The 40,436-nt window shown below is 59.2% G+C and carries 38 protein-coding genes and 1 pseudogene; 22 read left to right on the forward strand and 17 right to left on the reverse strand.

Annotation, left to right across the window (positions count from 1 at the left end; translation table 11 throughout):
* Nucleotides 1–59: 59 nt before the first annotated feature.
* The gene (locus AA309_RS18340) at nucleotides 60–761 is read right to left on the reverse strand and encodes an IS6 family transposase (RefSeq protein ID WP_047190470.1); all 702 of its coding nucleotides are present in this window, start codon (nucleotides 759–761) and stop codon (nucleotides 60–62) included.
* 329 nt (nucleotides 762–1,090) lie between these two features.
* Here AA309_RS18340 and AA309_RS18345 point away from each other — a divergent pair, with 329 nt between their 5' ends.
* The 11 genes from AA309_RS18345 to AA309_RS35280 all read left to right on the forward strand — a co-directional run bounded on the left by AA309_RS18345 (nucleotide 1,091) and on the right by AA309_RS35280 (nucleotide 15,319).
* On the forward strand, nucleotides 1,091–1,996 hold the full coding sequence (locus AA309_RS18345; RefSeq protein ID WP_052954818.1) for a LysR substrate-binding domain-containing protein: 906 nt from the start codon (nucleotides 1,091–1,093) through the stop codon (nucleotides 1,994–1,996).
* A 271-nt stretch (nucleotides 1,997–2,267) separates the two neighbouring features.
* Nucleotides 2,268–3,236, forward strand: coding sequence for an ABC transporter permease (locus AA309_RS18350; RefSeq protein ID WP_047190471.1), 969 nt, complete (start codon nucleotides 2,268–2,270; stop codon nucleotides 3,234–3,236).
* A 4-nt stretch (nucleotides 3,237–3,240) separates the two neighbouring features.
* Nucleotides 3,241–4,197, forward strand: a complete 957-nt coding sequence (locus AA309_RS18355; RefSeq protein ID WP_160310491.1) for an ABC transporter permease — start codon at nucleotides 3,241–3,243, stop codon at nucleotides 4,195–4,197.
* Between the two features lie 4 nt (nucleotides 4,198–4,201).
* Nucleotides 4,202–5,347 carry an ABC transporter ATP-binding protein gene (locus AA309_RS18360; protein ID WP_084731381.1) on the forward strand — a complete coding sequence of 382 codons (1,146 nt, stop codon included), beginning with the start codon at nucleotides 4,202–4,204 and terminating at the stop codon, nucleotides 5,345–5,347.
* Nucleotides 5,340–6,353: an ABC transporter ATP-binding protein gene (locus AA309_RS18365; protein ID WP_047190472.1), complete on the forward strand. Its 1,014-nt coding sequence runs from the start codon at nucleotides 5,340–5,342 to the stop codon at nucleotides 6,351–6,353. Before AA309_RS18360 ends, AA309_RS18365 begins: the two co-directional genes overlap by 8 nt.
* Nucleotides 6,354–6,477: 124 nt before the next feature.
* Complete coding sequence (locus AA309_RS18370) at nucleotides 6,478–8,226, forward strand: ABC transporter substrate-binding protein (RefSeq protein ID WP_047190473.1); 1,749 nt, start codon at nucleotides 6,478–6,480, stop codon at nucleotides 8,224–8,226.
* 88 nt (nucleotides 8,227–8,314) lie between these two features.
* The gene (locus AA309_RS18375; RefSeq protein WP_047190474.1) at nucleotides 8,315–9,406 is read left to right on the forward strand and encodes an NAD/NADP octopine/nopaline dehydrogenase family protein; all 1,092 of its coding nucleotides are present in this window, start codon (nucleotides 8,315–8,317) and stop codon (nucleotides 9,404–9,406) included.
* A gap of 107 nt (nucleotides 9,407–9,513) precedes the next feature.
* Nucleotides 9,514–10,653: an NAD(P)/FAD-dependent oxidoreductase gene (locus AA309_RS18380; RefSeq protein WP_047190475.1), complete on the forward strand. Its 1,140-nt coding sequence runs from the start codon at nucleotides 9,514–9,516 to the stop codon at nucleotides 10,651–10,653.
* 330 nt (nucleotides 10,654–10,983) lie between these two features.
* On the forward strand, nucleotides 10,984–11,484 hold the full coding sequence (locus AA309_RS18385) for an IS6 family transposase (RefSeq protein WP_052954820.1): 501 nt from the start codon (nucleotides 10,984–10,986) through the stop codon (nucleotides 11,482–11,484).
* A 188-nt stretch (nucleotides 11,485–11,672) separates the two neighbouring features.
* On the forward strand, nucleotides 11,673–11,852 hold the full coding sequence (locus AA309_RS35885) for a hypothetical protein (RefSeq protein WP_047190476.1): 180 nt from the start codon (nucleotides 11,673–11,675) through the stop codon (nucleotides 11,850–11,852).
* 2,474 nt (nucleotides 11,853–14,326) lie between these two features.
* Nucleotides 14,327–15,319 (forward strand): phasin family protein, encoded by a 993-nt coding sequence (locus tag AA309_RS35280; protein WP_052954821.1) that lies wholly within the window; start codon nucleotides 14,327–14,329, stop codon nucleotides 15,317–15,319.
* Between the two features lie 593 nt (nucleotides 15,320–15,912).
* On the opposite strand, the gene AA309_RS18405 is transcribed toward AA309_RS35280, so the two are convergent.
* Entirely contained in the window at nucleotides 15,913–16,287 is a 375-nt protein-coding gene (locus AA309_RS18405; RefSeq protein WP_047190478.1) for a YybH family protein, read from the reverse strand.
* A gap of 410 nt (nucleotides 16,288–16,697) precedes the next feature.
* On the reverse strand, nucleotides 16,698–16,892 hold the full coding sequence (locus AA309_RS18410; protein WP_047190479.1) for a hypothetical protein: 195 nt from the start codon (nucleotides 16,890–16,892) through the stop codon (nucleotides 16,698–16,700).
* A 461-nt stretch (nucleotides 16,893–17,353) separates the two neighbouring features.
* On the opposite strand from AA309_RS18410, the gene AA309_RS37255 reads away from it, so the two are divergent.
* A complete protein-coding gene (locus AA309_RS37255; protein WP_047190480.1) occupies nucleotides 17,354–17,554 on the forward strand; it encodes a NepR family anti-sigma factor in 201 nt (66 codons plus the stop codon).
* A gap of 275 nt (nucleotides 17,555–17,829) precedes the next feature.
* Here the strand turns inward: AA309_RS37255 and AA309_RS18425 are convergent.
* Nucleotides 17,830–18,071 (reverse strand): annotated as a pseudogene (locus AA309_RS18425) (Tn3 family transposase); the annotation flags it as partial.
* A gap of 122 nt (nucleotides 18,072–18,193) precedes the next feature.
* On the opposite strand from AA309_RS18425, the gene trkA reads away from it, so the two are divergent.
* Both trkA and AA309_RS18435 read left to right on the forward strand, forming a co-directional pair.
* Nucleotides 18,194–19,579 (forward strand): Trk system potassium transporter TrkA, encoded by a 1,386-nt coding sequence (trkA, locus tag AA309_RS18430; protein WP_047190483.1) that lies wholly within the window; start codon nucleotides 18,194–18,196, stop codon nucleotides 19,577–19,579.
* Between the two features lie 9 nt (nucleotides 19,580–19,588).
* Nucleotides 19,589–21,079 carry a TrkH family potassium uptake protein gene (locus AA309_RS18435; RefSeq protein WP_047190484.1) on the forward strand — a complete coding sequence of 497 codons (1,491 nt, stop codon included), beginning with the start codon at nucleotides 19,589–19,591 and terminating at the stop codon, nucleotides 21,077–21,079.
* 283 nt (nucleotides 21,080–21,362) lie between these two features.
* Here the strand turns inward: AA309_RS18435 and AA309_RS18440 are convergent, their stop codons facing one another.
* Complete coding sequence (locus tag AA309_RS18440) at nucleotides 21,363–22,385, reverse strand: coiled-coil domain-containing protein (RefSeq protein ID WP_047190485.1); 1,023 nt, start codon at nucleotides 22,383–22,385, stop codon at nucleotides 21,363–21,365.
* Between the two features lie 359 nt (nucleotides 22,386–22,744).
* On the opposite strand from AA309_RS18440, the gene AA309_RS35285 reads away from it, so the two are divergent.
* From AA309_RS35285 to AA309_RS18455, 3 genes are all read left to right on the forward strand, one after another.
* Complete coding sequence (locus tag AA309_RS35285) at nucleotides 22,745–23,047, forward strand: hypothetical protein (protein ID WP_047190486.1); 303 nt, start codon at nucleotides 22,745–22,747, stop codon at nucleotides 23,045–23,047.
* Nucleotides 23,035–23,337 carry a 6TM ABC transporter family protein gene (locus AA309_RS35290; RefSeq protein ID WP_047190487.1) on the forward strand — a complete coding sequence of 101 codons (303 nt, stop codon included), beginning with the start codon at nucleotides 23,035–23,037 and terminating at the stop codon, nucleotides 23,335–23,337. The genes AA309_RS35285 and AA309_RS35290 overlap by 13 nt, the downstream gene beginning before the upstream one ends.
* Nucleotides 23,338–23,430: 93 nt before the next feature.
* Nucleotides 23,431–23,691, forward strand: coding sequence for a hypothetical protein (locus AA309_RS18455; RefSeq protein ID WP_047190488.1), 261 nt, complete (start codon nucleotides 23,431–23,433; stop codon nucleotides 23,689–23,691).
* Between the two features lie 157 nt (nucleotides 23,692–23,848).
* Here the strand turns inward: AA309_RS18455 and AA309_RS18460 are convergent, their stop codons facing one another.
* The 3 genes from AA309_RS18460 to AA309_RS18470 form a co-directional block, all read right to left on the reverse strand.
* Nucleotides 23,849–24,529 (reverse strand): ParA family protein, encoded by a 681-nt coding sequence (locus AA309_RS18460; RefSeq protein WP_047190489.1) that lies wholly within the window; start codon nucleotides 24,527–24,529, stop codon nucleotides 23,849–23,851.
* A 43-nt stretch (nucleotides 24,530–24,572) separates the two neighbouring features.
* Nucleotides 24,573–24,950 carry an HPF/RaiA family ribosome-associated protein gene (locus AA309_RS18465; protein WP_052954822.1) on the reverse strand — a complete coding sequence of 126 codons (378 nt, stop codon included), beginning with the start codon at nucleotides 24,948–24,950 and terminating at the stop codon, nucleotides 24,573–24,575.
* A 680-nt stretch (nucleotides 24,951–25,630) separates the two neighbouring features.
* Nucleotides 25,631–27,088: a coiled-coil domain-containing protein gene (locus AA309_RS18470; protein WP_150117633.1), complete on the reverse strand. Its 1,458-nt coding sequence runs from the start codon at nucleotides 27,086–27,088 to the stop codon at nucleotides 25,631–25,633.
* Between the two features lie 1,999 nt (nucleotides 27,089–29,087).
* Here AA309_RS18470 and AA309_RS18480 point away from each other — a divergent pair.
* Together AA309_RS18480 and AA309_RS18485 are read left to right on the forward strand one after the other, a co-directional pair.
* Nucleotides 29,088–30,596, forward strand: a complete 1,509-nt coding sequence (locus AA309_RS18480; protein ID WP_047190491.1) for a S8 family serine peptidase — start codon at nucleotides 29,088–29,090, stop codon at nucleotides 30,594–30,596.
* A gap of 27 nt (nucleotides 30,597–30,623) precedes the next feature.
* On the forward strand, nucleotides 30,624–30,860 hold the full coding sequence (locus AA309_RS18485) for a hypothetical protein (protein WP_047190492.1): 237 nt from the start codon (nucleotides 30,624–30,626) through the stop codon (nucleotides 30,858–30,860).
* Nucleotides 30,861–30,890: 30 nt separating this feature from the next.
* On the opposite strand, the gene AA309_RS35295 is transcribed toward AA309_RS18485, so the two are convergent.
* Nucleotides 30,891–31,034 (reverse strand): hypothetical protein, encoded by a 144-nt coding sequence (locus AA309_RS35295; protein ID WP_160310492.1) that lies wholly within the window; start codon nucleotides 31,032–31,034, stop codon nucleotides 30,891–30,893.
* A gap of 653 nt (nucleotides 31,035–31,687) precedes the next feature.
* On the opposite strand from AA309_RS35295, the gene AA309_RS18495 reads away from it, so the two are divergent.
* Complete coding sequence (locus AA309_RS18495) at nucleotides 31,688–32,287, forward strand: hypothetical protein (RefSeq protein WP_150117634.1); 600 nt, start codon at nucleotides 31,688–31,690, stop codon at nucleotides 32,285–32,287.
* 240 nt (nucleotides 32,288–32,527) lie between these two features.
* Here the strand turns inward: AA309_RS18495 and AA309_RS18500 are convergent, their stop codons facing one another.
* The 4 genes from AA309_RS18500 to AA309_RS18515 form a co-directional block, all read right to left on the reverse strand.
* Complete coding sequence (locus AA309_RS18500) at nucleotides 32,528–33,325, reverse strand: MBL fold metallo-hydrolase (protein WP_052954824.1); 798 nt, start codon at nucleotides 33,323–33,325, stop codon at nucleotides 32,528–32,530.
* Between the two features lie 297 nt (nucleotides 33,326–33,622).
* The gene (locus AA309_RS18505) at nucleotides 33,623–34,312 is read right to left on the reverse strand and encodes a DUF6064 family protein (RefSeq protein WP_047190495.1); all 690 of its coding nucleotides are present in this window, start codon (nucleotides 34,310–34,312) and stop codon (nucleotides 33,623–33,625) included.
* On the reverse strand, nucleotides 34,312–35,175 hold the full coding sequence (locus AA309_RS18510) for an aldo/keto reductase (protein ID WP_047190507.1): 864 nt from the start codon (nucleotides 35,173–35,175) through the stop codon (nucleotides 34,312–34,314). The genes AA309_RS18505 and AA309_RS18510 overlap by 1 nt, the downstream gene beginning before the upstream one ends.
* 147 nt (nucleotides 35,176–35,322) lie before the next feature.
* Nucleotides 35,323–36,549: a multidrug effflux MFS transporter gene (locus tag AA309_RS18515; RefSeq protein ID WP_047190496.1), complete on the reverse strand. Its 1,227-nt coding sequence runs from the start codon at nucleotides 36,547–36,549 to the stop codon at nucleotides 35,323–35,325.
* A 647-nt stretch (nucleotides 36,550–37,196) separates the two neighbouring features.
* On the opposite strand from AA309_RS18515, the gene AA309_RS18520 reads away from it, so the two are divergent.
* On the forward strand, nucleotides 37,197–37,622 hold the full coding sequence (locus tag AA309_RS18520) for a DoxX family protein (RefSeq protein ID WP_047190497.1): 426 nt from the start codon (nucleotides 37,197–37,199) through the stop codon (nucleotides 37,620–37,622).
* A 56-nt stretch (nucleotides 37,623–37,678) separates the two neighbouring features.
* On the opposite strand, the gene AA309_RS35300 is transcribed toward AA309_RS18520, so the two are convergent.
* Together AA309_RS35300 and AA309_RS18525 are read right to left on the reverse strand one after the other, a co-directional pair.
* On the reverse strand, nucleotides 37,679–37,855 hold the full coding sequence (locus tag AA309_RS35300) for a hypothetical protein (protein WP_160310493.1): 177 nt from the start codon (nucleotides 37,853–37,855) through the stop codon (nucleotides 37,679–37,681).
* A gap of 68 nt (nucleotides 37,856–37,923) precedes the next feature.
* Nucleotides 37,924–38,475, reverse strand: coding sequence for a GNAT family N-acetyltransferase (locus AA309_RS18525; protein ID WP_052954826.1), 552 nt, complete (start codon nucleotides 38,473–38,475; stop codon nucleotides 37,924–37,926).
* Nucleotides 38,476–38,568: 93 nt separating this feature from the next.
* Between AA309_RS18525 and AA309_RS32210 the strand changes: the two genes are divergently transcribed.
* Complete coding sequence (locus AA309_RS32210) at nucleotides 38,569–38,961, forward strand: glycoside hydrolase family 1 protein (protein WP_052954827.1); 393 nt, start codon at nucleotides 38,569–38,571, stop codon at nucleotides 38,959–38,961.
* Nucleotides 38,962–39,598: 637 nt separating this feature from the next.
* Here the strand turns inward: AA309_RS32210 and AA309_RS33255 are convergent.
* Nucleotides 39,599–39,946 (reverse strand): DoxX family protein, encoded by a 348-nt coding sequence (locus tag AA309_RS33255; protein WP_052954828.1) that lies wholly within the window; start codon nucleotides 39,944–39,946, stop codon nucleotides 39,599–39,601.
* 112 nt (nucleotides 39,947–40,058) lie between these two features.
* Complete coding sequence (gene grxC / locus AA309_RS18540; protein WP_047190498.1) at nucleotides 40,059–40,313, reverse strand: glutaredoxin 3; 255 nt, start codon at nucleotides 40,311–40,313, stop codon at nucleotides 40,059–40,061.
* Nucleotides 40,314–40,436 lie beyond the last annotated feature (123 nt).

The following is a 40,436-nucleotide window of genomic DNA, read 5'->3' on the forward strand; positions in this document are numbered from 1 at the left end:
GGACTTGTCACATTAACTGGTATTGAGCGCACTGAGGTAAACTCGGTCACCTGGCGGGCTCACGCAGCAATGCAGGCTGCAGACTTCCACTCCGCCATGGCATTGAGGCGGTGAAGGTGGATAGCAAGGGCAGAGCGGCGGGAGCGGGTCGGAATGAAGAGATTGCGGACGGCCGAGAAAACGCCGACAAAACGCTGGAGCCCTCCGGGTGATCGAAAGCCCTGCATCGCCCGTTCTCGCCGGCGCAAGGGCAGATGCGAATTCTCCGCGCGGTTATTCAGCCCCTTATGCGAGCGATGCTCGATCCTCGGCATGATCTGACGCCGGGCGGCAGCATAGGAGCCCAGTTTGTCGGTGATCATCCGTCGCGGTGGGCAGCCCTGCTTCTTCAACAGACGCTTCAGCAAGCGCTGGGCCGCCTTGGTGTCGCGCCGCGTCTGGACGATCTCATCGAGCCCATATCCATCTTGGTCGACGGCCCGCCAGAGCCAGTGCTGCTGGCCGGCAATGGTGATCACGACCTCATCCAAATGCCAGATGTCGCGCGGGCTTGGCGCCTTGCGTCTGAGGCGGCGGGCGTAAGACGACCCGAACTTCATCACCCAGCGCCGGAGCGTTTCATAAGAAACGACGATTCCACGCTCGAGCAGCATCTCCTCGACGAGCCGCAAGTTCAGTGGGAAACGAAAATACAACCAGACGGCATGAGCGATGATCTGAGGCGGAAAGCGGTGGCGTTTATAGCTGACGGGCTTGGTCATGCCAGTCGATCTATACGACCCACTCTCATGCCCGAGTTAATGTGACACCACCCACGCCATCCTCCGTCCGTGAACCCAGGGAGCAGTATCTGAAACTCTGAAACAAAGAGTTTGCGACAGAGTCTGCCACCCACTGAGGCCTCCATGTAAGCGAAGATCTCTTGTGCAATCCCCGATAAAGGCCAAAATCTCATGGCGGTGAAGATACATCATTAGCATCAGCTCCCGTGGGACGAGGCCATGCAACGATTACCAACGTGTCTACCAAATGGATTGTGTTTATCGGGTCTGCTGTTTTGTAGCGGTCTAGCGGGAGGCGGACGGCAACCATGAACCTTCGGCATCTCGATATCTTTCGATACGCGGTTAAACATGGCACGTTAACCCAGGCGGCGGAACTCCTATCCATTTCTCAGCCCGCAGCCAGCAAGCTCCTGTCGCAACTCGAGTATATGCTTGGCATAAAGTTATTCGAGCGCAAGCGGCGGCGTCTCGTGCTGACCCGCGAAGGCGAAATGTTCTATGCTGAGCTCGAGCGCGCGTGGACCGGCTTCGAGCGGCTCAAGCGGGTCGCTCGGGACATTCGCGAGCTGCAATTTGGGCGACTAAACCTTGCGGCGTCGCCGATGTTCGCAGGATCGGTGATGCCGCGCGTGGTGGCCCGCTTTTCTGAAGAGCACGAGAACATTGCGATTTCATTCCATGCCCGCAGTTCCGACCGAATTGTGGAATGGGCGATCGCGCAGCAGATCGACATAGGCTTCACGAACTCGCCGGTCTCCCATCCGCAGGTAACCTGCCGACTCATAGCCCGGGTCCCAGGTGTCTGCGTGCTACCGCTCGGGCACAGTCTCGCCAAAGAGGATGTCATCACTCCGCCTCATCTCGCCGACCAACTCTTCGTGTCTGTCGGAAATGCTGAACTGCAACGGCGGATGATGTTCAATGAGATATTCGACAGCGCCGGCGTGCCACCCCGCCTTCTACTTGAGGTCCCGATGACGCCCGTGGCCTGCGCAGTTGTCGCGAACGGCGCGGGCGTCGCCATTGTGGACGAGACGACGGCTCATTGCTTCGCCCAGGGTGGTCTCGTGATCAAACCCTTCCAACCTCATGTTTTCTTCCCCGTCTGGTGCGTGCGACCGACCGCCCTGCGCGGTTCGGCTCTTACCGATGCATTCGAAGCTGAGGTCGAAGCCGAACTTGCCCGTCACGGCTACCTCTTTCAGGACTAAAAGCCCATTTAGCACGACGAGCGACCGCTCCGTACCGGCCCGCACACAAGCCGCAGTTCATAACCTCCAGTTATGAACTGCGAAAAACAAAAGTATTGATCTGGATCAAAGACAACCCATACGCTCAAGCCATCGCCATCAGATTGGTTTGCGGTCTGCTGGTCAATTATCGGGCTGTAAGCCTATGGGTCAGGCGGGGTATGGCGCGCTTGTATACATACGAAGCAATCAAGATTCAACCTAGTCAGAACTCACTCCACTAGGATAAACGATGAGATTGACAATATACATCGTTCGCCGCCTGCTCTTTGCTTTTCTCCTGATGGTAGGCGTGAGTCTGATCATCTTCTTCCTGGTCAATGCCGTCGGTGATCCGATCGAGTTGATGATGGCGGAGACACCCGGCGTCTCCGCCGAGACCATCGAGCGCATGAAAGTGCATTATGGGCTCGATCAGGATCCATTGACCCGATACTTCATCTGGCTCGGCAAGCTCCTTTCCCTCGATTTCGGAACAAGCATCATCTACAACCAGCCTGTCGGCTCTCTGATTGCGACCTGGGGCTGGCAAACTTTCAAGATCCAAGTGCCCGCGATCCTGATCGCCCTCGCGATTGCGATCTTCGTTGGCACAACAGCAGCACGGCGCCAGCATTCCCGCACCGACTTCGCGGTCATGAGCGGTGCCCTCCTGGGGCAGTCTCTGCCGGCTTTCTTTCTCGGGATCCTGTTGATCCTGATCTTCTCCTATACCTTCGACGTCTTGCCCAGCTACGGAGCGTATTCGACCCGTGGTTATCTGTGGGGCAGTGTTGTTGCCGACGGTCTCTGGCACATGGTTCTGCCCGTTGCCATGCTTGCCTTCTTTAATACGGCCACCCTGACGCTTCTGATGCGCTCCAACATGGTGGATGTGTTGAAGTTGGACTTCATAGCGGCGGCGCGGGCGAGCGGCATCCCGGAGAGGCGTGTGGTCTATCGGCATGCGCTGCGGGTCGCGGTCATTCCGGTGCTGACCTACCTCGGCCTGCTTGTGGGGCTGATGCTCGGTACCGCTCCAGTGACCGAGACCGTCTTTACCTGGCCAGGGCTGGGCTATCTCTATGTCACAGCAATCCATCAGCTCGATTACCCCATCATCATGGGCGCCAGCATGGTCATCGCCGCGATGCTCATCGCAGCGACGACACTCACCGACATCGCCTACGTCCTCATCGATCCGCGCATCCGATTGGAGTAAGTCCTTGTCTGACTCGTCTTCATTAAATGCGTCAGTCCTTCCAGATGACGCCGCAGTGCTCGCCCGGCACAAGCCTAAGGGGATTTGGCGACAGGGCTGCGAGCGTTTCCTCCACAGCCGCACCGGGATGCTGGGCCTTGTTCTGGTGGCTCTCGTCGTCGCTGTTGCCGTCTTTGGCCCATTCCTCGCGCCGTTTGATCCGCACGATCAATCCGCCATGCTCGATCCGGGAGCCAAGGCGCCTCCGAGTTGGGTCCATCCTTTGGGTACCGACCGGATGGCCTACGATGTGGCAAGCCGGGTCATCTACGGCGCGCCCACGGCTCTCATCGTTGGCCTCGGGGCCATGTCGATCGCAGCCTTCGTAGGCGTTGTCGTCGGGGGCATCGCCGGTTACCGCGGTGGCCTCACCGACGAGATCATCATGCGGGCCACGGACTTCTTCCTCGTCATTCCGGTCTTCGTCGTGATCCTCGCCGTCGTGAGACTGCTCTCCAGCATGGTGGTCAATACGCCTCTCGAGAGTATCCCTTATCTCAATCTTGGCACGATCATCGTCCTGATCGGCATCTTTGGCTGGGCTCCGATCGCACGGATGACCCGCGCCGAATTCCTGCGCCTGAAGAACCAGGAGTTTATCGAGGCTGCGCGCTGCATTGGCGCAACGACGGGCGATATTCTGTTCCGACACATCCTGCCGAACGCCCTGCCATCACTCATCGTCATGGTCGCTCTCGGAATCGGCGGGGCTATCCTGTCGGAGGCCATGATCGGTTTCCTCGGTTTCGGCGACCCGAAGGCGGTGAGTTGGGGACAGCTTCTGTTCTTCAACTACGAGTCACTCAAGGTGGCGCCATGGGCCTCGCTTGCCCCGGGAGCCGCGATTTTCGTGACAGTTCTCGGATTCAATCTCCTCGCCGATGGGCTCTCGGATGCCTTCAATCCACGTAGCGGAAGGTGATCCGATGCACCAGGCCAATATCTCTCGTCCGATTACCGATCCACTCACGACATCCCCTTCGTCGATCGCCTCCGCGGGGCTCAGCCGTGCTCCCCTGTCCACCGGCGAGCGAGCCCAGGTCGGCGGCTTGGTTTCAGCCGGTGAGGCCACAGAGCCGCTCGTGCACGTGGATAACTTGCGCATTCATTTCCCTCCTCGGAGAGCTCCCATCCGAGTCGTGGAAGGCGTCAGCTACTCGGTTGCTCGAGGGGAAACTCTCGGCATCGTCGGTGAGTCCGGCAGCGGAAAGACGCTGTCCAGCCTTGCAATCCTGCGCCTCCTTCCGCGCCCCGCCCAGATTGCCGGAGGACGCATTGTCTTCGAGGGCGAGGATCTCGCCGCGAAGTCCGACGAGGAAATGCGGCGACTGCGCGGCAAGCGCATCGCCATGGTTTTCCAGAACCCCGGCTTCTCTCTCCATCCACTCATGACGATTGGTGCACAACTCAGCGAGATTCTCGCCGTTCATGAGAGGCTCGCCCGAAAGGATGCCGACGCACGGGTTGAAGAATTGCTTCGTCTCGTCGGTATCAGCGACCCTGGAGCCCGGATCAGACAGTACCCGCATGAGCTCAGTGGCGGCATGAAGCAGCGGGTCTGTATTGCCCGCGCTCTCCTGTGCAATCCAAGCCTCGTACTTGCCGACGAGCCGACGACCAGCCTGGATGTCACTATCCAGGCTCAGATCCTCGAACTGTTCGAGGAACTGAAGGCACGCTTCCGCATGTCGATGATCTTCGTGACCCATGACATGGGCGTCGTGGCTCGGATCGCGGACCGGATCGCCGTCATGTATGCAGGGCAGATCTGCGAGACGGCTGACGCATCAACAATATTCTCTGATCCACAGCACCCGTATACTCGCGCGCTTCTCGGCAGCACACCGCGGGTCGATCAACGTTCAACACGCGCGAGTGGCTTCCGGCTCCCGACGATCGGAGGATCTGGACCGACGATCATGCAGCAAGGCGATGGGTGCCGTTTTGCGACCCGCTGTCCGGAGGCCGGTCCCGAATGCGCCCGGCTTGCGCCCCTGCCACTCGCCGTTGGACCGAGGCACATTGTTCATTGCTTGAAGCGCGGTAGCGCAGGGGAGGCGAACCATGCTTGAGCCGGTGCGAAGCGCGGCTGCGTCCGATCCCTTGCTCACTGTCCGCAATCTCTCAAAGAGCTACCCGGTCACTCGTTCAGGTCTTCTGCGCAAGAAAATCGTCGGAACGATTGACGCGGTAAAGGAAGTCAGTTTTTCGGTCCATGCCGGAGAGACGTTGAGCATTGTGGGCGAGAGCGGCTGCGGCAAGACGACGACGGCCCGCTCCATTCTCAACCTCGTCGCGCCGACCTCGGGCGAGATCCAGTATCAAGGCCGTGACGTCGTCAAGACCTTTGCGACCGGCGGGCGAGAGGACGCTTTGGCTTTGCGGCGGCAGATGCAATACGTCTTCCAGGATCCGTATCTGTCACTTAACCCGCGCTGGAGCGTACGACAGATCCTGAGGGAGCCGTTGCGGATACACCGGCGAGGCGAGCCCGCGACCTGGGATGACCAAATCGAGCACCTTCTTGCCCGCGTTGGTCTGCCGGCGAGCTATGCGGATCGATATCCGCATGAATTCTCAGGTGGACAGAGGCAGCGCATCGGTATTGCTCGCGCACTTGCAGTCGAGCCTCGCTTGTTGATCTGCGACGAGCCGGTCTCGTCCCTCGACGTTTCGGTCCGTGCTCAGATTCTCAACCTCCTCGCCGATCTACAGGACGATCTCGGGCTGTCTTACCTTTACATTTCCCACGACCTCGGCTCGGTCCGATTCCTGAGCCGGCGAGTGGCGGTGATGTATCTCGGCACGATTGTCGAAATCGGTGACGTCGATGCGATCTTTGACCGGCCGCGTCATCACTATACCGCAGCGCTCCTCTCGGCGATCCCGGTGCCCGACCCAACGCGGGTCGCCACCGCTAAGGGCGTGCGCGGCGAGGCGCCGTCTGTCACCGAACGCCCGCGAGGATGCCCCTTCCATACGCGCTGCCCCGCGGCGCTGCCTGTGTGTCGGGATGAAATGCCGGCCCTCGTGCCGAGCGATCCCGACCACAAGCTTGCCTGCCACAATCCACGATGAGGTCTACTGCCGGTGAACCGGCCAGCGAAGAGGAGCGTCCGAAACTCACATCCTTCGTCTATCGCGCTCTCATGGTAAGGCGCAGCATTCACATAAACTTACAAATGCACAGAGGAGAACAAAAATGGGTGGGAATACAACGACTCGACGCAATCTGCTCAAACTTGGCGGAGCGGGCCTCGCCGCAGGCGCCATGCCAACAGTGTTCACACAGTCGGCATTGGCAAAGGAGCCGTTTTTCAAGATTTATCTGACCATCTTCAACAACGTTCAATCCCGAATGATCTGGACGGACCTGATCGGCAAGCAGATCGCGAAGCTTGGGATTGAGGTTGTGACGAGCTTCCATCCACCTTCCGCCATCATCGCCCGTCGATCGAGCGACAAGGGCAAGACTTTCGTCGACGGCGGATGGGACATGTATTCGGAGCGCATCTATTACAGCGGCCTCACCCCGCTACCGGAAGTGCTTTTTCACAGCCGAGCGGAGCCGCCGAACGGGCAGAACTATTACCGAATCAACGACCCGGTGATCGACGCAGCGATTGAGCGCCACTCGCGTGCCGTGGACCCGAAAGAGCGGCAACAGGCGATCAGGGACTTTCAGAAGCGCTGGTATGAGACCGAGCCGCTCCTGATGGTCTTTTATCCCGAGGATGTGATCATCACGAACCCGAAGCTGAAGGGTTTCGACTCGACGACGTATAATCCTGTGTTCTTTCCCCGTCCGGAAAACTGGACGATCGAAGGTGCCACCGGCGATGTGAGCGCCGCCTTCGCATCCTGGCAGCCGCCGAGCACCCTCGTCCCCATGTATTCGACCGGGTACAACGAGGCGAATATCTTTGGGCCTGCCTATAACGGACTGTTCGAATATGAAAGCTGGCAGACAAAGAAGGTCGTGCCCGCCTTGGCAGAGTCTTATACCCGCTCTGACGACGGGAAACATTGGGTCATCACTCTGCGCAAAGGTGTAAAGTGGCACAGTGGGGAGGAGTTCACGGCCGAGGACGTGAAGTTCACCTGGGACCGGGTGCTGGATCCTGCATACGGCAGCCTGTACCAATCGCCCCTGAAGACCGCGCTTGGCGGACCCGACGCCTATAAGGTTACGGGCCCCCATGAGATCACAGTCGATCTTCCGGAATATTCCCTGCTGTTTGAGGAGTTCGTCCTGCCGGTGATCGCCATGATGCCGGCTCATGCCTACCGCAACATCAAGCCGGAGCAGATGCGTGGCCACACGATCAGCACCTGGCTGGGAACGTTTCCTGTCGAGACGTCGAACGGCAAGGTCTTCGAGGCCAAAGGTGCCGTCGGCACTGGACCGTGGATCCCGCAGGGGTTCGATCCGGCGCGCAAAGCCTACAAGTACATCAAGAACGAGAACTACTGGAAGAAAACACCCGGTAACGTGACGACCTTCTACGTCGTCAACATTCAGGGCGCAGATGCCGTCCTCAGCGCTCTCAAGGCCGGCGAGATCGATGCTCACGACCCCATGTATGACGTGGGTGGTTTGGTCAATACCATTGATCCTTCATGGGGCAAGGTAAACCGCTTCGACTCGTTCAAGTGGCAGCAAATGTGCCTAAACATGGCTCACCCGGTCTTCGGGACCGGCGTCGACACACCGCTCGGCCGGAAGGATCCCAGCCGCGCGGCTGAAGCCGCGGCATATGTCCGAAAAGCGATGAGTCACGCGATCCCACGAGAGCAGATTATCAAGAATGTCGTCAGCGGCGACGGCAAGCCAGGAACAGTCCCGATCCCCTTCACGGCAGCCGAGTACGCTCACGATCTGCTGAAGCCCATCGCCTACGACATGGATCTGGCGCGCAAGTACATGGAAAAGGCCGGCTACGTCTACTGACGGGCCCCGTTTGCATCCTGTGATCATCCAAGCGGGCCGCAGCTGTGGCCCGTTATCCCTCCCACTCGCCTTTTTAAGGACTGAAATCATGCGTGTTGCTATTCTGGGTGCTGGCGCAATTGCCTACGGATGCGCGGCCTTTCTCTGTCGCGAGGGGCACGAGCCCGTGCTCTGGTCGCCTTCCGGGAGTCGCGGCCGGTCTATTTCGAGCGGTGCTCCTCTGGTAGCGCAGGGCGCCATCGAGGGCTCGTTCCATCCCCAAGTCACGGAGCGTTGCGAGGATGCCATACGAGATGCCGAGGCCGTACTCGTCGCACTTCCTGCCAATGGTCATAAACGGGCCATGGACGAGGCCGCGCCATATCTCCGGCCCGATCAGACGGTCATGATTTCCTCGCATACGTCGTTCAGCGCCCTCTATCTCGCGAAGCTCTTGGCCAAGCGCGGAATCGAGGTGCCGATCGTGGTGTGGAGCACGACCGTGACGGCCGGTCGTCAGACCGGTGATGCCTCGGTCAACGTCGCTGTCGTTCGCACAAAGGTCGACGCGGCAACTCTCCCGGCTTCCGCGAGTGGCAAAGGGCTCGCCGTCTGCAGAGCTTTGTTCGGTGATCGTTTCAATGAGCGGCCGGACATGCTCGCGATCGCTCTGAGCAATCTCAATCCGCAGAACCACATGGGAATTGCGCTCTGCAACTTCACGCGCATGGAGCGAGGGGAGCGCTGGGGGCAGAACGAGAATATTACGGACTCGGTCGGGAACCTGCTCCAGTCCCTTGATGACGAACGCCTCGCAATAGCGGCAGCATTCGGCTACCAGGTGCGCACAATCCAGGAGCATTACCACCTTTCGTTTCATGTTGAGCCAGGTCCGGTCGGGGCGATGTCGAAGGCGATCCATGAGCGTGGCGGCGGTGGTTACGGCCCAACAACAATCGATACTCGCTACGTACTCGAGGATGTGCCCTATGGTCTCGTTCCGACCGTCATGCTCGGCACGTTGACCGGAGTCGGCGCACCGCTCCACGCCGCGGGCATCCGTATCTTCTCAGCCCTGTACGGCCGGGATCTTGCCGCCGAGAACGATCTCCTGCCGGAGCTCGGCCTCGAAGGCATGTCCCTCGAGGATCTGCGCATCCTCATGCGCGACGGCTGGGATCAAGAGGCGCTCGCTGCCTGAGTATTTCCGCGACACTTCCGAAGCTCTTTTCCCAAGCCCTTTTCAACGGCACCTGCGCGACCTCCTTGGTCAAGTGCTGTGTGCGGAACTTCCATGGAGAAACAAACATGACTGATGTGATCGTCATCGGCGCTGGTGTCATCGGCACCTCGGTCGCTTATCGTCTTTCTCAGGCGGGCGTCAATGTCACGGTACTCGAAGCCGAACGGGTCGGCGGGGGCACGTCCGGCTCGAGCTTCGCCTGGACAAATTCCAACAACAAGACGCCGCGTCCCTATTTCGATCTGAATGTCGCGGGCATGCGCGCCCACGCGGCCCTCGCTGACGAGTTTGGGGGGACACCCTGGTGGCACGGCGGTGGCCGCCTCGAATGGGTGGAAGAGAGTGGACGCTCGGCCCAGCGCGACAAGGTTGAGCGCTTGCGCTCCTGGAATTATGCGGCCGAATGGCTGACTGCCAAGGAAGTGAGCGAGATTGAGCCTGATATCGATCCTAATCTGATCGGCGATGCGCCTGTCGCCTATTATCCGGAAGAAGGCTGGCTTGATCCTGTTGTCTACGCGCAAGCCATGATGGCAGCGGCCCGCCGGCTCGGCGCGAAGCTCGAGATCGGCGTCCGTGTGAATGGCATCGAGTTTCAATCAGGCCGCGTCACCGGCGTGCGAAGTGCGGACGGGCGCGTCTTCCGAGCCGACCGCGTCATCAACTGCGCGGGCCGCTGGCTCAACGACGCTGCGGATGAGGAGGTGCTGCACGTACCGCTTGCCCCGACAACCGGTTTTCTCGTGTTCACGCCACCGGTCCCAACTCAAATATCACGGGTGGTCTCGACGCCTTTGTGTGACTTCCGGCCGGATGGAGCAGGGCGCCTCATGATTCATTGGGGCCCTGCCGACGCGACGATCACGCCAGACCTTTCCGTCAATCCAGGCATGGCCGAGGCCGAGGAACTCGTTCAACGCCTTGCGCAGGTGCTGCCTTGCATCGGAACTGCGCGGCCAGAAGCCGTTCGTGTCACACGGCGGCCGATTCCGAAGGATGGCTACTCGGCAGTCGGCCCGATTCCAGGGGTGGAAGGATACTATGTTGTTGTCACTCATAGTGGCGTCACCCTATCGCCCTTCCTCGGCATCGCCGTAGCGGATGAGATTGCCTCTGGTCGCACCCGGCCAGAGCTGGCTCCCTTCCGCCCGAGCCGCTTCTTCGAAGCGGACATGTCGGCAGAACAAGAGGCAGTTCCTGCCTAGCCGATAGTGACGAGATAAGCCCAGCAAAGGTGACGTTGCTAGGTTGGCAATGCGAAGGATTCATCCATCCCGTGGCTCGGTATGTGGAGTCACTGGTGGAGAAATTTGCGCATTGCCACGTTACTCAGGTACGAGGGCGAGGCGTGTAGATGGGCTGGTGTGAGCATGACCAAGCCTGTCAGCTACAAACGCCACCGATTTCCACGGAACTGTCGCAAGCCCTTCGGTAACTTAGTTCTCTTATACCTCCGGTGAGACCGGAGGTGTACGACGTACAAGGGGCGAACAGGTCTCAGGTAATCCGGAGCGGTTCGTCAAGGAGCCGCTCCTGTGTCGATCTTCAAGCGCCGCCGCTTTCCGGATGAGATCACCCTTCTGTGCGGGCGCTGGAAATATCTGTTTCGGGCAGCCGCTAAGCACGGTCAGCTGATCGACTTCCTGCTGTCGGATCGCCGGAACACCAGAGCCGCTTATCGTTTTCTGCGCAACGCGCTGAAGGTGATGAGTGACTACCCGCTTTCCTCGATCACAACTGACAAACTCCCATCCTACCGGAACGCGATCCGGCGCTTACAGTGCGAAGGGCTGCTGGCGAAGGATGTCGAGCATCGAACCTCAAAATATCTCAACAACGTTATTGAGGCGGATCGCGGTGCCCTCAAGTGCGTAATCCGGCCGACACGCGGATTCCAGAGCATGAAAACGGCGCGTGCGACAATCAAGGGCTTTGAGGTGATGCGGATGATCCGCCGCGGCCACTGTGTTCTGACACAGCCCGGCGCGACAGGCGAAATCTGTCTTGTGAACCAGCTCTTCGGTCTTGCTGCCTGAGGGACCCTTCGACTGGGTTCGTTCTACCTTTTCCAGGTTAATGCAACGAAGCCAATTGCAGGGGGTGAGTCAGTACCAGGAACTGATCGACCTCGAGTTGGTCAAGATGGGTGGTTTCGTGGCGGCCGAGATGAGCCCGCACTTTTGGGCTCCGGCAGTGAAAATGCCCGTGCTCATGGTTCAGGTTTTTGGACGACGCCTGGACGCGCAATCCGGAAGATGGCCAGAAAACGTTTGATCGTCTCGGCAGCAACGAGAAGGAGCTGTTCTGGATCGAAAACACCACGTGGCGGTTCAAGGATGGATATAACTATTTCGGGCGACACCCAGAGAAGGTTCTCGGTTTCCTCGAAAAATATATGCACTAGTCTTCTGACCCGAACCCGGACGGCATGCCGTTGAAGATTCTCCTTCGAGAAGTCTTTCGGGGCGGACCGAGTCAGAAAAGATCTGCTGCTCTTGTTCCGACCTGTTAATGGGCATCCACGACAGCAGTAGAGGGGGGAGGGCAGGTCCAGACTGGAAAGCGGACCTTTACGCGGTCGCGCTTAAATGGCCGAGTTTGATCCTTAGCAGGTCCTTGCCGCGAATGCCTACCACGTTCGGGTCACCAGCTCTGCGTTTCGTCAGCGTCTCTCCATGATGACAGATAGACCGGAGATGACATATAGACGGACACCGGTATCCTGCCTCGAGCCTAATATCGCTTTCAACAGCCTCGAGAACGACTGCGCCACAGTTCAGTAGAAACGCCGAAAAGTTGCAGGGTGATGCAAGTGCGGAGCGGCGTTCAACAAAAAACCCGTTCAGGCGCACTGGAGTGCAAAGCTCGCTGTGGTTGAACCGCCACCAGCTTAATGTTGTAGGCGATTGATTATTCCACGAATCCTACATCGGACCCTGTTCGCTCGCCCGACGCAGAGCTTTGAACTAAGTTGAATTTTCTCAGCATTGCCGAGAGCCATACTGAATGAAGAAGTTGGTGAGTATTTAAGTGCGGGTCGCCCTTTGTCCCGGCACACGATTGGTTCGATTCTACAACTAAGTAGTTACCTCCAATGAATCCCGCTCATCTGCGCTGATTTGTTCGGCATATCGCCATGCTTATTGTATATTTACCTTATGAGCCGAATAAGAATAAAATTCATAAAGGGAGAAAAGATGACGTTTGAACAAGTTACTAATAGGAAGCCAACCCATTTTGACTTAATCGATAACGAAATTAGGGGCCTTATTCATTCCTTGTGGTGCATCGACTTCATGACCGAAATTGAACTACTTAAAATCGATAATAGTCACGTTATGAATGAGATCAAGAACGCTAAGAAAATTAATACAATTCTAGCGTATCGTGAAAAGCGACACCCGTTTGTCAAACTTCTAAACGAACGTTGGGAAAAGCAATGTACCAAGCTTTTGTAGCTTAGGTCGGCCTACTATGCCCGTTTCGTAATCACTTCAACTCTCATCCTTCTTCAACACCTACAGCAAACTGCCAAGAGCGTAGAGCGTCATGAGAAGCACAAACAGCTACAATGCTCCATCACTAGAAGAGATTGTTTGGGGAAGCCGATATTCATACGTAACACAGTATAAGGCCCAAGAGATTATACGTATCCTGAGCGATTTGGATGCTCAGCATAATCTACGCCTCGATAAACTTCAGCACCGTCAGCTTGATCAGAACATCAGAAATGACATCCAACAAAAGCTAAAAGCCGCGCACCGTGAACGGCGAGAGCCTTACGTGAGACAACTTGAGGAACTCCGTAAACAACAGCTTCCTCAATCCTTAGGCTCTTAAAACGACATTCAAACTTTCGTTCGTTGGATTTCGCAGTCGCAACCTCCTACCTGCCAATTTCGAGGCTGGAACTTAGAGCGTCCTTCAGGGCGCTCTTTCTTTGTTGGTTCCCATCGCTCCGGGACCTGGCTGTCCCTTCTTGGCCCTACATGCATCCGCTATGAACATCTACTGGATGAAAACCTCCGTAGCATTCCCAGGCGACAGTTGGATGGAGACGCAGTTCACCAGCCTCGACGAGGATATGCCGGATCGGGCGAGCGATAGCAGGTGGGATACCTACATCAGCAACGTCCAACAGGCGCCGCCTGTATTAGGATAGGAAACGTGGGAGAGGGCATGGGCAGGTGGTTCAGGCGCAGTTTATCTCCAAAATGTATGGTCGCATACTTTGTCGTCGGAGGTGCCCGTGCATTGCTACTTTCATCTTGTGAATGGCGATGAGTGGCATTCCTAACCCTTAGCGACTGCAGACTTGCGCGGCGAGCGTGATGCTCTGTCACCCTGAACGGGTGGTGCTTTGACTCCGGCGTCCAGTGGGGTCCCCTCAATGCCCCGTGTCTTTGGACAGGGCTGGAACTCTCAACCCTTTTGGCCAATGGCTTTAGGGTACTGCTTCCACGATCCAAGAACATACGTTCATGCCCAGGCGTCCTAATGGCTGGAAGCCCTTCGATGTCGTGCCGATGAAGGAGCGCCGCCGCTTGGCTAGCGACATACCTCCCGGCCCACAGACCGGCAGCTGTCCTGCGGGAAGATTCAAGATGACGGTGCCTGGAACTTCAGGCGCCGTCCAGGATTAACCCGCGTCAACAAGGCCAAGAACTGGTCGCCCGCATGCAACCGGGTTGAGGGATCAACGCCCTGTAAATTCAGTAGCCGATCAACGCCAAACGAGTGGCGCGACGGGCGCGGATTATTGCCCATCCAGCCTTCAGTCGTGCGTAACGCTTTTCGATCAGTCGACATATCGATGTCACATGTTGTGATCCAAGCTGTAGAGCTTGAGGCCATCTGTTTCATAACCTGCGAGGGACAATGACGAACGGACGTTTCAGCCAAACTCCACCGGACAAGGCGAATGAGCTCTTCGAGAAGCTCCTCGCAACGTCCGACAACGCGGTGAAAACGCGCGAGCGGCTATTTGCGGATTTGAAGGCGGAGCTGGAGCTGCTGGCCGGCCTTCAGGAAGAGCACCTCTTTCCCGTGCTCCGGCGGCACGGGATGCACGATCTTCTGCTGGAGGCTACCAACGACAACCAAGAAACGGCCGCGCTCCTTGCCGAACTGGAGCGCATGCCCAAGAACAGTGCTGAGTTCATCAGCCAAGTGACGGAGCTGCGGAAGGTGTTCCAGCAGCACATCCGCGACGACAGAAAGGAGCTGCTTCCCGCAGTGCTCAAGGTGCTGAGCGACGAGGAAGCCAACGCCATAGTCGAGACAGTGGAGGATGAAATGGCAAACATCGAAGAGATGAAACGCGCTGACGGCCGACAGGCCCGTGAACAGGTCGAAGCCGTGCAGCGGGTGACGGAGAACGTGTCCGACACGCTACGGGCCAGCGTTGAAGGCGCTCAAACCATGGTTCAGGCTCTGCAGGAGGTGGTACAGACCAGCTTCGGCGCGTTCTCGGAGCTGACCCGCCGCTCGACCGCTCAAAGCTTGCCGATGGCGGGTCGTTCCGATGCCGTGGCGCTGGGACTGAGCGAAGAGGCTGCAAAGAACCTACGGGCTGCGGCCCAGTCCAGCACGGCATTCGCCCGTGGCTTGCAGGAGGTCTCACGCGAGGTGGTGGACCGCAGCCAGCAGCGCCTGCAACGCAACCTCGACGGTCTGCAAGCCCTCGCCCGCTGTCGGTCGATAACAGATGTCGTCGAAGTGCAAAGCTCACTCCTTCGCGACAACCTGGAGCAGACGGTGGAGAACAGCCGGCGCATCGCCGAGCTCACGATCCAGATGGCTGAGGAGGCTACACGTACTGTGACGGTTCAGGCAGAGAAAACCGCCGAGCGGGTCAGCCGCGCGGCCTGAGCGCCCGGCGGGCAGCCTGACATGAAGAGCGCCGTTGAGGCGCTCTTCGCTTGTAATCATCCAAACCTGAGGCAGATCGTCTCCGGATTTCTGCTACCGGCCGGGTCAGGAAACCGTGTGGAACACATTGAAGCCGTTGGCCCCGGTAGGTTTGCGCCGCAGTGGCATCAGGCCCTCCTTGCGGGAAGGTTGCACAAAAGTTAGGTCAGTAGGACGTCGGCCAGGATCACGACCTCGATGACCTGTCGCCATGCCTCACGCCCTGCCCTGAGGCCGCCTACCGCAAGGGTAGGCGCGATCTAGCGGCGGAGATCCTGGTCCTGCTGAATGAGGGCCACTCGGACACGGCCCTTGAACGGCTGCGCGCGGAGATCAGCTGGAAAGTGGCGTGGCCGCCTGTGAGAGGGCTTAGAACCTCTAATCCAATGAGGTCTCCCCTCGTCGCCAGGCGATGAAGCAGCAGGCAAGATCGAGGAGACCGTCGTGGGTCTCGCGACGTCGGTCGGTGCGGACGAGCAGGCGACGGCGGTTATGCAGCCACTGCGAGCCGGGTTCTCTTTCCAGAGTGAGAACCTCTTTGCCCCCTCAAGTATTCAGTCTGTTCCCCATGGGTTGTCGATCACGAAGCGCCAGGAGCCGTCGGCCTGACGACGCAGAACATCCGCATTCTTTGCCGTGAGTTTCACCGGCTGACCGTCCGGCCCGGTGCCAGTGAATGACCAAACCCCTATCACGAGGGCCAGATCACTTACCTCAAGAACCCTGGTCACCTTGAGATCGAGTTGACTCTTCATTGCAACGAAACCGCCCAGCGCTTCACGGATACCCGGTAATCCGTGAGCGAGGTTCCCAGGCTGAGCCGCAAAAGCGGCCTCAGGTTCATAAAGAGCCATGAGCATGTCAAAATTACCCGTGTTGATTCCCTCAACTATCAATTCGAGGACTTGCTCAGGCGTTCCTGTAGACATGCCGTTCTCCCTGTTCCAGGGTCTCTGAGTCCGCGCCTCTGACTGCTCTCGTGTCATCGGTCAACGGACGATAGCGGTTGCGCCGTTGGTGATCGTGCGAAGCAGGGGGACCTCGACCTGCAGAGAACACGACACACTTGACAAAGCTGCGTCAAACCGGTGGCCCACTCCACGCCGGAGCGCGAGGTCACGCTGCGCTGGTACTACGCCCTTGTCCACCTCGATGGGAGCGCCGGCTCTCACGTCTGATGCGCTTCATGAGAGCGATTGACGCCACCATTGTTCGCTCAAGTTGATGCAACATGGAAAGCGTGTCGGGCGAGGAGGATGGAGGCTTGGTATCTCTCATGCTCTGACCGTCTCTGCCTTTATCTCTAGGTTTCAATAAATAGTGCATCGTCAACGTGACCTTAAAGCCGGGCCAGATTGTGCGGCGATGCATATTCGCGGTCCGGCGGCTCCTGATCGCTCTTGTCTTGAGATTGCTCGGGTCGCTGCTTCGAAAGGCCAGTCAGCCGCAGTGACCCTTCGCAGGCCATCACGCCAGTGACAACTAGCGAGGCAATAGCAGCTGAGCCCATCACCCGAAGCCAGAACTCCGCCATGAGCACCTCCCGCGATCCTGATGGGACAACGGTACTCTGGCGGGTGCATTCTTCACCTGTGCATGTGGGCTACCGCGATGTGGTTCATCAAAGACCCGGCAGAGACTTTGGCCTTTGTAGGATAGGGCACGAGAAAGTCCTCCTCACCCGTCCTCGCAAGGAGATGAGGAGGCGTCCTAGTCCTGAAGACCTGTGACGAAGCGGCCTTCGGGTGTCGAACCCAATAAAGGTAGGGCCGTTTCAGCTTGGCCGAATAATAGTCCCGGCTTGCGGCCGGGGTTTAACAAGTGCAGTCGCTCGGTAGGAATTCTCCCGACCCGTGCTGGAGAGGTGCCTACACGCATGTGAGGGCTAGATCCCTCTGATGAGCAGCAAGATACTACAGCTCCGCTGAAACACTTCCGGGATCTTTGAGTTGCTGACTAACATAGGTTAATCCGCAACATATTCAGAGATCGCCCATGACAGACAGTATTTCCCTTCGTCCGGCCTATCGGACTTTGCCTAGTCTGACCTTTTCCCAAGCAGAAGTGAACTTCATTCTCGGGCATTCGCTTCGGAGTTTGTACGAGGATCTCCTGAATATGCCTGTTCCTGCGCATCTTGAGATGCTGCTAGTTCAGTTGGAGAAGCGCGACCGAGACCAGAAACTTGGAGGCTGATCGCCTGCACGCATGTGGGGGCTAGACCGGCAGCGCCTACTTATCGAACTTTAGCTCCGCTTAGTTGGACGTTCCTGTCGGCGGTGCCCCATGCTGGCTGAGTTCTCTGTCATCAGAAGCCCTTCTGCCAGCTCCCGCGCCTGCTTAGGCGTCATGGCGATTGGCAGCTTCTGCCGGATGCCAGCGACATAACTCTCCGTCGTCTCGGCATACTCGGGGAGCGCGCAAGGTTTGTGCAATAAACCTCGGCACCTTGGACGAAGCGTGAACATCCTTCAGGGGGTGTCTCGGTGACGGACATTGCGCAGCGGACGCTGCTGCCCGGCTCCGGTGGCTGCATGCTGCCAGAGGTAATCGCCGGTCAGGCTGATGCGTCGCCAGCCAAGTGGAGCGATATGCGTAAGAAGCTCGTCCGGCACGATCCTTCCTTGACTCCTCAGGTGCTTCACCGCCCGGCCCATTGTACAGCGTGTTCCAGTAACACGATCGCGGCGATCACCAGATTGAGGCCTGAAGCTGGTAAGCAGCCTGCCGGCAGGAACGATCGGCGCACAAGTAGCTTCATTGGATTCGCGTGCTCCGCGAGGAATCTGCCCTACATGATCTTGAAGCCAAGCGTATTCGGATGACGAGGTCGCCATGAGAGTGATCGTCTGCGGAGCGGGACAGGTCGGCTCAACGATTGCCCGTCACCTTGCAACCGAAGGCATCGATGTTACGGTCGTGGACATCTCGCCGGATCAGGCCCGGCGAGCCGATGAGAGCTATGACGTTCGCGGCATGGTTGGCCATGCCTCCCATCCCGAAGTGTTGGAGCGGGCCGGAGCGCGTGATGCCGACATGCTCATCGCGGTGACCCGCTCGGACGAAGTCAACATGGTTGCCTGCCAAGTGGCCTACTCGCTGTTTAATGTTCGCCGGCGCATCGCCCGCGTCCGTCATCATGGCTATCTGGAGCCAATCTGGCAGGGTCTCTACGCTGCCGACCAGTTGCCCATCGACGTGATCATCTCGCCGGAGGTCGAGGTCGCCAACGGCATCGTGCGCCGCCTCCGAACCCCTGGCGCTTTCGATACGGTAGCCCTGGCTGATGGACGGGTGCATCTCCTCGGCGTTCATTGCAACACTGGCGGGTGCTCCCTGATCGGGAGAAGAATGAAAGAGCTGTCGTCGTCAGGAGGCTCCGGCATCGTGATTGGCGCCATCGTGCGGAACGGGCAAGCCTTCGTACCCCGGGGCGAGGATCAGGTGCAGCGGGGCGACGACGTCTACGTCATCACCGAGACGACTCACGTGGATCGTGTCATGTCCTTTCTCGGCCACGAGGAGCAGGTCGCCCGCCGCATTGTGATCGTAGGAGGCGGGAATGTCGGCCTGAATCTGGCCAGCCGGATTGCCCGTCGTGCTCCATACGTCTCGCTCAAAGTGGTCGAGCATTCGCGGGAGCGGGCCGAGTTCATCTCCCGCGAACTCGGCGACGCCGCCGTTGTGATCCAGGGGGATGCCCTCGACAAGGACGTGCTGATCGAGGCCAATGTCCAAAGCGCCGAGACGATCATCGCCGTCACCAACGATGACGAGACGAACATCTTCGCCTCGGTTCTGGCCAAGCGCGAGGGCTGCACTCGGGCCATCACCTTGGTGAACAAGACCTCCTACGAGCACGTACTGCCGGCCCTCGGCATCGATGCGGTCGTCAGTCCGAGCGCGATCACGATCTCGACCATTCTGCGCCATGTGCGCCACCGCTCCATCTCCGCCCTCTACACGCTCCGGGAGGACTTCGGCGAGGTGATCCAGGCGACGGCCCAGGAGGGCTCACAGCTGGTCAAAGGCACTCTTCGGGACGCCAAGCTGCCGGATGGGATGCTGGTGGGCGCCATTGTCCGCAACGGGGAGGTGATTATCCCGACCAGTTCGACACAGGTGGATCCCGGCGACAGCATCATCGCCGTGGTGGCCTACCGAGCGTTGCGCAAGGCCGAGGCGATCTTGGCCGGTCCATCGAACGGGGCTGATATCTAGGGCGGATCGATGCATGAAGGACCATTTCCAGGAGCGTGGGCGCCGCCCTACACCCGTCCGGTCTTCCACCTGACCGGACGTATGCTCCTAGCTCTGTCCGCGGCCATGCTCGTGCCTGCGATGGTCGATGCGCTCACAGGCGACCCGAACTGGCGGGCTTTTCTCATCGGCAGCGTGATCACCTTCGCCTGCGGCGCAGGGTTGACCCATATGACACGATGCCGACTGTCCGGGGGGCTGACACTGCGCCAAGCCTTCCTGCTGACGCCAGTGGCCTGGACGACTATCGCCCTGTTCGGAGCGATCCCTCTGTACATTTCCGACTATGCCCAGTTGAGGGACAGTTTCACCAACGCCTTCTTTGAGTCCGTATCGGGTCTAACCACAACCGGCGCGACCGTAATCGTCGGGCTAGACGCCGCTCCGCACGGCATTCTTCTCTGGCGAGCGCTCCTGCAATGGCTGGGCGGCATCGGCATCATCGGCGTCGCAATTGCAATCCTGCCCGCTCTTGGGGTTGGCGGCATGCAACTGTTCCGAACGGAGTCGTCCGATCGCTCCGAGAAGGTCATGCCACGGGCGAGAGAGATCGCAGCGGGCATAGTCCTGATTTATGTGGCACTCACAGTGATTTGCGGAGTTGCCTACTGGCTGGTGGCGATGACGCCGTTCGAGGCGTTGGCCCATGCGCTGACCACCGTCTCGACGGCCGGGTTCTCCACCTCCGACGCCTCGATGGCGCGCTGGAACAATGCCGCTCTGCACTGGATTGCGACATTCTTTATGCTCTCCGGAGCCGTCCCATTCGTGCTTTACCTCCGGCTGTTCCAGGGACAGCGGGATGCCCTGCGCGACAGCCAAGTCTGGTTCCTGGTTGGTCTCCTTGCAGTCCTGATTATCGCCGTTGCGGCATGGCTGACCCTATCAGGTGGACACGGCGCCACTGACGCGCTCCGGCTGGCCGCCTTCAATGTCGTGTCGGTGGTGACGACTACCGGCTATGCCACGGCTGACTACACGCTGTGGGGCAACCTCATGGTCGGGCTGTTCTTTGGCCTCTTATTCGTGGGCGGCTGCACAGGATCCACCACGGGCGGGATGAAGATCTTCCGCTTCCAAGTGATGATACGCATGCTCCAGAGCCAGTTCCTGCGCCTGCTCTATCCACGGGGCGTGTTTCCCCGCGTCTATGCGGGCCGGCTGCTGCCGGACGAAGTGATCGGGTCCGTGGTAGTGTTCTTCACGCTCTACTTCATCTGTTACAGCGTACTAACCCTTACCCTGATGGCATTTGATTTTGATTTCCTGACCAGCGCCAGCGCTGCGGCGGCCGCACTATCGAACGTGGGGCCGGGCCTCGGGCCAATCATCGGCCCTGCAGGCAACTTCGCCACGCTTCCGGATGCCTCAAAATGGCTCCTCTGCTTTGGCATGTTGCTGGGGCGGCTGGAGCTGTTTACGGTGCTGATCTTGTTCGTTCCCCAGTTCTGGCGCGGGTAGGGCAAACCTATCAGTTCCTGTATCAAGCGCCATCTCAGTAGACTCGCAGGAAGGCCTGCAGGCGGATCATTGCAAAGCCAGAAGGCGAAGCAGTCGTCATGCCTGGAGGAAGCTGTTCGACTACGTCCCTTCTTGGCACATAGCGGAAGCAAATCGCATGTCCGAATTGACTCAGTGAGCGGACCTTCACGCAGCGGCGATCCACAACCGGCTATCAGGCTTAGCGGATTGCCTCAGTCACTTCATTTAGGACCAAAGCAGCCATTGTCTCCGCTCTGGTGACTCACGGCTGTGGCGGTTCAGTTGGTACAGGTGCTGTATCGGGTAGAGCACCTGCACCGGGCGTGGTTTCACCGGCGGGTGGCGTAGCCAGTTGTTGACGTGCCTCGGCAAGTCGACGCTGCGTATCAGCGAGGTCCTGGCGGGTCGCTTGAAGGCGTCCTTCCAGCTCTGCTATCTCTCTGTTCCGAGCAGCCAAGTCGTCCGTTGTCTCAGCAAGCTGGGCATGAAGATCGTTCTGCTGCCGGGCGGCTTGATTCTGGATCTCAGTCAGTTCCCTCGTGAGACGCTCCCGCTCAGACCGGAGGTTGGCAAGGTCCGTCTGGGCGGAGGCCTGCTCCCCACGCACCTGCTGGAGCTGCTGCTCCGCCTGCGGCAGCTGAACCTGGAGTTCCGACAGGCGCTGCGAGAGCGCCGTGATGCTGCGGCTCAGCTCAGTAGTGCGTTGCTCATTGACCTGCAGGCTTTGCTGGGCAGCTGCGGTCTGGGACTGAACCTCGGTTCGGGCCCGTGTGAGTTGCGTCAGTTGCTGCTGCTGGGCTTGGAGGTCCTGCAGGATGGCGCTGAGCTGTGCCTGGGCCTGTTCACGCGCTTGCGAGACTTGGGTGAGCTGCTGCTGCGTTGCCTGGAGGGACTTCTGCAGAGTGTCTAGCTGAGTTTGAAGCTGCTCACGAGATTGAGCTGCCTGGCTGAGCTGCTGCTGCGAAGCCTGAGTGGTTTGCTGCAGGGTGTCTAGCTGGGCCTGAGCTTGGTCGCGGGCCTGTCTGATACGAGACAATTGCTGCTCGGCGTCCGCGACCTTGGTCTGTAAGTCCGCTAAGGTTGCTCCGGCGCGCTGCTGCTCGTCGAGCTGCCGCTGCAGGGCAACCTGCGCCTGCTGCACGCGGGTCGTTTCGGCTTGGGCCTCGTGCAGCCGGTTCGAGGAGGAGAGCCAGATGCTGAGAGCCAGAAGCCAACCCAATACGGCAGCGCCAGCCAGCACCAGAGACAAGGGTCGCTTCAGCTCAGCGCGGTAGTCGACCGGCATGATGATCCTCCTGCGCGTTGACCGCATGGTCTAACGCAGAACAATTATCAGCGTTGCTTCACGTCGAACGTGTGTCGCCCCTTCCCATCGTGAGTATCAATTGCGCGGCGGTGTCTTGATGGACGGAGCTGAAGTTGACTGAATGTCCGCTCAATAAGAGAACATCAGACGTTTTCTAAGCGCAGCAGATTTCCTATTTTGGCCCACAGCGCGGAATTTCGAAGCGTCATCACTGTGGCTGGTCAGCCAACAAGTCTTTGAGCGATAGAGCTCTCAAGGATCGTCCACGGGCACCGAGTTATCGGCAATCCACCAGTCAGCCAGGATGGCAGCGGCTGTGACGTTGCCGGTTACCTGTCATGCCGGCTCAACAAATCAAGGCGGAGGAGCTTCGTGCGGTCTCGGAGCGGGAGCGGATCCTCGCCTTGATGCACGGAATGGAAACCGAGATTTCTCACCTGCATACACAGATCGGCACGCAGGCGGAGCGCATCAAGCTCGTGAAAGGCTTTGTTTCCTCTGCTGCCCAACTCAACACGAAGGGGTACATCGCGGATATCGAATACAAGCGCCGGCCGCAGGACGTTCTCGAGCAGGAGCAGAGGCCAAAGCTCAGGAGTCATCGAACTTCATCGAGACTTTACGAGCCATGCAGGCTTTGAAGCTCTTCAACCGCGAGAGTGAGCGGGAAGGTCAATGGCTCGACCGGTATGCGGATTTTGTCAACGCGAATATTCGCTCGGGCCGCACCAAGATCGGCTTTAGAACGATCAATGGTGTCATATTCGGCGCCGAAGGCGTCATCACGGTTTACCTCGCAGCGCGGCTCGCCCTCGATAACGTCCCGACGGTGGGGACGATCTTTGCGTTCATGAGCTACAAGCAGAACTTCCTCGGAAAAGCGGTTATGCTGATCGAAGCCGGAGCCTGCCGGAGGCGTAGGCTGAACTGAGTTACCAAACGGTTTGCAACGAATCCGGATGCGTTCGTCTTCAGCACCAAACTGAGCGCGACCGCTGACCGGAACACCATCAACGACTTCAGTATGACTGATGACAGCATTTACCTGGATAACGCGGTCTTCACCAAGCTGGGCTCAGGCTCACTGGCTGTACCGAAGCTGCTGAGCAGCGCGTTCTTCAGGGTTGGCACCAAGGCGCTGGATGAAAACGACCACATCATCTACGACAAGACGGCCGGCGACCGGCACTACGATGCGGATGCCTCTGGTCAGGGTACGGTTATGGCCTTCGCGAAGGTGACTGCTAACCTCGCTCTCTCGTACAAGGACCTGCTCGTCGTCTGATGATAATGTAAAGAGAGGCGCCCTAACTGGAAGGCTTGAGCGCTCTCGCCGCCAGTTTAATCGAAATCTCTTGGCTAAAGCCGCTTCATCAGCCGCGCCGCTGCCACGCCGAGTTGAGCATCAAGCATCTCCTCAGCAGCATCGTGGCAGGCATCGTTCACGAGACTGCTTTTAGAGGGATCGCTGCGCCTTCATCAGCTATCTCAATGGCATCCGACCTTCTCAGTCTCGCTGTGAGCCATTGCAAAACCGCACGCACCTCATCGGCAGCTTTTCCAAAAGGGCTGAACTCAGTCACGCCCAGACCCGACGCAAGAGCGTCTACGTGATCGGACCGATGCGCCAGTGTCGGGTCACATAAGCTCCCAAGCAGTTGGAGAGCCATACGTGCATTGGAGGTCCGACTCGTTCGCCCGCCCGCTGGACATTGATTGAGGACGAATGCGAAAGGCTTGTCGCGTTCGTTCAGGTACCGAACGGTAGGTTTGCTGGCCTCAATATCGGCGACACTGGGTCGGACCGGCAGCAAACAGAAGTGTGCCTGTCTCATAGCTTCTGACGCGGCATGGCTGTCCGCCCCGGGCGTGTCAATGATCGCCAAGTCGTAGCCTTGCCGGTCAAGAGTGTAGAGGCGAGTGGAGAGATAGGTCCAGGGAAGCGAGTGAACCTCGGGCGCTTCAGCGGTGCGCCGCTTGTACCATTCTCCTGTTGTCCCCTGGGGGTCGATGTCGAGAACGACGACTTTCAAGCCGCTTTCCGCCGCGGCCACTGCGAGTGAAACAGCTAGGCTGCTCTTACCAGTCCCACCCTTCTGGGTGACGAACGACACGATGTGCATCAAGCATCTCCGCCCAAAATCCTAATCTGCTGTACGCATCTGGTCACATCACCGGCGATGAACTTAAAGCATCCCGAGGAATAGGATCTCTGTCAGTCCGGCTCACCTTACTCTCACGCAACGCGTGCTTGGCTCCTCGAAGCTGGTTCTCGACCGCGTCCAAAGCGCTCTTGAAGGCCACATGGCAATCTTCGTGCTGAAACTCGGCGCGTACCATCTTGAGCGTGGCTAACTGAATATCGATGGTGCAGTGGAACAAAGGCCCTTCACAGGTCACGTGTACCAAGGCTGTGCTGAGCCGCCCGAAGTGTTTGATTGTCGTGCGAAGGATGCTTGTCTCGGCAAGCTCGCGAAATGCGTCCCCTAAGTCGAGGTTCGGGCTTTGGACAGCAATTAGCTTGCTTGCGCTCTGCAGGTCCATTCCATTCTCCTGTGTTCGTGGGCATAGAGGTCGGGGCCACACATTTCACTGACGGGGGTAGACGACGCACAACAGGCCTTTGGCCATTTCAAAAGAAGAGCGCCCGTTCGGCTGGCGCTCTAAGGTAGGTCGCTGACGCGACCGTCTCAGGAAGAAAGACCCTGCCAAGAGGCACTAGGTAAGGCTGCGCCCGAATGGTAAATGAACCATTACCAGAACAGCCCCGCGGACGATTATTGGTCGCTCCTGCCTGCACCATGAGCATTGGCGTAAAGCTCGCTCGCGGTGAGCAACATTCAGGAAGTTCGGCTGCCGCATCTTGAGCCCCGCAGTTGGGGTCGGGCTCTAGAATCTTTTCATCAACCGCCCCGCCGCTAGGACGAATTGCGCATCGAGCATCTCCTCAGCGGCATCATAGCGTGCAACCCACCGCTCACAGGTCGCCCAGCGCATTCCCTTTAGTCTGGGCGACCGATCCCACTTATCGGGGTCCGCACCACCGGGGAGCCACGCCTTCGCCGCCGCCTTCCTGCACTTGACTTCTGAATCGAAATCTCTCGGCTAAATCCGCCTCCTGCTCCGCACTTCTCCCGCATGGCCAAAGACCCTCCTGCCAGTGAGCTCCCTTTCGTCCTTCCGGGCGTTAGGCAGTGGACAGGACGTCTCCACTGGATTCTCACCTAGTAGAACGCCCAGAGCCCATCGACAGGCAGTAGGATTGCGGGCAGATCCGGAGCGAGGCCCTCAGTGGCGGAATTCTCCCGAGCTGGTAAGCGAGGAGAACGCTTGAGCTTGACGACTTCGTTTCTGTCTGCCGCTTCATTTGGCTTATGGCTTCCGGAGGGTGACCTGACCGATTTCTCCTCTTCGGATTTTAGCGGGAGGTTGCGGCGACGGGTCTGCGCCGCTGCTTCATCGGACAACTTGCGCTCCCTCTCGACTTGGGGAGGGAGAGACACCTGCCGAGCCTTACGTTGGGAAACATCGCCCTCCGTACTGGATCTGCTGCTTGGCTTAGCACCGCCCTGGAATGTATGGATTGAAGACTTGAGCAGGATAGGAGTGGTTTGGAAAAGCAGTGCGGCGGGTACGAATTCTGCGCGGGCTTCCAAATCCGCGATTTGCCCCTGCAACGCATGCACGCGATGGAGTGCGGCAGCGGTATTCTCTTTCTCCTGACGGAGTGCTTCCTGGATTGCAGCAGTGCTTTCCGCTTGGGCTTTCAGAGCTAAAATTTCTTGCTGGAAAGCCACCAGCTGGCGAGTGACCGAAGCGTTGCGCTCTCTCTCTTGCTTTAACTGGCCCTGCATCTTGGCCTCGCTCTCCCGGAGTGCAGAGAGTTGCTTCTGCACAGCATCCAACTGCTGGGATGCGGCATCTGCACGCTCTTTCTCCTGGGAGGCTGAGCTTATCGCTCCGTTGGAACTGACTCCGCTTGTCTGGAGCGTAACGAGTTCTCTTTTCAGAGTCTCGATTTCGCGGGCAGCAAACCTTGCCGCAGCTCTCTCCCGCTCAAGAGCTGCTCGCAACTCGGGTGCTTCTGCGGCGCTCCCCTTGAGAGTTGCAAGTTGCTCCTGCGCTTCGGTCAGTTTCGCAGTCAGTTCCGATAGGGCAGCTTTACCCTTTTCCACCTCTTGGGCATGCTCGTCTCTCTTGTCCGCTGCTCTTGAGGCGTTCTGCGTCATTGCTGTGAGTTGCCCTCGTACGAGGCTCAAGTCTTGGATGGCTGAAGCAGTTCGTCCTTTTTCCTGCTCCAGTGCATGCTCAAGCTCTGCTACTCTGGCCTCCTTTTCCCTCAAAGCTGCGATTTGCCCTTGCATAGCGTTCAGCTCTCGCAGCGCTGCTTCAGCACGCCCCCTCTCTCTTTCCGTTGCATCGGCCGGTTCGCCTGCATTGCTCCCCTTTGCTCTCACGTCGCCAACCGGAACGTCCTGAGCAAAGCGCGTGTCTTGCCGCTCACGTGCCATAGCTTGCAGCATTTCCTGCAGTTTTGGATCCTGAATACTATCAATGATGATGATGGCGAATGTCCCTGCATCTACAGCAGCCTCGAGCTTCTGCCGTGCTCCAGTCAAATCCCCCTGCCGCAGCAATTCTCCAACATCCGCAGCGAGCGTGCTTCTTTCAGGGCTCGACACAAGGCTCTGAATAAGTGAAGTCCAATACCATTGCGATGCTCCCGCATGAGGAAATATTGCAAGACCCTGTTCCGCCGAATGAGGGGTTGTTCGCGCACCCCCTGGGGCTTGTTCCTCTCCCGTTTGAGGCAGTCGGGGAGTGGCTCCGCCAATCTCGTCACCTGCGAGGCCGTGCGACGAATACGCAAACATACCCAAAGCAACTACAGTGGGTACAAGGCTCCACCATCCACGTCGCCCCTCGGATACGTGCTTGCTGTAGGAGGTGCTTGAAGGCCAACTGCTCTGTGGCACCATGGCAGCCCTCTGAAAAGATTGTTGGTAGGTGTAATGCCGGCGGAGTGCTAAAATGACTTGGAAAATCCCACGACGCGGAAACGAATGAAGTCATAAGCAGGTTCAGAAAATACCCGGCAATTCTGGCAACTTTGGGCATTGAATACTGATGCCGGCCTGACCTTTCCGAAGTAATTCTTTATTGTCCGCAGCCAATAATACAGGCCGGCTCGCATTCATAAGACCTTCTGTCGCAGAATGCTTAGAAAGCAGGTGTATGCAACAGGACGCCGGACAGCAACCGTTTCATCAAGATACCACCGTCGCATCTTAAGCCTTAAAACATCGCGGCGATGCGGCCTGCTTGATCCAAGCGGCACGTGATCCGTGCTTGCCGAACCTGCACCTGATTGCCTCGCTGAAACAAGATTCTGGCTTCAACGGGAGCTGAAAAGCCACCGCCCTTGACACGGACAGTCCGTCCGGCACTGGCGACGTCGACTTGCGTGGCCCCATAGCGCAAGGCGCCGGAGATAAGTGCGTTCCGGCAGGACTGAACAACGCTCAGCGGCGTCCCGGGTTTGGCGCGCAGAGGTTGGAGCAGGTATATGCTCCGGAACCATCCGCTATCGCCGCCCCCTTTCTCAATCGGCAACAGCGCCTTTGGAACGGCGGCTCCTGCTAAGGACGACGTTGCAAGGGCGGTGGGAGCAATGCTGGCGAGAAATCCTGAGGTGCGTGCCTCGTCGGAGACATGTTGGTCGGGATTGCCTCCGTTCATCGAGGCTGATGTTCCTGTACCGACGGAGCCTACTCCCGACACTCCGCTTCCGTGGCCTCCCAAGCTGGCTCCCGCCACGCCACTGAAACCCTGCGACCCACCTCCGCTACCTGCGCCGCTCAGGCTGCCTCCAGCGCCAATGCCATTCGGGCCAACGCTGCCGCCTATGGAAGCCCCGCTGTCTCCACTGTTGATGCTTCCTCCCGCACTGAGCCCGTTGGATCCGATACCTGCATTAGCCGAGGCTCCCACGGCGCCCGCATTAACTCCTGCCCCACCGCTAATGCCACTCGGGGCAAGGCCGCCGCCAATGGAGGCCCCGTTGCCTCCGCTGTTGAGGCCCGCTCCGGCGCTGATCCCGCCAGATCCAACGCCAGCGCTCACTCCTGCGCCCGGTCCAGCAGCACCTCCACTCACGCCGAGGTCGAGTGCGGATGTCCTCTCGACCTGCACGATTGTGAAGACCAATAATGACAGAGCGGCGATAGAGGGTTGTACGGCCCGAGCTAAATGGATCCGTTCAATCGTGAGAGGACACGCCACTGTTAGCCTCCCTCATGCAAGACGGAGCTATGCCGCTTCCATCAGGTTATTGCCCCAGCGAGCGTGAGCAAGATGGGCATAAGGCGATGAAGAATACCCCGTGCGAGTAGGTTGCGGGCTTGCGAAAGCGGGCTCGCTTCTGCATGCCAGCAGTCATTCCAATCTCACTCCGTGGGCCTCTCCCGAAATAGCTTTGTTAACCGGAGGAGTGACGGACTATCGAGCATTGCCACCGTCTCTGTACCTTGCATGTTCGAAATCCGGTCCAATCCGCCTACCGAAGTGCGCCTTACTGCCAGTAACTTCGCTGTGATAAGGTCTTCAGACTAAACGCAGTGGCAGCACGCGGCTCGCCCGACCCTGTCCTGCTTACCGCAGTCGGACGACCAGAGAGTGAAGATGGCCCGGTATGTGATCGCAAACCGCCGCGCTGGCAAATTCAGCGCCGCAGCCAAGGCGACCTCACGAGCAGAGATTGCCACCGCCCTTGCCACCATGTCCTTCGCGACAATCATCCACGACAAGGATCCAGGCGACCCGCTGGCCCGGCGCGTGACTGTCGTCGAGGCCGACCCCGGGGCGATGGCCACGTACAAAGCGGGGCTGCCTCACGATGTCATCGTCGAGCCGGAGATCATGCACTATCGGGAATGGCCGCCGCCCCGGGACGTCATGCCCTTTCGCCGCCAAGGAGCAGCATCCGCGGCAGTCGGCGCGCATCCGTTCGTGATCAGTGTCACGGGGGGTGGCCAGCCGCTCCCTTTCGCTACCGTGAAACTCTATGTGCGAGGCTTCGGATCAACGGTGGAGTTGACCGGCCAAACTGATGCGGCCGGTGAAGTCCCATTCCAGATTCCCCTCGGGTACCAACCCTCCGTGGCGGTCGTAGCTCCCCTCAGCGCCTTCTGGTCAATGGTTGTCCGAGGCGCTGGCCTTCAGCAAGTGATCGAGTGTCCGCCGCTTCCGTTCGATGGACCTCTCGGCTGGTGGCATCAGGCGCTCGGTCTCGACGGTGTCGATTCGGGTTCTGGGAATGGAGTTCGTGTGGGTGTCGCGGACACGGGACTGGGTCCTCACCCCGATCTGGCTCATGCGGTTGCGGTCGGAGCCTTCATCGACGGCGCCGTGCTGGGGGCAGATCAAACCCAGGACGTCGACTCTCATGGCACCCATGTGGTCGGCACCATCGGGGCACGACCAACAAGCCTTGGCACGTACTCCGGGATCGCTCCTGGATGTGGGCTTTTCGCAGCCCGGGTTTTCCCGTATGCCGAGGCTGGCGCAAGCAACGCGGACATCGCGAACGCGATCGACGCGCTGTCCCGGACCCACCAAGTAGACCTCATCAACCTGAGCCTCGGCGCAACCGAGCCATCCGAGATAGTGCACGACGCGATCATCGACGCGGCGGAGCGGGGCACCCTCTGCCTCTGCGCAGCCGGGAATGACGCGGGTCCCGTCAACTATCCGGCTGCTTTCCCCGAGGCGGTCGCGGTCAGTGCGCTGGGGCTTGCCGGGTGGGGTCCACCGGGAAGCCTGTCGGCCTCTCGGTTGCCCTTGGATGCGTCCCTCTTCGGGCGCGAGAACCTGTATGCGGCCAATTTCACCTCTCACGGACCGCAAGTTGTCTGCGGTGCCCCCGGTGTCGGGATTATTGCCACCGTACCAGATCGTCATGGCACCGTCGGCCTCTACGCTGTGATGGACGGCACCTCGATGGCCACACCAGCCACCTGTGGAGCATTGGCCGCCGTGCTCTCAAGGGATCCGGGGTACCAGGCGATGCCCAGAGACATAGGTCGATCCCGAGCCGCCAGAGGGATCCTTCAGGCAAGCTTGCGGGACGTCGGGCTTCCCCCTTCCTACTGTGGCCGGGGGATCCCATTTGCAGGACAAGCTGTTGTATAGTGGAACCTGAGATGGGGAGGGTTGGTCTTGGCCACCTATGTAGTCGCGATCAGGCGTGAGGCACGGTTGGAAGCCGTGACAGCCGAGGAGCGCGTCCGCCAGGTGCCCGGCGTTCACGTCAAGGGCGCAGGCAATCCAAGTCGCGTCGTCATCGAGGCGTCGCCCCAAGCAGTCTCCGAGATTGAGCGCCGCTTCGGCGACAAGGTCATCGTGGAGCCCGAGATCCGCCACGAGCGCCTTGGGGGGCGAGATCCTCGGGACTAAAGGCCAAGTCGAGTGCAGGACCCGCGCCTTTCAGGCCTCTCTCCGCTGATGCGGTTCATCAAGAACGCGACGAACAATCAATCCTGCACCAATGTCTGACAAATATGCAGGATGATTGGCGGTTTCCGTCAGCTTGGCAACGTTGCGGTTTTTATCGACGCAGATCTGAGGCATGCCAGCCTCATGGCAGTAAGGCGCTTTGATCCATTCGCTTCAGCGCCGCTTATGCCAGGTGGCTTCCCGTCCTGTGAGGAGTATGCTCTTGCCGAGGCGAGGGGGCGGTCTCACGGAGGAGGCCCTTTGCGAGGTCATGCCACGCAATCCATATCAAAATCGATGGGCGAACCGACGTGGGCACCTCAGGGTTGACCAAAAGATTCTCACCGTCACAGCACCCTATGGCCGGAAGTCGGCTGAGATTGCCCAGCGGGTGGCACACGAGACCCTTGCTCACCAATCCCTGCAGGAACTGGTCCAACAGGAAAGGGTCTGCAAGGGCTCGACCCTCTGACCGAGCACGACTTCAGCAAGCTTAGGAACTCGCCGTGGTTTTCGGCTGGCTGTCCATCTTTGCGCGCCAACCCTGGCGCGATTGGCCTAGAGGTTTGGTCTGAACCCCAGTCACCAAGTCTGACATGGGTGCCACCCACGAGTCCGGCAGGGATCGTCCGCTGATTTCGGTCGACGGCTGGTTCAGGGGAGTGTGGCACTGGACGAACCGAAGCATGGCTGGACCATAGCGAGCCGTTTCAAGCTTGCTCTGATCCCTGCGGGCGGAACCATTCCTCTTGAGACCTCATTGCCGTGAGCAGGAGATGGAGGTTCCGATGCCTGACGAGAAGATCGATCAGAAACGCCCAGTCGACGCCGAAAACGAACCGAAGCCGATCCAGCAACGGCATGTGGACGATACGGTCGACGATAGCTTCCCGGCCAGTGACCCGCCCGCGTGGACCACATCAGCATCCAAAAGCGTTGCCGCCGAATGTGAGCCCGACGACCTGAACGAAGCTCCCATACCGCCTGGCCAGGGAGTTGATGAGGGTGGCTACAACCGCTCCCATCAAGCTTCCGACTTTGTCCACGATCTCTACCGGCGTGGCCAGACTTACATGGAGCAGGGCAGGCGGTATCTGCCGGAGGCCGAGCGTTACTACCGGCAGGGCACCGAAGCCATGAGTCGGCCGGTGCAGAAACACCCGCTCGCCACTGTACTTGCCGTGGGTGCACTCGGCTGTGCCGTGGGCTGGCTCCTTGGTCGCCGGGCACCGAATTCTGGCATGGGGCGTCAGTGGCATGCCGGCTCCAATCAGCGCCCGAGGCAAACACAGAACTGGCGCCCGGTACCGCGGGCAGCTCGTGGAGCAGGGCACTTTACCGCTCACGACGGGACAGAGGCGGCAAGCCACACGAACAATAGCTTCTGATCAGGTCGGCCGGCATAGCTTTCCGCCGCGAACCGGGTCCTTGGCCTCAGCCACAAAGGCCAAGGGCTCACCAGAGTTGAGGCGAAGGCCCCTGCCTCAACGTCTGGCTACCGGATAGAAATGGCGCAAAGGGCAGATGCCGGTAATCCTTTGAAAGTATTGGTGAGCGCACTGGGACACGAACCCAGGACCCTCTGCTTGAAAGTCAGAGATTTCCACTGAGGTATGTTCGGCAGCCTTTCAATGCCCCGGCAGGACCAGGATCTTCGGACTCTTCGGCAGCGTGGCGCGCGACAGGGTGATGGCTGCCGTGTCGCTGAACTCTACCGGGAAGTGGTCCCTGGCAGAGGTGAGAAAGCGGTTGAGGGTTGATGGTCCAAAGAAATGCATGGGAATCATGAGTGGTGCATTGATCGCACGCAGCACCTCCATCATGTCGAAGGTCTCCAGCGTGTAACTCCCATCCACCGGCACCAGCAGAACATCAATGCGACCGAGCCTCTTGAGATGCCCAGGCGAGAGGGTGTGATGCAGGTGACCTAAATGCGCGATGCACAGCTGGGCCGTCTCAAACACGAAAATGGAGTTGCCGTCGTACTCCGTCGCCCCGCCATAGCTGCGAATGTTGGTCGAGACATTGCGGATACGCACATCCTGCACCGTCAGATCGTGGACGACAGGATCTCCGGCCGGGTTCCAGCCCCTGAGGACATACTTGATGGCTGGATCCGGGTGATAGCTGAAGTGGGTGGAATGGGCCTTGTTCATCGTTGCCACATCTGGCGTGACGCGCGGACGTGTGCCGTCATTGTAGTCCGTGGCAATCCGCACCCCCTGTGGCGTCTCGATCAGGAAGGTGGCATGGCCTACGAAGGTGAGGCCGACCTCATTCTGGCGCAACGCAGCCCTTGAGAACAGAGTGTCTCGGGAGGCGATCAAACCAGGACAGCTCTCCGGCTCGGCAGCCGCGACTGGCTTGGTGAGGCTAAGGCCAACGCAGGTGGCGATCAAAAAGGCGGCTCGAGCGAAGCTCAGCATTGATGCCTCCAGTGCTCTGGGTCTCTAACAGAGCAGGTGGTTCCGAAGCTGTCAGCCAAGCTCAAGACTTAGGGGCAGCAATCCGTTCGTCCACATGCGGAACACTTACTGCCAACCGATGCTTTGCCATAGGCCATATCCATGGAGATGATCCATGTCAGGGAGTATAAGGATCTGTGGGGTACCCAGTCATGGATCTGTTTCAGGCTTCCGCCATCTCAGCACGGTTACCTGCCCACAAAACCTCATGCTCTCCAACACGGGCGCTCAGGCTCAGGAAATCGATTTCAACTCCCTTCAGGTTTCCTGATCCTGCCCTCGCGCAGACAACACCCGAGAGACGGCCAATCCAAGAGCAATAAGGGCTGCCACAGGCATGACCCAAGCATCCGGCGAGCCCATCGTCCAAAGGGTTGCTCCGCTGAGCGCGCACCAGATCAGCGGAATGATCATAAGCCCCCACGGAGGCCACTTGTCCATGGTCAGGAGGATGCCGAGCGTGGCAAGCACGGTGGGATCCGGGGCGATGCCAAAGATCTCTGTCTGCTTCCAGTCACGACCCACAAGCAGTCCGATTAATGGCTGGATCACGAGCGCAAACAGGAAAAGAATCAATCCGGCCCTGCTGCTCCAGTCTCGATATGGCCGGAAGAAGCGCCGGCCTTGAATGGCACCCAACCAGATCAGCAGTAGCGCCTCGAAGACGAAGCCGATGGCGAAGTATCGCGCCGCCCAGTTGATCGTATCGTACTGCTCCAAAAGGTAAGCCCAGGCCGTCCAAAGCCAGCCGGCCGCGAGGATCATCGTCACCATCGAGCCTTGCCAAGCACCAGCGCGATGCAGCCGCCACAGAACGACGAGCCCGAGCAGCAGCGCCAGGATCTGCGCCGGCCAGATTGCACGGTTGTAGAGCTCGAACAGACGATAATAGGTGCGGGCCGAAAACAGCAGGAAATCCGATAGCGTGTAGGACAGCCAGTCCCCCATCAGCGGCCCTCGACAGAGGCAATCATGCGAGACCGCATCGCGGCATCCGGCAACCGTCCGCTGGCCGCCGCCATGTTCTCGCGCACATGATCCACCCGGGTCGTTGCCGGGATAGCGCAGGTCACAGCCGGGTGAGACAGGATGAACTTCAGGATGAACTGCGCCCAGCTCCGTGCGCCAACCTCAGCCGCCCAAGCTGGGAGCGGGTAGCGTTCCAAGCGGTCGATCAGGGCACCCTGCCGGAACGGACGGTTGACGATAACCGCAATTCCACGCTCCGCCGCCAAGGGTAGAATGCGCTCTTCCACCTCGCGGTCGAGGATGTTGTAGGTCACCTGAATGAAGTCGAGCGGATGCTGGCGCATCACACGCTCGAACTCGCGGTGCCGGCGTCCTTCCGAGGTCGTGATCCCGACATAGCGCACCTCACCGGCCGCCTTCATGGCGAGCAGGGTCCTGAGATGCGCCTCCCAGGCCAGAAGATTGTGGACCTGCAGCAGGTCAAAGCGAGGCACCCTCCAATGCCGGCGTGACTCCGCGATTTGGCTTGGGCCAGCGGATGCGGACGAGGTCCAGACCTTGTCGGCTGAGAACAGTCGAGGCGGATGACCGAGCTTTTGCAGGCCGTAACCGACCACATCCTGCGACGAGCCGTACATGGGCGAGGAGTCGATCAGGCGTCCACCGGTCTCAAAGAATGCCCGTATGACCGCGGCACAGCTATCCCGTGCTTCATTGTCGTTGCCGACATTGAACGTAATCCAGGTGCCAAGCCCGACCAGGGGTAGCGCCTCGCCAGTCGAGGGAATGGTTCTGGTGAGAACCGGACCCGGCTGCGCGGCTCCGGTCAGAGGCCACATCATCGCGGCGGCGCTGGTCGCTGCCAAGGAGCCGAGGAAACTGCGGCGGTTGAGGCAGTGCGAGTGCTCCATTGAATGCTCTCCGTACCTGCGATCCCTGGTCGTTGCACCACCCCATCCGTGGATCCGCGGCAGTAAAGCCAAACCCTCTCACACTCTGGTGGCAGGATTTGATCTGCGCCGATCTGCAACCAGTCCGAAAGAGGCAAGTGCGAGCAACGAACAGATCGCCATGATCGTGATCAGCGGCCAGACAGTGGAGCCAAGCGTAGCACCAACAACCGGAGCGACAAGCGCACCGAACCCGATCTGAAGGCTGCCCGACAGGCCAGCCGCCGCGCCCGCAGCCTCCGGCTTCACGCTGATTGCACCGGCAATGCCGCTCGGCAAAACCAGACCATTCCCTAGGCCAATGAAGAACATCGGCCCGAACAGAGCCACCGGGTGCAGGAAACCCATAGCGAATGTGATTGCCATGCCGGCGACACTGGCTAGGGTCACGAACGTGCCGGCCAGGATCATCCGGTTCGGTCCGACCCCACCCGCGAAGCGGCCGGAGGCAAAGTTACCCAGAATGTAACCGCTCGGCACAATGGCGAAATAAAAGCCGTATTCTGCCGGGCTGCGGCCCATCAGTTCGATCATCACGTAAGGCGCGCCTGCCACGAAAGCGAAGAACACCGCCGAGACGAAGCTGGCGGCCAGCGTGTAGCCCCAGAACAGCCGAGAGCGGAACAAGCTGAGATAGCTGTGCAGGAGTTGCCGGATGGAGCCTGCGGCATCGCGATTGTGGTTGGTCTCGTGCAACTGCCAGGAGGCGACGACCAGGACCAAGCCGCCAAACAGCATCAGGAACACGAAGGAGGCGCGCCAGCCATACAGGGTTTCGAGCACGCCGCCCATGGTCGGTGCAATCATGGGGGCGACAGCCATACCCATGGTGACATACCCGATCATGCTGGCCACCTGCTTGCGCCCATATAGGTCACGGACGATGGCACGGCTCAGTGTAATTCCGGCACAGCCGCCGATGGCCTGCACGACACGACCGAAGATCAGGAGGCCGACATTCTGCGCTGTCAGGCAGACCAGCGAGCCGAGCACGAAGACGAGGAGCCCGATCAGGAGCATGGGCCGTCGGCCGAAGCGGTCAGAGAGCGAGCCAATGATCAACTGCCCGCAGGCCATGGCCGCGAGATAAAGCGACAGGGTCAGCTGGATGGTGGCGAAATCAACCCCGAAGGCCCGAGCCATGCCCGGCATGGAGGGCAGGTACATGTTAATGCCGAGCGGGCTTACAGCCGAGGCGGCGATGAGCAAGGCGATGAAGGAAGGCTTGGCGGCAGGCTGTGTCGCTGCGACGCTAGTATGGGTCATGATTTCCAAATGTCTGAGGCAACGGTGGTGACGACTTAGAACGCAGAGCTGTCCTGATGCCCCTCTTTGTAGCACAAGCTCGGACCCGATCAGGCCACTAGGAGTGCGAGTTGGAGCAGCTAGGGGAGCATAAGGATCCGAGGGGCGGTTACTGATGAAAGGGTTTGAGGGCGCGCCATCGCGATACCGCTATCGGCTCATCAGTGAGGACAGATGCCAAGGCAGCAGAGCTGCCTATAAAACCTCATGCTCTCCAGTACCGCTCTGACGGCGAGGAACAGCTTAGCGTTGCCGTCTTCATGCCAGAATGGCGCTGAAAATGTCTATACTTGGAGTTTGCGACAGAACCGGCAAAACAGGTTATGAGCAAAACAAAAGGTTTGGTAGTTACTCACGCTGAAGTGGCAAGTTCCACAGCGAGCGCCGATGCTGGTCCCTGACTTCAACGTGCTTCGGCCCTATTTTTTACCTCTGTCAGCGCCTTTACCGCAGCGAGTCTATTCCTCGCCAGCCTTTGATCGAAGCGCGGCGGGAGCCTGCTCTTATTCCGGAGCAGGAAAAGACGGGCGAACTCGGGGGCTCTGAAGGACGTTTGCCATGATACGTCCGGGTTAGAACTCCCCGTGAGGTCGAGAAGGATCGCCCTGATGGCCTACTCAGACACGCTGGACCGCTGGTCCCCTTATGCCTTGGCCGTTCTGCGGATCGTGACGGCGCTGATTTTCATGCTGCATGGAACTCAGAAGCTGCTTGGCTTTCCTGCTCCACCTCAAAGTGGGATGCCGCCAGTTCTGTCGCTGTTTGGGATTGGAGCTGTCCTTGAACTTGTCGGCGGCCTATTGATCCTGATCGGTCTTTTCACCCGCCCTGTAGCCCTCATTCTGGCCGGGGAGATGGCCGTAGCCTACTGGATGTTCCATGCTCCGCAGAGCGTGTACCCCGTGCTCAATGGCGGGGATGCGGCGATCCTCTACTGCTTCGTGTTCCTGCTGTTTGTGTTCACCGGCCCAGGAGCATGGAGCGTCGATGGAGCACGAGCGCGAACAGGTCCGCGCCACTCCTGGGAACGATAATCGGCAACGGCTGGATCTCGCTGCCTTCCAATTGCTGAACGACTAAGGCCCGAAGGCTACTTCACAGGCATGGGCTCTTTCGTTGGAGCGGAAGCTGTGCTCTGGGCCGCTGCATCGGCCTCGTGCTTCAGCTTGCCGATAGCCTGAGTGCGTCGGGCCTCAAGCTCCTTCTGGCGATCCGCTTCGGCCTTCGCCCGATCCTCGGACACATATGATCCCCGATAGTGGCACATGGTGTCCTCCATTCATGCAGAACAAAAGCTAACGCGATTTGCGTATCGCGGTTCCGGCTTGGCCTCTCTTACTCTTGGTTGTCGAGCAGCCGGATCATGTGGACCTTGTTCACAACCTGACCATTCACCGTCAGCATGGCGCGGGGCTCCCGTCCGAACTCCACAAAGCCGCATGAGTGATAAAGCCGTTCCGCAGCCGTATTCCCTTCCGAGTACATGAGCAGGACTTGCCGAACGCCCTGAATGCCTGCTGCCTCGGCAAGGGTGCGTTCGATGAGCGCTCTGCCGATGCCGCGAGCACGACACGAGGGCGAGACCGCCATTCCGTACAGGTGAGCCTTATGGCGCTCCTGGATGCGAGGCAGCACATCGAGACCGACGATGCCGACCATTTCCGAACTTGCTTGGTCGAACGCTCCAAGGACGAAGTCATGGGGCTGCTGCGGCGAGGCGATCCGCTCCTTCACCCACTCAATGGGTTTGGCCCGGTATTCGTCATAGGTCACGATGAAAGCCGATGGCGTGTCCTGAAGCGCCTGAAGAACAAAGGCGCGGTAAGTTTCGGCGTCATCATGGGTCAATCTACGGATCGAAATGGGTTCGGCTTGTCCACTGGTCATTCCGTTTACCCCGTTTGCGGGCGTTCATTATGGCTCACAGAGCGTCGCCCATCAGCATCCCAAAATGGTCATCTCTTTCCGCCCAGAATCACCATGAACCTCCTCATCATCGGCGGCAGATCCGGGCGAAGGCGGCTCGACATCTTGTCGCCTGCATTCATCGACCGCTTTGCACGCTTTGCGCGTGTGGCCGCGCAGGTTGTCCGGGACGAAACCGATGCCGTGCCGTTCTATGTGCCGGTGAACGAGATCTCGTTCTGGTCCTGGGCTGGCGGGAGCCTCGCTTACATCAATCCTCTTGCCTCTGGGCACGGCAACGAGCTCAAGGCGATCCTTGTGCGAGCCGCGATCGCGGCCGTTGAGGCCGTGCGCGAGGTCGATCCACGTGCCCGCATTGTTCATGCGGAGCCTGCCATCCACGTCGTTCCGCGCTCCGGTTACCCGCAGGATATCCGAGCGGCCCAACATTACACCTTAGCGCAATGAGGCGCTGGACTTCCCGTCAGGGCGCCACCGTCCCGAGCTGGGCGGCCGGCCTGACGACGTCGATATCGTGGGCGTGAACTGTTACCTCCCCAATCAGTGGATCGAGGGCGACCGGCCTGGCTTCGCATCATCGGCCATGAGGTCATCGCTGCACGGAACGCAGGCGTCCCGGTCGACGGAATCTGTCTGTACCCCATCCTGGACTATCCTGGTTGGAATGACGACCGGCTTGCCATACCGGCGGCGAACCCGACGCTTGACGGCGCGATGGTCCATGGCCGAGATCGGCTATCAGGATAAAACGTAGCGACTTCCATCCGCTTTATCGACAGCCGCAGGTTTTTTGTGGCTGTGCCCTGATGCAGAGCCGCGGCAGCCCTGTTCCCGGCCTCACACACAGCCCCAGGACAAACTCCGGCGGCGGCAGTCAGTTCTGTGTCGTCGAGGTCGAAAAATCCATAGCTGTCCACAGTGGGACGCCAAGCGGGGTACGCCGGATCTGCCCGATCGTGCCTTCGACAATCATGAAACGGGAGTTGCTGTTGTCGAGCTCCTTCAGAGCGTTGATGGTCGCGCGGATGTAGTCGACGGTCCGGTCGAACTCCTTCTCGGAGTCTGCTCTGGGCTTTCCGATTTCCTACATGGCCCGTCCGGCCATAACGGCGTTGTCGATCTTCTTTGTGTCTGCCATTGCGGTCACTCTCCGCCAACTGTTGATGAGCGAGCCCCAGAGATCGACAAGGACGACCCCGAGCAGGATCACGCCGGGAGGCAGATGCCCGAACTCGCGATTCCGGACCATAGTCACGATCACGCCAATGGCCACGAGAAGGCCTAAGTGCAATCCAAGAACCCGGGTGCCGTCCATCAGCGGCAGCACAGCCGCAGTGAGTTGAATGGCGCCATTGGCTAGATTGAACGAGGACGGAAAGTCCCAGGCGACGAACTTCTTGCGCATGCTCTCGGGGCCAATGAGGTTGGCCACCCCGTGATGCCGAAGAACGCAACTAGAATATAGGTCAGCCATACCGGCCAGTTAGAAAAATCCATTGCGACGTCTCATGACAGAACCAATGCAGACTAGATCTTAGACCGCTTCAGCCCTGCAGTAGAGGATCGAGTTGTCCCTTGTCGACGAGGGCATGCAGGTCATCAGAGCCGCCGATGTGCCGGCCCCTGATGAAGATCTGCGGTACCGTTGTGTGCCCGCCCGCCTTCTCGATCATCTCCGTCCGCTTCTCCGGATTTGCCTCAATATCAATCTCGGTGTAGCTGGCTCCCTTCTGCGCGAGCAACTTCTTGGCCGAGGCACAGTAGGGGCACCAGCTTTTTGTATAGAGGATAATCTCCATGGTGCTCTCCGTTACATGGATCTATCACTTGGTGACCCGCAGACTTGGATATGCATGGTCACCGGGTATAATAGGCTTTGTCCCGACGATGCATTCGTCTGGATTAGAGAAACAGTGGCAGAT

It is taken from the genome of Microvirga vignae, assembly GCF_001017175.1.
Taxonomy (GTDB): Bacteria; Pseudomonadota; Alphaproteobacteria; order Rhizobiales; family Beijerinckiaceae; genus Microvirga; species Microvirga vignae.

Excerpts from the sequence above, each read along its gene's own strand:
- AA309_RS18340 (WP_047190470.1), bottom strand. The coding sequence starts at position 761 with ATGACCAAGCCCGTCAGCTATAAACGCCACCGCTTTCCGCCTCAGATC.
- AA309_RS18345 (WP_052954818.1), top strand. The coding sequence starts at position 1,091 with ATGAACCTTCGGCATCTCGATATCTTTCGATACGCGGTTAAACATGGC.
- AA309_RS18350 (WP_047190471.1), top strand. The coding sequence starts at position 2,268 with ATGAGATTGACAATATACATCGTTCGCCGCCTGCTCTTTGCTTTTCTC.
- AA309_RS18360 (WP_084731381.1), top strand. The coding sequence starts at position 4,202 with ATGCACCAGGCCAATATCTCTCGTCCGATTACCGATCCACTCACGACA.
- AA309_RS18365 (WP_047190472.1), top strand. The coding sequence starts at position 5,340 with ATGCTTGAGCCGGTGCGAAGCGCGGCTGCGTCCGATCCCTTGCTCACT.
- AA309_RS18370 (WP_047190473.1), top strand. The coding sequence starts at position 6,478 with ATGGGTGGGAATACAACGACTCGACGCAATCTGCTCAAACTTGGCGGA.
- AA309_RS18375 (WP_047190474.1), top strand. The coding sequence starts at position 8,315 with ATGCGTGTTGCTATTCTGGGTGCTGGCGCAATTGCCTACGGATGCGCG.
- AA309_RS18380 (WP_047190475.1), top strand. The coding sequence starts at position 9,514 with ATGACTGATGTGATCGTCATCGGCGCTGGTGTCATCGGCACCTCGGTC.
- AA309_RS35280 (WP_052954821.1), top strand. The coding sequence starts at position 14,327 with ATGACGAACGGACGTTTCAGCCAAACTCCACCGGACAAGGCGAATGAG.
- AA309_RS18405 (WP_047190478.1), bottom strand. The coding sequence starts at position 16,287 with ATGTCTACAGGAACGCCTGAGCAAGTCCTCGAATTGATAGTTGAGGGA.
- AA309_RS18410 (WP_047190479.1), bottom strand. The coding sequence starts at position 16,892 with ATGGCGGAGTTCTGGCTTCGGGTGATGGGCTCAGCTGCTATTGCCTCG.
- AA309_RS37255 (WP_047190480.1), top strand. The coding sequence starts at position 17,354 with ATGACAGACAGTATTTCCCTTCGTCCGGCCTATCGGACTTTGCCTAGT.
- trkA (WP_047190483.1), top strand. The coding sequence starts at position 18,194 with ATGAGAGTGATCGTCTGCGGAGCGGGACAGGTCGGCTCAACGATTGCC.
- AA309_RS18435 (WP_047190484.1), top strand. The coding sequence starts at position 19,589 with ATGCATGAAGGACCATTTCCAGGAGCGTGGGCGCCGCCCTACACCCGT.
- AA309_RS18440 (WP_047190485.1), bottom strand. The coding sequence starts at position 22,385 with ATGCCGGTCGACTACCGCGCTGAGCTGAAGCGACCCTTGTCTCTGGTG.
- AA309_RS35285 (WP_047190486.1), top strand. The coding sequence starts at position 22,745 with ATGCCGGCTCAACAAATCAAGGCGGAGGAGCTTCGTGCGGTCTCGGAG.
- AA309_RS35290 (WP_047190487.1), top strand. The coding sequence starts at position 23,035 with ATGCAGGCTTTGAAGCTCTTCAACCGCGAGAGTGAGCGGGAAGGTCAA.
- AA309_RS18455 (WP_047190488.1), top strand. The coding sequence starts at position 23,431 with ATGACTGATGACAGCATTTACCTGGATAACGCGGTCTTCACCAAGCTG.
- AA309_RS18460 (WP_047190489.1), bottom strand. The coding sequence starts at position 24,529 with ATGCACATCGTGTCGTTCGTCACCCAGAAGGGTGGGACTGGTAAGAGC.
- AA309_RS18465 (WP_052954822.1), bottom strand. The coding sequence starts at position 24,950 with ATGGACCTGCAGAGCGCAAGCAAGCTAATTGCTGTCCAAAGCCCGAAC.
- AA309_RS18480 (WP_047190491.1), top strand. The coding sequence starts at position 29,088 with ATGGCCCGGTATGTGATCGCAAACCGCCGCGCTGGCAAATTCAGCGCC.
- AA309_RS35295 (WP_160310492.1), bottom strand. The coding sequence starts at position 31,034 with ATGCCTCAGATCTGCGTCGATAAAAACCGCAACGTTGCCAAGCTGACG.
- AA309_RS18495 (WP_150117634.1), top strand. The coding sequence starts at position 31,688 with ATGCCTGACGAGAAGATCGATCAGAAACGCCCAGTCGACGCCGAAAAC.
- AA309_RS18500 (WP_052954824.1), bottom strand. The coding sequence starts at position 33,325 with ATGCTGAGCTTCGCTCGAGCCGCCTTTTTGATCGCCACCTGCGTTGGC.
- AA309_RS18505 (WP_047190495.1), bottom strand. The coding sequence starts at position 34,312 with ATGGGGGACTGGCTGTCCTACACGCTATCGGATTTCCTGCTGTTTTCG.
- AA309_RS18510 (WP_047190507.1), bottom strand. The coding sequence starts at position 35,175 with ATGATGTGGCCTCTGACCGGAGCCGCGCAGCCGGGTCCGGTTCTCACC.
- AA309_RS18515 (WP_047190496.1), bottom strand. The coding sequence starts at position 36,549 with ATGACCCATACTAGCGTCGCAGCGACACAGCCTGCCGCCAAGCCTTCC.
- AA309_RS18520 (WP_047190497.1), top strand. The coding sequence starts at position 37,197 with ATGGCCTACTCAGACACGCTGGACCGCTGGTCCCCTTATGCCTTGGCC.
- AA309_RS35300 (WP_160310493.1), bottom strand. The coding sequence starts at position 37,855 with ATGTGCCACTATCGGGGATCATATGTGTCCGAGGATCGGGCGAAGGCC.
- AA309_RS18525 (WP_052954826.1), bottom strand. The coding sequence starts at position 38,475 with ATGACCAGTGGACAAGCCGAACCCATTTCGATCCGTAGATTGACCCAT.
- AA309_RS32210 (WP_052954827.1), top strand. The coding sequence starts at position 38,569 with ATGAACCTCCTCATCATCGGCGGCAGATCCGGGCGAAGGCGGCTCGAC.
- grxC (WP_047190498.1), bottom strand. The coding sequence starts at position 40,313 with ATGGAGATTATCCTCTATACAAAAAGCTGGTGCCCCTACTGTGCCTCG.